General features: G+C 50.9%; 41 protein-coding genes and 5 tRNA genes. 25 read left to right on the top strand and 21 right to left on the bottom strand.

Going from position 1 to position 44,799, the window contains the following annotated elements:
* Positions 1-263 precede the first annotated feature (263 nt).
* Entirely contained in the window at positions 264-1,595 is a 1,332-nt protein-coding gene (locus EC843_RS19225; protein WP_133522935.1) for a PLP-dependent aminotransferase family protein, read from the bottom strand.
* Between the two features lie 132 nt (positions 1,596-1,727).
* Here EC843_RS19225 and EC843_RS19220 point away from each other — a divergent pair, with 132 nt between their 5' ends.
* From EC843_RS19220 to leuA, 15 genes are all read left to right on the top strand, one after another.
* Positions 1,728-2,159 carry a carboxymuconolactone decarboxylase family protein gene (locus tag EC843_RS19220; protein ID WP_064544002.1) on the top strand — a complete coding sequence of 144 codons (432 nt, stop codon included), beginning with the start codon at positions 1,728-1,730 and terminating at the stop codon, positions 2,157-2,159.
* Positions 2,160-2,317: 158 nt separating this feature from the next.
* On the top strand, positions 2,318-2,554 hold the full coding sequence (gene nrdH / locus EC843_RS19215; protein WP_064544000.1) for a glutaredoxin-like protein NrdH: 237 nt from the start codon (positions 2,318-2,320) through the stop codon (positions 2,552-2,554).
* Positions 2,551-2,961 (top strand): class Ib ribonucleoside-diphosphate reductase assembly flavoprotein NrdI, encoded by a 411-nt coding sequence (nrdI, locus tag EC843_RS19210; RefSeq protein ID WP_064543998.1) that lies wholly within the window; start codon positions 2,551-2,553, stop codon positions 2,959-2,961. Before nrdH ends, nrdI begins: the two co-directional genes overlap by 4 nt.
* Positions 2,934-5,081 carry a class 1b ribonucleoside-diphosphate reductase subunit alpha gene (gene nrdE / locus EC843_RS19205; RefSeq protein WP_133522889.1) on the top strand — a complete coding sequence of 716 codons (2,148 nt, stop codon included), beginning with the start codon at positions 2,934-2,936 and terminating at the stop codon, positions 5,079-5,081. The genes nrdI and nrdE overlap by 28 nt, the downstream gene beginning before the upstream one ends.
* A 9-nt stretch (positions 5,082-5,090) precedes the next feature.
* Complete coding sequence (gene nrdF, locus EC843_RS19200; protein WP_121815028.1) at positions 5,091-6,053, top strand: class 1b ribonucleoside-diphosphate reductase subunit beta; 963 nt, start codon at positions 5,091-5,093, stop codon at positions 6,051-6,053.
* Between the two features lie 342 nt (positions 6,054-6,395).
* Positions 6,396-7,595: a glycine betaine/L-proline ABC transporter ATP-binding protein ProV gene (gene proV, locus EC843_RS19195; protein ID WP_064543991.1), complete on the top strand. Its 1,200-nt coding sequence runs from the start codon at positions 6,396-6,398 to the stop codon at positions 7,593-7,595.
* Entirely contained in the window at positions 7,592-8,671 is a 1,080-nt protein-coding gene (gene proW / locus EC843_RS19190; RefSeq protein ID WP_064543989.1) for a glycine betaine/L-proline ABC transporter permease ProW, read from the top strand. Before proV ends, proW begins: the two co-directional genes overlap by 4 nt.
* Before the next feature lie 54 nt (positions 8,672-8,725).
* The gene (gene proX / locus EC843_RS19185) at positions 8,726-9,718 is read left to right on the top strand and encodes a glycine betaine/L-proline ABC transporter substrate-binding protein ProX (protein ID WP_064543987.1); all 993 of its coding nucleotides are present in this window, start codon (positions 8,726-8,728) and stop codon (positions 9,716-9,718) included.
* Positions 9,719-9,931: 213 nt separating this feature from the next.
* Entirely contained in the window at positions 9,932-11,107 is a 1,176-nt protein-coding gene (locus EC843_RS19180; RefSeq protein WP_064543984.1) for an MFS transporter, read from the top strand.
* Positions 11,108-11,231: 124 nt separating this feature from the next.
* Positions 11,232-11,972 carry an AzlC family ABC transporter permease gene (locus EC843_RS19175; RefSeq protein WP_064543982.1) on the top strand — a complete coding sequence of 247 codons (741 nt, stop codon included), beginning with the start codon at positions 11,232-11,234 and terminating at the stop codon, positions 11,970-11,972.
* Entirely contained in the window at positions 11,969-12,310 is a 342-nt protein-coding gene (gene ygaH, locus EC843_RS19170) for an L-valine transporter subunit YgaH (RefSeq protein ID WP_064543980.1), read from the top strand. Before EC843_RS19175 ends, ygaH begins: the two co-directional genes overlap by 4 nt.
* A gap of 84 nt (positions 12,311-12,394) precedes the next feature.
* Positions 12,395-12,925, top strand: coding sequence for a transcriptional repressor MprA (mprA, locus tag EC843_RS19165; protein WP_064543978.1), 531 nt, complete (start codon positions 12,395-12,397; stop codon positions 12,923-12,925).
* 134 nt (positions 12,926-13,059) lie between these two features.
* Positions 13,060-14,232: a multidrug efflux MFS transporter periplasmic adaptor subunit EmrA gene (gene emrA / locus EC843_RS19160; RefSeq protein ID WP_064543976.1), complete on the top strand. Its 1,173-nt coding sequence runs from the start codon at positions 13,060-13,062 to the stop codon at positions 14,230-14,232.
* A gap of 15 nt (positions 14,233-14,247) precedes the next feature.
* On the top strand, positions 14,248-15,786 hold the full coding sequence (gene emrB, locus EC843_RS19155; protein ID WP_064543974.1) for a multidrug efflux MFS transporter permease subunit EmrB: 1,539 nt from the start codon (positions 14,248-14,250) through the stop codon (positions 15,784-15,786).
* Positions 15,787-15,929: 143 nt separating this feature from the next.
* On the top strand, positions 15,930-17,600 hold the full coding sequence (gene leuA / locus EC843_RS19150) for a 2-isopropylmalate synthase (protein ID WP_133522888.1): 1,671 nt from the start codon (positions 15,930-15,932) through the stop codon (positions 17,598-17,600).
* On the opposite strand, the gene EC843_RS19145 is transcribed toward leuA, so the two are convergent.
* The 20 genes from EC843_RS19145 to melR form a co-directional block, all read right to left on the bottom strand.
* On the bottom strand, positions 17,597-18,352 hold the full coding sequence (locus EC843_RS19145; RefSeq protein ID WP_133522887.1) for a helix-turn-helix transcriptional regulator: 756 nt from the start codon (positions 18,350-18,352) through the stop codon (positions 17,597-17,599). The two genes, leuA and EC843_RS19145, sit on opposite strands and share 4 nt — an antisense overlap.
* Before the next feature lie 87 nt (positions 18,353-18,439).
* Positions 18,440-18,955, bottom strand: coding sequence for an S-ribosylhomocysteine lyase (luxS, locus tag EC843_RS19140; protein ID WP_064543968.1), 516 nt, complete (start codon positions 18,953-18,955; stop codon positions 18,440-18,442).
* A gap of 154 nt (positions 18,956-19,109) precedes the next feature.
* The gene (gshA, locus tag EC843_RS19135) at positions 19,110-20,666 is read right to left on the bottom strand and encodes a glutamate--cysteine ligase (RefSeq protein ID WP_064543966.1); all 1,557 of its coding nucleotides are present in this window, start codon (positions 20,664-20,666) and stop codon (positions 19,110-19,112) included.
* 79 nt (positions 20,667-20,745) lie between these two features.
* On the bottom strand, positions 20,746-21,174 hold the full coding sequence (locus tag EC843_RS19130; RefSeq protein ID WP_064543964.1) for a YqaA family protein: 429 nt from the start codon (positions 21,172-21,174) through the stop codon (positions 20,746-20,748).
* Positions 21,171-21,737, bottom strand: coding sequence for a fructose-1-phosphate/6-phosphogluconate phosphatase (yqaB, locus tag EC843_RS19125; protein ID WP_064543962.1), 567 nt, complete (start codon positions 21,735-21,737; stop codon positions 21,171-21,173). The genes EC843_RS19130 and yqaB overlap by 4 nt, the downstream gene beginning before the upstream one ends.
* Before the next feature lie 164 nt (positions 21,738-21,901).
* Positions 21,902-21,978, bottom strand: a tRNA-Arg gene (locus EC843_RS19120).
* 61 nt (positions 21,979-22,039) lie between these two features.
* A tRNA-Arg gene (locus tag EC843_RS19115) sits at positions 22,040-22,116 on the bottom strand.
* Positions 22,117-22,177: 61 nt separating this feature from the next.
* Positions 22,178-22,254 (bottom strand) — tRNA-Arg (locus EC843_RS19110).
* Positions 22,255-22,450: 196 nt separating this feature from the next.
* Positions 22,451-22,527: transfer RNA gene (locus EC843_RS19105), tRNA-Arg, on the bottom strand.
* A gap of 4 nt (positions 22,528-22,531) precedes the next feature.
* Positions 22,532-22,624 (bottom strand) — tRNA-Ser (locus EC843_RS19100).
* Between the two features lie 325 nt (positions 22,625-22,949).
* Positions 22,950-23,135 carry a carbon storage regulator CsrA gene (gene csrA / locus EC843_RS19095; RefSeq protein ID WP_013574027.1) on the bottom strand — a complete coding sequence of 62 codons (186 nt, stop codon included), beginning with the start codon at positions 23,133-23,135 and terminating at the stop codon, positions 22,950-22,952.
* Between the two features lie 250 nt (positions 23,136-23,385).
* Positions 23,386-26,013, bottom strand: a complete 2,628-nt coding sequence (alaS, locus tag EC843_RS19090; RefSeq protein WP_121815025.1) for an alanine--tRNA ligase — start codon at positions 26,011-26,013, stop codon at positions 23,386-23,388.
* Positions 26,014-26,173: 160 nt separating this feature from the next.
* Positions 26,174-26,680, bottom strand: coding sequence for a regulatory protein RecX (locus EC843_RS19085; RefSeq protein WP_064543958.1), 507 nt, complete (start codon positions 26,678-26,680; stop codon positions 26,174-26,176).
* A 77-nt stretch (positions 26,681-26,757) separates the two neighbouring features.
* Positions 26,758-27,822, bottom strand: a complete 1,065-nt coding sequence (recA, locus tag EC843_RS19080; protein ID WP_064543956.1) for a recombinase RecA — start codon at positions 27,820-27,822, stop codon at positions 26,758-26,760.
* Between the two features lie 83 nt (positions 27,823-27,905).
* A complete protein-coding gene (pncC, locus tag EC843_RS19075; protein ID WP_064543954.1) occupies positions 27,906-28,415 on the bottom strand; it encodes a nicotinamide-nucleotide amidase in 510 nt (169 codons plus the stop codon).
* 128 nt (positions 28,416-28,543) lie between these two features.
* Complete coding sequence (locus EC843_RS19070) at positions 28,544-29,422, bottom strand: metal ABC transporter substrate-binding protein (protein WP_133522886.1); 879 nt, start codon at positions 29,420-29,422, stop codon at positions 28,544-28,546.
* The gene (locus EC843_RS19065) at positions 29,419-30,303 is read right to left on the bottom strand and encodes a metal ABC transporter permease (RefSeq protein WP_121815024.1); all 885 of its coding nucleotides are present in this window, start codon (positions 30,301-30,303) and stop codon (positions 29,419-29,421) included. Before EC843_RS19065 ends, EC843_RS19070 begins: the two co-directional genes overlap by 4 nt.
* The gene (locus EC843_RS19060; RefSeq protein ID WP_133522885.1) at positions 30,300-30,995 is read right to left on the bottom strand and encodes an ATP-binding cassette domain-containing protein; all 696 of its coding nucleotides are present in this window, start codon (positions 30,993-30,995) and stop codon (positions 30,300-30,302) included. Before EC843_RS19060 ends, EC843_RS19065 begins: the two co-directional genes overlap by 4 nt.
* Positions 30,996-31,251: 256 nt before the next feature.
* Positions 31,252-32,325: a lytic murein transglycosylase B gene (gene mltB / locus EC843_RS19055; RefSeq protein WP_064544056.1), complete on the bottom strand. Its 1,074-nt coding sequence runs from the start codon at positions 32,323-32,325 to the stop codon at positions 31,252-31,254.
* Between the two features lie 227 nt (positions 32,326-32,552).
* Positions 32,553-33,485 carry a transcriptional regulator MelR gene (gene melR / locus EC843_RS19050; RefSeq protein WP_064543948.1) on the bottom strand — a complete coding sequence of 311 codons (933 nt, stop codon included), beginning with the start codon at positions 33,483-33,485 and terminating at the stop codon, positions 32,553-32,555.
* Positions 33,486-33,734: 249 nt separating this feature from the next.
* Between melR and EC843_RS19045 the strand changes: the two genes are divergently transcribed.
* The 10 genes from EC843_RS19045 to mutS all read left to right on the top strand — a co-directional run bounded on the left by EC843_RS19045 (position 33,735) and on the right by mutS (position 44,613).
* Entirely contained in the window at positions 33,735-35,093 is a 1,359-nt protein-coding gene (locus EC843_RS19045; protein WP_133522884.1) for an alpha-glucosidase/alpha-galactosidase, read from the top strand.
* Between the two features lie 83 nt (positions 35,094-35,176).
* On the top strand, positions 35,177-36,613 hold the full coding sequence (gene melB / locus EC843_RS19040; RefSeq protein ID WP_064543946.1) for a melibiose:sodium transporter MelB: 1,437 nt from the start codon (positions 35,177-35,179) through the stop codon (positions 36,611-36,613).
* A 373-nt stretch (positions 36,614-36,986) separates the two neighbouring features.
* Positions 36,987-37,535: a PTS glucitol/sorbitol transporter subunit IIC gene (locus tag EC843_RS19035; protein WP_064543944.1), complete on the top strand. Its 549-nt coding sequence runs from the start codon at positions 36,987-36,989 to the stop codon at positions 37,533-37,535.
* A 9-nt stretch (positions 37,536-37,544) separates the two neighbouring features.
* On the top strand, positions 37,545-38,510 hold the full coding sequence (locus tag EC843_RS19030; protein ID WP_064543941.1) for a PTS glucitol/sorbitol transporter subunit IIB: 966 nt from the start codon (positions 37,545-37,547) through the stop codon (positions 38,508-38,510).
* Positions 38,511-38,518: 8 nt separating this feature from the next.
* On the top strand, positions 38,519-38,881 hold the full coding sequence (gene srlB / locus EC843_RS19025) for a PTS glucitol/sorbitol transporter subunit IIA (RefSeq protein WP_064543939.1): 363 nt from the start codon (positions 38,519-38,521) through the stop codon (positions 38,879-38,881).
* A gap of 20 nt (positions 38,882-38,901) precedes the next feature.
* A complete protein-coding gene (srlD, locus tag EC843_RS19020; protein WP_064543937.1) occupies positions 38,902-39,681 on the top strand; it encodes a sorbitol-6-phosphate dehydrogenase in 780 nt (259 codons plus the stop codon).
* 63 nt (positions 39,682-39,744) lie between these two features.
* Positions 39,745-40,104 carry a transcriptional regulator GutM gene (gene gutM / locus EC843_RS19015; protein ID WP_133522883.1) on the top strand — a complete coding sequence of 120 codons (360 nt, stop codon included), beginning with the start codon at positions 39,745-39,747 and terminating at the stop codon, positions 40,102-40,104.
* A 68-nt stretch (positions 40,105-40,172) separates the two neighbouring features.
* Positions 40,173-40,946, top strand: a complete 774-nt coding sequence (locus tag EC843_RS19010) for a DNA-binding transcriptional repressor (protein ID WP_064543934.1) — start codon at positions 40,173-40,175, stop codon at positions 40,944-40,946.
* The gene (gene gutQ / locus EC843_RS19005; RefSeq protein ID WP_133522882.1) at positions 40,939-41,904 is read left to right on the top strand and encodes an arabinose-5-phosphate isomerase GutQ; all 966 of its coding nucleotides are present in this window, start codon (positions 40,939-40,941) and stop codon (positions 41,902-41,904) included. The genes EC843_RS19010 and gutQ overlap by 8 nt, the downstream gene beginning before the upstream one ends.
* 147 nt (positions 41,905-42,051) lie before the next feature.
* Positions 42,052-44,613: a DNA mismatch repair protein MutS gene (gene mutS / locus EC843_RS19000; RefSeq protein ID WP_064543930.1), complete on the top strand. Its 2,562-nt coding sequence runs from the start codon at positions 42,052-42,054 to the stop codon at positions 44,611-44,613.
* The last annotated feature ends 186 nt before the right edge of the window (positions 44,614-44,799 follow it).

Here is a 44,799-nt window from a genome sequence, read left to right as displayed (position 1 = left end):
AAGCGTTAGCGTCATCCACCATTTACGCCAGTTGTATCGGATGACGCTGCGCTTATCCGACCTATGGTTCGATTTTGACTTTGTAGGGTGGATAAGCGTTAGCGTCATCCACCATTTACGCCAGTTGTATCGGATGACGCTGCTCTTATCCGACCTATGGTTCGATTTTGACTTTGTAGGGTGGATAAGCGTTAGCGTCATCCACCATTTACGCCAGTTGTATCGGATGACGCTGCGCTTATCCGACCTGGGAAGAGGTGCAGTCAGAAAATCGCGTCACGAAGTTGTTGCGCCACTTTGAGTGCCATCGCCATTGATGTGAGATTGGTAAAACTCATCAGAATTCCCCCTTCCCCTTTTGACACCATCCGCCAGTCACTTAATGCCTGCACCGCCAGCCCGGCTTCGCGAGCTTTCGCCACAAGCGCACGATCATCGCCGCCGACACGCATCACCAGTTGAATGCCTCCGGCCTGTGGAACCACATCAAAACCTTGCTGTTGCAGTGCCTGTTCCAGCCATACTCGCCGTTCGCTGTAGCACAGACGCATTTTTTTCAGATGACGCCAGAAATGGCCTTCGCGGAGAAAATCGGCAATGGTTTGCTGAATCAACAACGGCGCGGTGCAGGGTAAGTAATGAGTATGTTGTGAAAACGCCTCGACTTGCTGTTGCGGCACCACCAGCCAGGCGACGCGCAGCGCGGGAAATAGCGATTTGCTGAACGTCCCCGCGTAGATCACCCGTTGTGGGCCATCGAGGCTTTTTATCGGTGGCAGTGGTTTGCCATGGTAGCGGAATTCGCTGTCGTAATCGTCTTCAATCACCCAGCTTTGATTCGCTGCTGCCCAGTCCAGCAACTGATGGCGGCGTGCCAGTGACAACGCCACGCCAAGTGGGCTTTGGTGAGCGGGAGTAACCAGCGCAAAACGAGCGTCAGGGAAATGAGCTAACCCGTAATCAATCTGCATCCCTTCGTTATCGACCGGGACGGGATGTAGCGCCATTCCTGCTTCAGCAAAAACCGGGCGCACATAGCGATAACCGGGGTCTTCCAGCCATATTCCGTCGCCAGGTTTTGCCAGGGTATGCACCACCAGACGCATGGCGGCCTGAAATCCGGCGGTGATAAATACCTGCTCCGGCTGGCAGTCAATACTGCGCGAAAATCGCAAGTAATCGGCAATGGCCTGGCGCAGTGTCGATTCGCCGTTAGCCTCTGGCAGCATCAGGTCATAGCGGGTTTGCAGGCGCAGACGCCGCCCCATCATCCGCGCCCAGAGTGCGCGCGGGAATCCATCAAGGGCTGGTAACCCCATCTGAAACGGACGTGGCGCACCTTGCGGCTGGCTCGAGGTATTGGCAACGTTATTTGCCCCCGAAGTGGCTGAAGGGCTGACGAAGGTTCCCGCCTGGCCGCGCCTTTCCAGCCAACCTTGTGCCACCAGTTCGCCATAGGCGTTTTCCACTGTCGCCCGCGCCACGCCAAGTTCAAGTGCCATAGTACGGCTCGACGGCAAACGGCTTCCGGCCACCAGCTCACCATCACTGATTGCCTGTTTGAGTTGCCTGGCAATTTGTTGATAACGCGGGATGGCGTGGTGAGCGCTGACCACTAGTTGATTCGATTTTGCCATTATGGCCTGCTTTATTAGTTAATTTATGGCTCTCTTTAGTAGTCCATCATAGTGCTAAATTGCTTTCACACCAACATGAGGAACAACACCATGACAGAATTACGCCAACCCTATTTTGACCTTTCCCCTGCTGTGTTTAAGCCGATGCTGCAAGCGCTGAAAGGTCTGGAGTCCAGCTCGCTGGGTTCAACACTGATTGAGCTGGTTTTCCTGCGTGTCTCGCAGATTAACGGTTGCGCTTATTGCCTGGAGATGCACTCAAAAGCCCTGCGCAAAGATGGCGTTGACCAGACCAAACTGGATGCGCTGGCGGGCTGGAAAGTGAGCCATCACTTCAGCGACAAAGAGCGTGCGGCGCTGGCCTGGGCTGAAGCGGTGACCATGATTACCGAAGGTGGTGCGGAAGATGCGGTGTACCAGCCGCTGCTGCAATTCTTTACTGCACATGAGATTAGCGATCTGACTTTTGCCGCGAGCCTGATGAATGCGTTTAACCGCCTGGCGATCGGTATGCGTATGTAGTTTTTGAGTTTTCCCCTCACCCCGGCCCTCTCCCAAAGGAGAGGGTGAAAACCACGCCACTCCCTCCCTCTTATCGAAAATACTATATCTTGTATGGTTGATAATTTTCTCACCCACATCTAGTATTCATACTCTCAATACCAGAGAGAATAAGAATCATGCGCATTACCATATACACCCGAAATGACTGTGTCCAATGCCACGCCACCAAACGTGCTATCGAAAGCCGCGGGTTCACTTTTGAGCTGATTAACCTCGATTTAAACCCAGAAGCGGCGGACGATTTACGCACGCTGGGTTATCGCCAGTTGCCAGTTGTTATCACCGAACAGGAAAGCTGGAGCGGGTTTAGGCCGGATATGATCAACCGCCTGCGCAGCCAGGCCCACGCATGAGCAACCTCGTCTACTTCTCCAGCACCTCGGAAAATACCCTGCGTTTTGTCGAACGCCTCGGGCTACCCGCCGTGCGCATTCCGCTGGATTTCAAGCAGCGGCTGGAAGTGACGGAACCGTACATTTTGATCGTGCCGAGCTATGGCGGCGGCGGGATTGCCGGAGCCGTTCCCGCTCAGGTGATTCGTTTTTTAAACAACCCGATGAATCGGTCGTTGTTGCGCGGTGTGATTGCCAGCGGCAACCGCAACTTCGGCGAAGGATTTTGCCGGGCAGGTGACGTGATCGCCCAAAAATGCCAGGTGCCGTATCTCTATCGTTTTGAGCTACTGGGCACCGGGCAAGACATTGAAAACGTGCGTAAGGGAGTCAAAGAATTTTGGCAACGACAGAAGCTATCAGCGTAATGGCAGCGGAAAGCGCGGATTATCACGCGCTCAATGCCATGTTGAATCTTTATGATTCCGAAGGGCGCATCCAGTTTGAGAAAGATAAACTGGCGGTCGAGCAATTCCATCAGCAGCATGTGCTGCCCCGCTCGCGCCAGTTTTCTGGCCAGCAAGCACGTCTGGAATGGCTGGTGGCGCAAGGTTATTACGACAACGCGGTGCTGCAACGTTATCAGCGCCGTTTTGTGGTGGAATTGTTTGAGAAAGCGCATCGCAGCGGTTTCCAGTTCCAGACCTTTTTGGGTGCCTGGAAGTATTACACCAGCTACACGCTGAAATCTTATGACGGCAAAGAGTATCTGGAACATTTCCCGGACCGCGTGTGTATGGTGGCGCTGACGCTGGCGCAAGGTGATGAAAAACTGGCAGTTCAGCTGATGGATGAAATGCTCAGTGGCCGCTTCCAGCCTGCAACACCGACGTTTTTGAACTGCGGGAAGATGCAGCGCGGCGAACTAGTTTCCTGCTTCCTGCTGCGTATCGAAGATAATATGGAGTCGATTGGCCGCGCGGTGAATTCGGCGTTGCAGCTTTCAAAACGCGGCGGCGGTGTGGCATTTCTGCTGTCGAATTTACGCGAAGTCGGCGCGCCGATTAAACACATTGAAAACCAGTCGTCCGGGGTGATCCCGGTAATGAAGATGCTGGAAGATGCGTTTTCTTATGCCAACCAACTCGGTGCGCGCCAGGGCGCGGGCGCGGTTTATCTGCACGCCCATCATCCCGATATTTTGCGTTTCCTCGATACCAAACGCGAAAATGCTGATGAAAAGATCCGCATCAAATCGCTCTCACTTGGCGTGGTGATCCCGGATGTCACCTTCCAGTTAGCGAAAGACAACCAGCCGATGGCGCTGTTTTCGCCTTACGATGTCGAGCGTATTTACGGCAAGCCGTTTGGCGATATTGCGGTCAGCGATTTGTACCTTGAAATGCTGGCAGACGAACGCATCCGCAAGACCTTTATTAACGCGCGCGATTTCTTCCAGACACTGGCCGAAATCCAGTTTGAGTCCGGTTATCCGTACATCATGTTTGAAGATACGGTCAACCGCGCCAACCCGATTGCCGGGCGCATTAATATGAGCAACCTGTGTTCAGAAATTTTGCAGGTCAATAGCGCGTCGACCTATGACGAAAACCTCGATTACCAGAATGTGGGCCACGATATTTCCTGCAATCTCGGATCACTGAATATCGCGCATGCGATGGATTCCGCAGATTTTGCTCAGACTATAGAAACCGCCATTCGTGGGCTGACGGCGGTTTCCGATATGAGCCACATTCGCTCGGTGCCGTCGATTGAAGCGGGCAACTCCGCCTCCCATGCGATTGGCCTCGGGCAGATGAATCTGCACGGTTATCTGGCACGCGAAAGCATTGCTTATGGCTCTGCGGAAGGGTTGGATTTCACTAACATCTATTTTTACACCGTGACCTGGCATGCCATTCGCGCCTCGAATTTGCTGGCACGGGAACGCAAACAACGTTTTGCAGGTTTTGAACAATCACGCTATGCGAGCGGTGAATATTTCCAGCAATATCTGCAAGAAAACTGGCAGCCGAAAACCCAAAAAGTTCGCGAGTTATTTGCCAACGCCGGTATCACCATCCCCACTCGCAGGCAGTGGCAGCAGTTGCGTGATGATGTGATGGAGTTCGGCCTGTATAACCAGAATTTGCAGGCCATTCCACCAACGGGTTCTATTTCGTATATCAACCACGCAACGTCGAGTATTCACCCGATTGTTTCGCGTATTGAGATCCGCAAAGAAGGCAAAACCGGGCGCGTTTATTATCCGGCCCCGTTTATGACCAATGAGAATCTCGAGTATTACCAGGATGCCTACGATATTGGCCCGGAAAAGATAATCGACACCTACGCGCAAGCCACACGCCACGTTGATCAAGGTTTGTCGCTGACGCTATTTTTCCGCGATACCGCCACCACCCGCGATATTAATAAAGCGCAGATTTATGCCTGGAAAAAAGGCATTAAAACGCTGTATTACATTCGCTTGCGTCAGATGGCACTGGAAGGCACCGAAGTCCAGGGCTGCGTGTCCTGCGCTTTATAAGGGGAGAAGATGACTCAGTTAAACCGCGTGCGCGCCATCAACTGGAATATTATCGAGGATGAGAAAGATCTCGAGGTATGGAACCGCCTGACCAGTAATTTTTGGCTGCCGGAAAAAGTCCCGCTGTCGAACGATATTCCGGCGTGGCAATCACTTAGCAACGATGAACAGCAGCTGACGATCCGCGTATTTACTGGGTTGACGTTGTTGGACACCATTCAGAATACCATTGGCGCACCCGTATTAATGGCTGACGCAATAACACCCCATGAAGAAGCGGTGTTGTCGAACGTGAGTTTTATGGAAGCGGTGCATGCTCGTTCTTATAGTTCGATTTTCTCGACACTTTGCCAGAGCAAAGATGTTGATGCCGCTTATGCGTGGAGTGAAGCCAATGAACCACTCCAGCGCAAAGCGCAAATTATCCTCGCGCATTATCATGCCGATGACCCGTTGAAGAAGAAAATCGCCAGCGTATTTTTGGAGTCGTTCTTATTTTATTCAGGCTTTTATTTGCCGATGTATTGGTCAAGCCGTGGCAAGTTGACCAACACCGCAGATCTGATTCGTCTGATCATTCGTGACGAGGCGGTGCATGGCTATTACATCGGTTATAAATTTCAGAAAAATCTTGTGCAGCAAAGCGCTGAACGACAGAGCGAATTGCAGAATTTCGCCTTCGAGTTGCTGATGGATCTTTACGATAATGAAGTGGCGTATACCGATGCGTTGTATGGCAATGTCGGCTGGCAGGAAGAGGTCAAAGCGTTCCTTTGCTATAACGCCAATAAAGCACTGATGAACCTCGGCTATAACGCGCTGTTCCCGCCTGAAATGGTCGCAGTGAACCCTGCGATTCTGGCAGCGCTTTCTCCCAACGCCGACGAAAACCATGACTTCTTCTCAGGCTCGGGTTCGTCGTATGTGATGGGGAAAGCGGTGGAGACTCAGGACGAAGATTGGGACTTCTAATTAAGAAAAATAGATTAATCTACAGCGGATAATCGAACACATAACCCACCAAATTTTGCGTTTATTTATGGCGGATAGAGTGATGCTTATCCGCCATGGATATTATTGTGAACCTCGTCTCATTCAGGCTAATTTCGCCTCCGGTTACAAAAAATATCATCTTTTTCATATTTGCCCTCAGCCCTTTACTCATGGGAAATGCCGACCACATGCGCCGTGCGGATATTGGATATATCGGAAATGGAGGGTTGTCTCAGATTCTAAGTATGTTAGGGTATATGCAGTGAATATTTCCATCAGGAATTGTGTATAAATATATAAATACAGGAATAACTTTATTGCATGGCAATTAAACTTGAAGTGAAGAATTTATATAAAGTATTTGGTGAGCATCCACAGCGCGCATTCAAATATATAGAAAAAGGTATTTCAAAAGCAGAATTACTGGAGAAAACAGGGCTGTCGCTTGGCGTAAAAGACGCCAGTCTGGCCATTGAAGAAGGCGAGATTTTTGTCATCATGGGGTTATCGGGTTCCGGTAAATCCACCATGGTTCGCCTTCTCAATCGCCTGATTGAACCAACCCGTGGACAGGTACTGATTGACGGCGTAGACATTGCCAAAATATCAGAAGCGGAACTCCGTGAAGTACGTAAAAATAAGATTTCCATGGTATTCCAGTCCTTTGCTTTGATGCCTCATATGACGGTGTTAAATAACGCTGGATTCGGCATGGAATTAGCCGGTATTGCGTTGAAAGAACGTCAGGAAAAAGCGCTTGATGCACTGCGTCAGGTTGGGCTGGAAAATTATGCCCACGCTTATCCCGATGAGCTTTCTGGCGGTATGCGTCAGCGTGTGGGTTTGGCTCGTGCTTTGGCGATTAATCCCGATATATTATTGATGGATGAAGCCTTCTCTGCCCTCGATCCTTTAATTCGTACTGAAATGCAGGACGAGTTAATTAAATTGCAGGCGAAACATCAGCGTACCATCGTATTTATTTCCCACGATCTGGATGAAGCGATGCGTATTGGCGACCGAATTGCCATTATGCAGGGTGGTGAAGTGGTGCAAGTCGGTACGCCGGATGAAATTCTCAATAATCCGGCGAATGATTATGTGCGCACCTTCTTCCGTGGCGTAGATATTAGCCAGGTATTTAGCGCTAAGGATATTGCCCGTCGTAGCCCGGCTGGCCTGTTGCGTAAAACTGCCGGTTTCGGCCCAAGATCCGCGCTGAAATTGCTGCAAGATGAAGACCGTGAATTTGGTTATGTCATTGAACGCGGGCAAAAATTCCTCGGTATTGTTTCCACTGATTCACTGAAAGCCGCGTTAGCTGCGGGCCAGGGTCTGGACAATGCTTACCTCGAATCTCCAGCGGCCGTTTCCGCAGAGACTTCACTGAGTGATCTACTCACCCATGTCGGCCAGGCACCGTGCGCGGTTCCGGTTGTTGGGGAAGAGAGTCAGTACGTGGGCATTATCTCGAAAGGGGTTCTGCTGCAGGCGTTAGATCGTGAGGGGGTAAGTCAATGAGTGCAGAAAATCCGTGGGATACCGGCAGTGCGGCTGCCGACGCAACAACCAATCAGGCCGCAGCGACCGCCGATGCGTGGGGAAGCCAGGCGGCCTCAACACCCGCAGCCAGTAGCAGTGCAGACTGGCTGAATTCAGCGCCTGCCCCGCAGCCTGAACATTTTAATATTTTAGATCCCTTTCATAAGACGCTGATCCCGCTCGATAGCTGGGTGACGCACGGCATCGATTGGGTGGTTACGCACTTCCGTCCGCTGTTCCAGGGCATTCGCGTGCCGGTGGATTATATACTGAGCGGCTTCCAGCATTTCTTGCTGGGGATGCCCGCCCCGGTTGCCATCGTTCTGTTTGCGCTGATTGCGTGGCAGATGTCGAGCCTCGGGATGGGGATCGCGACGCTGGTTTCACTGGTGGCGATTGGCGCGATTGGCGCGTGGTCACAAGCAATGGTGACGCTGGCGCTGGTTCTGACCGCCCTGCTGTTCTGCATGATTATTGGTTTACCGCTCGGTATTTGGCTTGCCAGAAGCGAACGGGCCGCGAAGATTATCCGTCCGTTATTAGATGCCATGCAGACTACACCAGCGTTTGTTTACCTGGTGCCAATTGTGATGCTGTTCGGTATCGGTAACGTGCCGGGTGTGGTGGTGACGATTATCTTTGCCCTGCCACCGATTGTGCGCCTGACGATTCTGGGAATTAAGCAGGTTCCGGAAGATTTGATTGAAGCCTCTCGTTCGTTTGGCGCAAGCCCACGTCAGATGCTGTTCAAAGTTCAGTTACCGCTGGCGATGCCAACCATTATGGCGGGCGTCAACCAGACGCTGATGCTGGCACTTTCGATGGTGGTTATCGCGTCAATGATTGCCGTCGGCGGTCTTGGTCAGATGGTGCTGCGCGGTATTGGTCGCCTTGATATGGGTCTGGCGACCGTTGGCGGCGTCGGCATTGTAATTCTGGCCATTATTCTCGACCGTTTAACTCAGTCCATTGGCCGCGATTCACGCAGCCGTGGCAACCGCCGCTGGTTTAACACCGGCCCAATTGGTCTTTTGACCCGTCCCTTCATCAAATAAACATGATGGCGGCATGCGTGCCGCCTCACGCCCCATCACCGATAAGGAAGCATGATGCGACACACAACTATTTTAGCCGCAACACTCGCCACTCTGATGACCACCAGCGCTTTTGCCGCTGATTTGCCGGGAAAAGGCATTACGGTTCAACCTGCGCAAAGCACTATCTCAGAAGAATCATTCCAGACTTTGCTGGTGAGCCGCGCCCTGGAAAAATTGGGCTATACGGTGAATAAACCGAGTGAAGTGGATTACAACGTGGCCTACACCTCCATGGCCGCAGGCGATACCACATTTATCGCCACTAACTGGAAGCCGTTGCACGACGATATGTACGACGCTGCTGGCGGCGATAAGAAATTTTATCGTGAAGGCACTTACGTTCAGGGTGCCGCTCAGGGTTATCTGATAGATAAGAAAACGGCCGAGCAATATAAGATAACCAATATCGAGCAGCTAAAAGATCCTAAGATTGCCAAACTGTTTGATACCAACGGCGACGGTAAAGCCGATTTAACTGGCTGCACACCTGGTTGGGGCTGCGAAGCGGTTATCAATCACCAGATTGGCGCTTTCGGCCTGACGAATACCGTGGAACATAACCAGGGTAACTATTCGGCGATGATTGCCGATACCATTACGCGTCACAAAGAAGGCAAGCCGGTTATCTACTACACCTGGACGCCATATTGGGTGAGTGATGTGATGGTTCCGGGCAAAGATGTGGTGTGGCTGCAAGTGCCGTTCTCTTCTATGCCAGGCAAACAGAAAGACGTGGATACCAAACTGCCGAATGGCGCGAACTATGGTTTCCCGGTAAATACCATGCACATTGTGGCGAACAAAGCCTGGGCTGAGAAAAACCCGCAGGCGGCGAAGCTGTTTAGTCTGATGAAGCTGCCACTGGCGGATATCAACGCCGAGAATGCAATGATGCACAACGGTAAAGCGTCAGAAGCGGATATTCAGGGTCACGTCGATGGCTGGATTAAAGCGCACCAGGCCGAGTTTGATGGCTGGGTGAATGAGGCTTTGGCGACGAAGTAAGTTTTTGCCCTCACCCTAACCCTCTCCCACGGGAGAGGGTATAGTCCGGCGCTCTCCCTCTCCTTCTCACACTGATGCCAGTTTTCCCCTTCTCCTGGGGGACAAGGTCGGGATGAGGGCGTCCCAATCAAAAACAAAGCGCACAATCCGACCCCTGCCTACCTTATTTTTAGCTATTATTCCCGCTCCATCATCACAAGCTGAAAAATAACAATGAAAACATCCACTCAAGGACTGAGCCCCGCTCTGATTGTCCTGATGTCTCTCGCCACGGGTTTGGCCGTTGCCAGTAACTATTATGCGCAACCCCTGCTCGACACTATCGCGACGGCATTTTCCCTTTCAATTAATCAGGCCGGGTTTATCGTTACCGCAGCGCAGCTAGGCTATGCCGTAGGGCTGCTGTTCCTGGTGCCGTTGGGCGATATGTTTGAACGCCGTGGGTTGATTGTGTTTATGACGCTGCTCGCCGCGGGTGGGATGGTGATTGTCGCCCTCAGCCAGACGCTGTGGATGATGATTCTTGGCACCGCACTCACCGGCTTGTTCTCGGTGGTCGCCCAGATTCTTGTGCCATTGGCAGCAACGCTTGCGGAGCCGGAAAAGCGCGGCAAAGTGGTCGGCACCATTATGAGCGGGCTGCTGCTGGGGATTTTGCTGGCACGTACTGTAGCCGGGTTACTGGCAGGCATTGGCGGCTGGCGCACCGTTTACTGGGTTGCAAGTGTATTAATGGTGGTGATGGCGCTGGCTTTGTGGCGTGGTTTACCAAAAGTGAAATCCGACACCCATCTGAATTATCCGCAATTGTTGTCGTCGGTATTCGGCTTGTTTATCAAAACTCCGCTGCTGCGGACCCGCGCTTTGCTCGGCTGCCTGACCTTTGCCAACTTCAGTATTCTCTGGACGTCGATGGCGTTTCTGCTGGCGTCACCGCCCTTTAATTTCTCGGAAAGCGTGATTGGTTTGTTTGGCCTCGCGGGTGCTGCGGGTGCTTTGGGTGCGCGTCCCGCTGGCGGGTTTGCGGACAAAGGCAAAGCCCATCTCACCACAACTATTGGGCTGGTGCTGTTGTTAGTGTCCTGGATTGCAACCGCGATGGGGCAGTATTCCGTTATCGCGTTGATCATCGGGATTCTGGTGCTGGATTTAACCGTTCAGGGCGTACATATCACTAACCAGACGGTTATCTACCGCATGATGCCGGATGCGCGAAATCGTCTGACCGCCGGTTATATGACCAGCTACTTTATTGGCGGGGCCGCAGGTTCGCTGATCTCCGCCAGTGCTTATCAACATGCCGGATGGAATGGCGTGTGCGTGGCCGGTGCGATTGTCGCCCTACTAAATTTAGTAGTGTGGTGGCGTGGTTATCACCGCCAACCGTGATGTCACTATTCCTTTACAACCGCCAGAAATAATTTGGGGTATTAAGGGTCGTACCAGTCTGTTAAGGTTATCCCCGTTTATTAATTCGAGTGACTTTAACGTAAGAAACTTATAAATATTTAATATGGATAGTCCTGCAACAGTTCCATTAGATAATAATCACAGCGATGCCACCTGGGTTGAAGGGCTGAAAGACAGTTTACCGATTGTCATCAGTTATATTCCAGTCGCGTTTGCGTTTGGGCTTAATGCCACGAAGCTGGGATTTACGCCACTCGAAAGCTTGTTTTTCTCCTGCATTATTTATGCCGGGGCCAGCCAGTTTGTGATAACTGCGTTACTGGCTGCGGGTAGTTCTCTGTGGGTCGCCGCCTTAACGGTGATGGCAATGGATGTGCGCCACGTGTTGTATGGCCCTTCCCTGCGTCAGCGCATCACCCGCCAGTTGAGTAAACCTAAAACCGCGATTTGGGCCTTCGGCCTGACCGACGAAGTTTTTGCCGCCGCCACCGCCAAACTGGTGCGTGATAACCGGCGCTGGAGCGAAAACTGGATGATCGGTATCGCCTTTAGTTCATGGTTTTCCTGGGTTTTAGGCACCGCGCTGGGAGCCTGGTCTGGTAATGGTTTGCTGGACCACCTGCCCGCTGTTGAAGCGGCTTTAGGCTTTATGTTGCCCGCCCTGTTCATGAGTTTCATGCTGGCGTCGTTCCAGCGTAAACAATCATGGACGGTTACCGCTTCGCTTGCTGGCGCATTGTTGGGCGTGACGCTGGTTTCTATTCCGGTGGCGATTCTTGCAGGGATTGTCTGTGGCTGTATGGCGGCATTAGTACAGGCGTTTTATCAAGGTGAACACGGATGAGTACACAAGTACTTTTGCTGGGTTTGCTGGTCGGTCTTGCCAACTATCTGTTTCGTTATTTGCCTCTGCGTATCCGGGCAAATACCACTCGTCCGGCCAAACGCGGCGCCACTGGCATACTGCTCGACAGTATCGGAATCGCATCGATTTGTGCGTTGCTGGTGGTTTCTAGTGTTCCGGAGATTATGCAGAACGCGCAACGTCTGGTCCCGACGCTTGTCGGTTTTATTATTCTCGGGCTGAGTTTTTATAAAACTCGCAGCATCATTGTCCCGACATTATTAAGTGCTCTGGGTTATGGATTAACCTGGAAACTCATGATGGTGATATCAGTCTGACCAATAAAAACGTATCAACAATACATTTACTTTATTTGTCACCATCGTTATTATATCGACCGAAACTAATGAGGTTATGCCAAAATGGATAGTTCGTTTACGCCCATTGAACAAATGCTAAAATTTCGCGCCAAACGCTATGAGGAATTCCCGTACCAGGAAGTCCTGCTGACGCGCCTTTGCATGCACATGCAGGGCAAGCTTTTGGAAAACCGCAATAAAATGCTGAAAGCTCAGGGGATTAACGAGACGCTGTTTATGGCGTTAATTACTCTTGAATCGCAGGAAAACCACAGCATCCAGCCTTCTGAATTGAGCTGTGCTTTGGGGTCTTCCCGTACTAACGCGACTCGTATTGCCGATGAACTGGAAAAGCGTGGCTGGATTGAACGCCGTGAAAGCGATAACGATCGCCGCTGCCTGCATCTGCATTTAACCGAAAAAGGTCAGGAGTTCCTGCGTCAGGTGTTACCACCGCAGCACCACTGCTTACATGAGCTGTGGTCCACGCTGAGTGGTTCGGAAAAAGAGCAGTTGGAACAGATCACCCGCAAACTGCTGACCCGCCTTGATGAAATGGACGAAAACCAGACTGTACTTGAAGCCGTGCGCTAAGTGCCGTCATCGCGTTAAATCGTAGTATCCCAAAAAAGATGAATACTGACAGGCCAGCAACTTACCTTGCTGGCCTGTTGGGTCTAACAGGTCGGCTCAGCCGATCACTATAATAAAAAAGTGTGGAGATAAGCATGAGCGCACATGCGGAGACTCAAACCTCGCAGCAGCCGGGTAACAAGAAAGGCAAACGTAAAGGTGCCTTACTTGTGTTGACCTTGCTGTTTGTCATTATTGCTGTGGCATATGGGATTTACTGGTTCTTAGTATTACGTCACTACGAAAACACGGATGATGCGTATGTGGCCGGTAATCAGGTGCAGATAATGTCCCAGGTTTCCGGAAGCGTAACTAAAGTTTGGGCAGATAATACCGACTTCGTTAAACAGGGCGATGTTCTGGTGACGCTGGACCAGGCTGACGCTGAGCAAGCCTTTGAACAAGCACAAACCGTGCTGGCTTCAAGCGTGCGCCAGACTCGTCAGTTAATGATTAACAGTAAGCAATATCAGGCCAATATTGAGCTGCAAAAGACTTCTCTGGCACAAGCTCAAAGCGACCTGAATCGCCGCGTGCCGCTGGGGAATGCAAACCTGATTGGCCGTGAAGAGTTGCAACACGCCCGAGATGCCGTCGCATCGGCTCAAGCGCAACTGGATGTTGCCATTCAACAATATAATGCCAATCAGGCCATGATCCTCGGAACCAAACTCGAAGAACAGCCAAGTGTTAAACAAGCGGCTGCGGAGTTACGTAACGCCTGGATGGCACTGCAACGGACTAAGATTGTCAGCCCAATGACCGGCTATGTTTCACGCCGTGTGGTGCAAGTTGGTGCACAGATTAGCCCGACCACACCGCTGATGGCTATCGTGCCAGCGAGTGGTTTGTGGGTTGATGCAAACTTCAAAGAAACGCAGCTTGCGCATATGCGTATTGGCCAACCGGCGACGGTCGTCAGTGATATTTACGGCGACAAAGTTGAGTACACCGGTAAAGTTGTTGGCCTGGATATGGGTACCGGCAGCGCGTTCTCTTTGCTGCCTGCGCAAAATGCCACGGGTAACTGGATCAAAGTCGTTCAGCGTTTGCCGGTTCGTATTGAACTGGATGCCAAACAGCTTGAACAACATCCGCTGCGTATCGGTTTGTCGACGCTGGTGACGGTGGATACCAGTAACCGCGATGGCAGTATGCTGGCAAACACCACTCGTCACTCTCCGGTGTATGAAAGCAATGCGCGCGAGCTGAATCTTGCGCCTGCCAACGAGCTTATCAATAACATCATCCAGGCCAATGCGGGTTAACAAAGCGGAGGTTGTATGGCACAACAAAAACCGCTAGAAGGGGCACCGCTGGTCATCATGACCATCGCCTTGTCATTGGCGACCTTTATGCAGGTGCTGGACTCGACCATCGCCAACGTGGCCATTCCGACCATTGCCGGTAACCTTGGCTCGTCACTGAGCCAGGGAACCTGGGTTATCACTTCATTTGGGGTGGCAAACGCCATCTCAATTCCTATCACCGGGTGGCTTGCTAAGCGCTTTGGTGAAGTGAAGTTGTTTATGTGGTCGACGATTCTCTTCGTGTTGGCTTCATGGGCTTGCGGCGTGTCCAAAAGTCTGGAGATGCTGATCTTCTTCCGCGTTATCCAGGGGATCGTTGCCGGGCCGTTGATTCCGCTGTCGCAAAGTCTGCTGCTCAATAACTACCCGCCTGCTAAGCGAAGTATCGCGCTGGCGCTGTGGTCGATGACGGTCATCGTGGCACCGATTTGTGGGCCAATCCTCGGTGGTTTTATCAGTGATAACTACCACTGGGGTTGGATCTTCTTTATCAACGTGCCTATCGGCGCGCTGGTCGTTCTGCTGACGATGCAAACCTTGCGTGGGCGTGAAACCAAAACCGAGCAGCGCCGTATTGATGCCATCGGCCTTGCGCTGTTGGTGGTGGGCATTGGTAGCCTGCAAATCATGCTCGACCGCGGTAAAGAGCTGGATTGGTTTAACTCAACGGAAGTGGTCGTTCTGACAATCGTCGCGGTGGTGACGATAAGTTTCTTGATTGTCTGGGAGCTAACGGACGACAACCCGATAGTCGACTTGTCGTTGTTTAAGTCGCGAAACTTCACCATTGGTTGCTTGTGTATCAGTCTCGCCTACATGCTCTACTTCGGCGCAATTGTGTTACTGCCGCAGCTATTGCAGGAGGTATATGGCTACACGGCAACCTGGGCGGGTCTGGCATCGGCACCGGTCGGGCTTCTTCCTGTATTGCTGTCGCCGATTATCGGGCGTTTTGCTCATAAGCTCGATATGCGGCGCCTGGTGACGTTCAGCTTTATTATGTACGCCGTCTGTTTCTACTGGCGTGCATATACCTTCGAGCCGGGAATGGATTTCGGCGCGTCGGCCTGGCCGCAGTTTATTCAGGGCTTTGCCGTGGCGTGCTTCTTTATGCCACTGACGACAATCACGCTTTCCGGGCTACCGCCTGAACGTATGGCCGCAGCGTCGAGTCTGTCGAACTTTACCCGAACCCTTGCCGGTTCGATTGGTACGTCGATAACCACGACGCTGTGGACTAACCGCGAAGCGCTACATCACGCGCAGTTAACGGAGTCCGTTTCACCGTTTAACCCGAATGCGCAGGAGATGTATTCAAAACTGGAAAATCTGGGGATGTCGCCGCAACAAGCCTCTGGCTATATTGCGCAGCAGATTACCAATCAGGGGCTGATTATCTCAGCCAATGAGATTTTCTGGGTTTCTGCAGGAATATTTATTCTGTTACTGGGTCTAATCTGGTTTGCCAGACCACCGTTTGGTGCCGGTGGTGGCGGCGGTGGAGCGCACTAAGTCAGAAACACAAAAGGGGCCAATTGGCCCCTTTTCTCTGTCTGTCGTCTGGCGGTTTTGCAGCACAGGTTGTCAGTTTTGCGCCAGTAAGCCCAGCCTAAAGTCGTCAGGATAAAGACTGACCCACGCCGAGGAAAACCGACATGCTGTACGACCCATCGCAAAAATACCAGCCCCATCCCCCGATTCACCTACCTGACCGCCAATGGCCAAACAAACAGCTCACGCATGCCCCACGCTGGCTTTCCACCGACCTGCGCGACGGTAATCAGGCGCTGGCTGACCCCATGGACGGCCTGCGCAAACTGCGCTTCTGGGAACTGTTGCTCCAATGCGGTTTTAAGGAAATTGAAGTGGCTTTTCCGTCAGCATCAGAAACGGACTTCCAGTTTGTTCGCCAGCTAATTGAAGAACGGCGGATACCGCACGACGTCACAATCCAGGTGCTGACCCAGGCACGTACCGATTTGATTGAACGCACTTTTGCCGCTCTTGAGGGTGCCAGTCGCGCGACACTGCATCTCTATAACGCCACTGCCCCACTTTTCCGCCGCCTGGTATTCCGTCAGAGCAAAGAGGAGATCATCCAATTGGCCGTCAGTGCAACGCGCCAGATTCGGGCATTGTGCGAGGCAAACCCGCAAACACAGTGGAGTTATGAATACTCCCCGGAAACCTTCTGCTTCACCGAATCTGATTTCGCGCTGCAAATCTGCGAGGCGGTGGCGGATGTTTGGGAGCCCTGCTGCGAAAGGCCGATGATTATCAACTTACCTGCAACCGTCGAAGTGAATACCCCGAACGTCTATGCCGACCAAATTGAGTACTTCTGTCGCCATTTCTCGCGGCGTAACGCGGTGTGTATCAGCGTTCATCCTCACAATGACCGGGGAAGCGGTGTGGCCAGTGCTGAACTGGCGATACTTGCGGGAGCTGACCGTGTAGAGGGCTGTTTGTTCGGCAACGGCGAACGCACCGGTAACGTCTGTCTGGTAACCATGGCTATGAATCTATACAGCCAGGGGGTCTCACCGCAGCTCGATTTCAGCGACATAAAGCATGTTGTCGAAGAGGTGGAGCAATGCAATCAGTTACCGGTGCACCCTCGCCATCCCTATGCCGGAAAGTTGGCATTTACAGCCTTTTCAGGCTCGCATCAGGATGCTATCAAAAAGGGTTTCACGGCCCGGCAGCAATCCTCTTCTCCGCTTTGGGAGATGCCGTATCTTCCTGTAGACCCGAACGATATTGGCTGTAGTTACGAGGCGGTGATCCGCGTTAACAGCCAGTCTGGTAAAAGCGGCGCGGCGTGGATACTGGAACAAAACCACGGGCTGGTATTACCACGTGGGTTGCAACAGGACTTCAGCCGCCACGTTCAGGAACAGACCGACCGGGACGGTAACGAAATGACTCTTAACGCCCTCTGGCAGTTGTTCCGCAAGTTGTACGGGCCGCATCAACTCGCTGATCGGCAACTACTGGAATACCGCAGTGAAAGTCAGACAGAAGGAGGTCTTTCACTGCAGGCGCGCGTCCAGACACCAGAAGGAATATTGACGTTGCAGGGCAAAGGTAACGGGCTACTTTCTGCCACCGCTGATGCTCTAAAATCGCAGTTCAAGGTCGCTTTTTCTATCGAGGACTACCATGAGCATACACTTGGAAGACATAGCGAGAGCCGATCAGCTGCCTATATACGCTGTACTTTTGCCAATGGTGAAAGTCGCTGGGGAGTCGGTATCGACAATGATGTTGCGCGGGCTTCGCTACAGGCTTTGCTTAACGCCTTGCCGATAAACTCCTCGAACTAGAAGTATTCACTTGGGGATACGCCCAGAGTCCGTCGGAACATGGCGCTGAATGCACTGTGGCTTTCATAGCCAAGATCCAGCGCCACCCGCAGAACCGATTGCCCTTGAGCCAGGCGATTTAGTGCTTCCATTAGCCGTGCGCGTCGTACCCATTCGCTGAACGCCATACCAGTTTGCTCGCGAAAATGGCGCAGTAAGGTTCGTTCACTCATGTTGAGCTGGGCGGCAGCCACTGTGGTGGTCCATGATTTACCTGGTTCAGCCTGAACCTGACGGCATAGCGCCTGAATCGTGGGTGCCTGCGGTTCCGGCAGATTAAAAGGCATCACTGTCATCACGCGGATTTCATCGAGGATCAGCTCGTAGATTCTCTCCTCCCTGCTCCCGGCTTCGTACCGTCCTGGTAGATCCAGCGAGCTTATGATCAACTCACGCAGTAAATTAGAAACCTGCACAACCTGACAGACCGAGGGTAAATCCGCTCGAGCAAAAGGATCGATAAACAACGTTCTGGCCGCGACTTGTCCTGTGACCTGAAGCCGATGACGTGTTCCCGCCGGGAGCCATACACCACGACTGGGCGGCACAACCCAATACCCTTGTTCCGTTTCTATCCGCACCACGCCACTTAAAGTATGCAGCAGTTGTGCGCAGTCATGGCTATGCCAGGGCTCCGTCGCGCCATGTGGATAATCATGAGCCAAGGGAACCAGCGGACGCGTCGCGAAGTTGAACTGGAGAGTGGTAGACATAGCGTTATTTATGAGCGAAAAGATAAAGGTAGCATAGCGCAGGAATATAAAAAGGAGCCGATGAGCTCCTTTTTATGAGGCTTCTGACTAGATGTGCAGCTCTTTAAGTTTCTCTTTTGGCAGAGCCAACTCTTCGTTGCTGTTCACGCTCACACCATGCTCAAGAATATGGCGCGCGATGTCCTGTGCTTCTTGCAACGAGTGCATGTGGTAAGTCCCACACTGATAAACGTTCAGCTCTGGGATCTGGTTTTGCTCTTTCACTTTCAGAACATCTTCCATTGCCGCTTTCCACGCGTCAGCAACTCGAGACTCTTCTGGCACACCAATCAGGCTCATGTAGAAACCTGTGCGGCAACCCATAGGTGAAATATCGATGATCTCTACGCCGTTCCCATTCAGGTGATCACGCATAAATCCTGCAAACAGGTGTTCAAGTGTATGAATCCCTTTTTCTGGCATCACTTCCTTGTTCGGGATGCAGAAACGCAGATCAAATACAGTGATTGTATCGCCATGAGGCGTGTGCATTGTTTTGGCCACACGCACTGCTGGCGCGCCCATGCGGGTATGGTCGACTGTGAAGCTATCCAACAACGGCATCTGATCACCTCCGATAGTGATTTAATTTAAAAATAAAATGAACCATTCTTTCCTGGACGACTCTGAGTATATGAAAGACGCGCATTTATTATCATCATCCCTGATTCAGAGATGTATATTTTGGCCACATTGATTGTGGCCTTTTTCTTTTGTACTACGCGTGTTTTGCGAGCCACACGTCGAACGGTTCGGTATCTTTAGCTTCAATTTCCCGCTGACGTTGCCACGAAGCGTCATGCTCCTTCTGCAATACATCTTCGGTCAAAATCTCTAGCGGCTCCTGGATCAGCATCTGACGATATTGCTCAGCCAATGCCAGCCCAGTTCCGCCAATGCCATTATCAATCATAGACCGCAGAATTCGTGCTGAGTACGTTAATTCAGGATTATCGAAACAGGCGACCAGTTGGTCACACACGTCCTGGTATTCCGTATTGCCAGCGATACCATCCAGCGTTTCCGCGACACGCCGTAAATCAGCAAACAGGTCTTTGCCCACTTTAGGCAACGGATGCTGTGCGGTTTCACAACCCATACCCAACGTCAGGCCTGGTTTGCGCCCTTCCAGAATCACGCGATTCCAGTTTTTACGGGTGCAAAGCAATTCATCACTGCTCATTTCAGGCGCGTCAGCCAGCACACACCAAATCATAAACAGGTCGAGGAAGCGAACTTGCTGCTCATCAACCCCGATCGGAGAGAACGGGTTAATATCCAGTGAACGCACTTCGATATATTCAATCCCACCGCGCATCAGAGCGTCAGAAGGCGACTCACCCTCCGCTGTGACACGTTTAGGGCGAATCGGTGCGTAGAGTTCATTTTCGATTTGCAGCACGTTGGTGTTGATTTGAAGGCGTTTACCGTCCTTCTCAACTCCCATCTTCGCGTACTCTTCCGAAGGCGTTTTAATGGCACGTTTTAATCCGGCGACGTAAGTTTCCAGATCGTTAAACGTAATGCCAAGATTGCTCTGAGATTTGTTGGTGTAACCGAGGTCGCTCAAACGCAGTGACGTCGCGTATGGCAGGTAATTCATGCCACACTCGGTTTTTTCAAATGGCAGCGAGCTTTCTTTCCCTTGCAGGAAAGACGAGCAAATCGCCGGCGATGCACCGAATAAATACGGGATCACCCAACCGAAACGGTAGTAGTTGCGAATCAGGCGGAAGTATCCGGCGGAAATCGCTTCTTTGCCGCTCTGGGCATCTTCTACGCCCAACCGCGCCTGCCAAAATTCAAACGGCAACGAAAAGTTGTAGTGAACGCCGGAGATAGTCTGCATCAACGCACCGTAACGGTTTTTCAATCCTTCACGGTAGAGCGTTTTAAAACGCCCGTTGTTGGATGAACCATACTGCGCCAGTTCGATATTCTGACCGTCGTCGATATAGCACGGCATGCTCAGAGGCCACATGCGTTCCTCACCCAAATGACGGGCGACATGGCGATGAATATCACGCATGAAGGTCAGCATATGGTCGATGTCACCATCAACCGGAGTGATAAACTCCAGCAGCGCTTCCGCGAAATCGGTGGTGATCCATTTATGGGTAAACGCTGAACCTAGACTTTCCGGGTGGCCGGTTGTTGCCAACTGACCATCTGGCGTGACGCGCAGCGTTTCACGCTCAAGACCACGACGAAGACCTTTTACTGCCTGAGGATGCTGTTCCAGCCAGGCCAGCGCCTGTGATACGTTCGGGATCAAATTGACCTCCCGCCTGTAGAATTCATTTTTATTAAGCATAATTGTTTTAAATGGTGATGATAATTATCAGATCACCCAATTAGTGCCACCACGCCATGCCTTGTACCGTTGCAGCCGCGACAACGAGATAGCGAAGCGCTTTACCAAGGCATAAGAAAAAGATTACCGGTCCCCAGCTCATTCGTAATAAGCCAGCCAACAGGCACAGTAGATCGCCAATTAAAGGCATCCAGCTGAGTAATAACGTTGCCGGACCAAAACGCACTAGCCAGGCAGTTGCCTTTCCTTGCCAGCGCGATTGTTCCCGCAACGGGAAAAAACGTCCAAGAATAACGTTAGTTAAGCCGCCAAGGCTATTACCCATTGTTGCTATTAAAATGAGTAACCAGGTTGGCCCAGAACCTGCAACTAATAACGCCACCAGAACAGCTTCTGAGCTTCCTGGTAACAATGTTGCGCTAAGAAAACTGCTGGTAAACAGTGAAACAAATGACAGAGTTTCACTCACAGCAAACGGACATCCACGCCATCCATACCAGCGGCACGTGCTGCTTCCAGGCCAAAATCTGCATCTTCAAACACCACACATTTATGCGCAGCAACACCCATTAATTTGGCGCACAGCAAAAAAGTGTCGGGAGCAGGTTTATGGTTTTTAACGTGATCTGCCGCGACAACAGCGGAGAAATACTGACGTAAGCCCAAATGATTAAGCAGCGCTTCGGCAATATCGCTTTCACTACCGGTACCGACAGCCATAGGACGACGCCCATGCCAGGATTTAACGACATCAATGAGAGGAAGCGGGCGCACAGTATCAAGAAGCATAGCCCTTACGGCCTGCGTCTTTTCCTGCGCCAGACGATGAGGATCAAGATCTGCACGATTGAGTTCGATAATCGCCTGCGCGATACGCCAGGTTGGGGAGCCATTCAACGCAACCATAGCTTGCTCATCAAACTGCATGCCATAGCCCGCTAGCGTCTCACGCCACGCCTTACGATGTGTTGGTTCGGTATCGAGGATGGTTCCGTCCATATCGAAAATCAGGCCGTCGTAACGTTCGTACATCTCATCCCTCACATCACTCAATATTGAGGCGTTACTTTAGCGTAAACCAATAATATTGTCGCTTATTTGTAATTGAGATAGTACAGAAGGTGACTAATGGGTTTGTGTGGTGTTACTGGGGAGTTTAAGAGTTACTTTCGGGGAATTAAAACTGGAGAAAAATATGGTGCACCCAGGAAGATTCGAACTTCCGACCGCTCGGTTCGTAGCCGAGTACTCTATCCAGCTGAGCTATGGGTGCATCGGGTTACTGCTTTACTACTGATTCAATGTCACTGAACTTGCCGTAACATCGAAGAAGATGGTGCACCCAGGAAGATTCGAACTTCCGACCGCTCGGTTCGTAGCCGAGTACTCTATCCAGCTGAGCTATGGGTGCATCGGGTTACTGCTTTACTACTGATTCAATGTCACTGAACTTGCCGTAACATCGAAGAAGATGGTGCACCCAGGAAGATTCGAACTTCCGACCGCTCGGTTCGTAGCCGAGTACTCTATCCAGCTGAGCTATGGGTGCACAGGATTACTTCTTTTACTGCTGACTTAATGCTGTTTGTTGTTCTAAACAACATCAACAAGATGGTGCATCCGGAGCGTTACTCACGGTGCTTGCCCTGACGGGCCGTTGCTTTAGCAACGTTTTTCTCCCTGTTGTTCGCTAAGAAATTAACTTTCTTTGCAACACTACCGGTGCAAAATGGTAGTAGGAAGAATGGTGCACCCAGGAAGATTCGAACTTCCGACCGCTCGGTTCGTAGCCGAGTACTCTATCCAGCTGAGCTATGGGTGCAAAATGGCGGTGAGGCGGGGATTCGAACCCCGGATGCAGCTTTTGACCGCATACTCCCTTAGCAGGGGAGCGCCTTCAGCCTCTCGGCCACCTCACCACACGCCTCTTTCGAGGTGTACCGTTGAACTTGTTTCTGCTCATCGGCACTGCGTGGCGCACATATTACTTTCCCGCACTTATAAGTCAAACAATTTTTCCCAACTCAGTTTCAATTGCACACTTCGCGCACAATTAGGGTGAATTCACGGCAAAAAGAGTGTTTTATCAACTAACAAGATGGGGTTTATAGAGGTACGAAAGCATTCGGGATAAGTAAGAAATTGTGGGCATGACAGAAGAAACAGGAGGGATTGCGAGATAAAGCGAAGAAAATAGTGCTCTAAAGGAAGCGTCTCGCTAGCAGATAGCGAGACGCAGTAACTTTAGTAACTCGTTTGTTGCGATTTTTCAGCCTGGATACGTTGGTAGATCTCTTCGCGGTGTACAGAAACTTCCTTCGGGGCGTTAACACCAATACGAACCTGGTTACCTTTTACCCCAAGTACTGTCACGGTCACCTCATCCCCAATCATGAGGGTCTCACCAACTCGACGAGTTAGAATCAGCATTCTTTGCTCCTTGAAAGATTAAAAGAGTCGGGTCTCTCTGTATCCCGGCGTTCTCCATCATATACGACAAAAAGTAAGTAGTGACAAACACATAAAGTGTCACTCACCACGACATTACATTCTGTTATGAATAAGTCTAGCCGATATACGCAACTTTAACCTGACTTTATCATTATTGAGTATGTGCAAATTTAAGAAGACGCTATAACCTAAATGAGTTATAGCGTCTGTCTGCACTTTATTTTTTTACTTAGAGCTTAGCCGAGACCCAAGCTTCAACACCGGCCAGAGCACCCGGCAATGCGGCTGCATCTGTGCCACCAGCCTGAGCCATATCTGGACGACCGCCCCCTTTGCCACCAACTTGCTGAGCGATAACTCCAATCAGTTCTCCCGCCTTCACACGGTCAGTGACATCTTTAGAGACACCAGTAATCAGAGAAACCTTACCTTCTGATACCGTCGCCAGAACGATAATTGCCGAACCAAGCTGATTTTTCAGATCATCAACCATAGTACGCAGCATCTTCGGTTCAACGTTGGCAAGTTCACTCACGAGGAGTTTCACGCCTTTTACATCGACGGCTTTGCTGGAAAGGTTTGCACTCTCCTGCACTGCCTGCTGTTCTTTCAATTGCTGTAGTTCTTTTTCAAGCTGGCGGGTACGCTCCAGTACCGAACGCACTTTCTCGTTCAGATTCTGGCTATCGCCTTTGAGCAACTGAGCAATATCATTGAGCTGTTCGCTTTGTGCATGCAGATTAGCCAGCGCACCTTCGCCAGTAACAGCTTCAATACGGCGCACACCCGCAGCAGTACCAGACTCAGCAACGATACGGAACAAACCAATATCGCCAGTGCGGCTGGCGTGAATACCGCCACACAGTTCGGTCGAGAAATCACCCATGCTCAGCACACGCACGTGGTCATCATACTTCTCACCAAACAACGCCATTGCACCTTTAGCCTTAGCAGCTTCCAGATCCATGACGTTAGTTTCGATTGGCAGGTTGCGACGAATTTGTCCGTTAACGATATCTTCTACTGCGCGAACTTCAGCCGGTTTCATTGCTTCGAAATGGGAGAAGTCGAAACGCAGGCCTTTATCGTTAACCAGAGAACCTTTTTGCGCGACATGCGTGCCAAGTACCTGGCGCAATGCAGCATGCAACAAGTGAGTTGCAGAGTGGTTCAGACGAATGCGTGAACGACGCACTTCATCAACTTCAGCTTTTACACTGTCGCCCACTTTCACCACACCAGAGACTAATTTGCCAAGATGACCGATAGCCTGGCCATACTTCTGCGTATCGTTAACGGCAAAGTCCACACCGTTACCTTTAATTGTGCCTTTATCACCAACCTGGCCACCAGACTCTGCATAGAATGGTGTTTCGTTGAGCACCACAACCGCTTCCTGGCCCGCAGTCACTTGTTCAACGGCTTTACCGTCAACAAACAACGCAGTGACTTTCGCGGTTAAATCCGTGTGATCATAACCTTTGAAAGCAGTGGCAGAATCTACGCGGATCATGCTGTTATAGTCAGCGCCAAAACCGCTGGACTCACGTGCGCGACGGCGTTGTTCTTCCATAGCCGCTTCAAAACCAGCTTCGTCAACTTTCAGATTACGTTCGCGGCAAACATCCGCAGTCAGGTCAACCGGGAAGCCATAGGTGTCGTACAGACGGAAAGCGGTTTCACCATCCAGCGTATCGCCCTTCAGTTTCGCCAGTTCTTCATCCAACAGCGTTAAGCCACGTTCCAGGGTACGGGCAAACTGCTCTTCTTCGGTTTTCAGAACTTGTTCAACCAATGCTTGCTGACGTTGCAGCTCTTCACCCGCTGCCCCCATCACTTCAACCAATGGGCCAACCAGTTTGTAGAAGAAGGTTTCTTTAGCGCCCAGCATGTTGCCGTGGCGGATTGCACGACGAACGATACGGCGCAGCACATAGCCACGGCCTTCATTGGATGGCGTAACACCATCAGCAACCAGGAACGCACAAGAACGAATATGGTCAGCGATAACACGCAGTGATTTGCTGTTCAGATCGGTTGCACCAGTAACTTCGGCAACAGACTTAATCAGCTGGCTGAACAAATCAATTTCGTAGTTGGAGTTAACGTGCTGAAGAACAGCGGCAATACGCTCCAGCCCCATCCCCGTATCAACAGACGGCTTCGGCAATGGCAACATAGTGCCATCTTGCTGACGGTTGAACTGCATGAACACAAGGTTCCAGATTTCGATATAACGGTCGCCATCTTCTTCAGCGCTACCCGGAGGGCCGCCCCAAATGTGGTCGCCGTGGTCAAAGAAGATTTCGGTGCATGGGCCGCATGGGCCGGTGTCACCCATCTGCCAGAAGTTGTCAGATGCGTAAGCTGCACCTTTGTTATCGCCAATGCGAATAATACGTTCGCGCGGAACGCCAACTTCTTTTTCCCAGATTTCAAACGCTTCGTCGTCAGTCTCGTAAACCGTGACCCACAGACGATCTTTTGGCAGGTTAAACCACTGTTCGCCGGTCAATAATTCCCAGGCGAAGTTGATGGCATCATTTTTGAAGTAGTCACCAAAGCTGAAGTTACCCAGCATTTCAAAGAAAGTGTGGTGACGAGCGGTGTAACCGACGTTCTCCAGGTCATTGTGTTTACCACCAGCGCGGACACAACGTTGCGACGTTGTGGCACGGGAATAGTTACGTTTGTCGAGACCAAGGAATACATCCTTGAACTGGTTCATCCCGGCATTGGTAAACAGCAAAGTAGGGTCGTTATTCGGAACCAGGGAGCTGCTCGCTACAACCTGGTGGCCTTTACTATGGAAAAAATCGAGAAACGCCTGACGGATCTCAGCGGTGCTCTTGCTCATAATTATCCTGAAATCAAGCTAACGAGGAGTTGCAAACCTGACATAGCCAATTTTGATACTTTGGCCTTGACCTGTTTACCTGGAAAAAGTGGGAATAAGATAAGTTTTCTGATGAGGGAAGTAAAATCCCGTGTATGCCTAATCTGCAAAATTTCGGTATTTATCTTGAATAAACGGCCTGGATGTCTTCCATAAAGAAACCACGATACTGAAGATAGCGCTGCACTTTGGCCCGCTCTTTCCATTCCGTAGGAAGTTGCTCACCAAATTTTCGCTCGGCAATGTCTCGCGCCATCTCTTGCCAGTCTATTTCGCAATTTTCCATGGCGGCTTCGCTCAGTTCACGCGCGATACCTTTACCCTGCAATTCCTGACGGATACGTTGCGGGCCATAACCTTTGCGGCTGCGGCTTGCGATAAAACGCGAAGCGAACTGAGCATCGTCCAGCCAGCGGTGTTCATAACACCAGGCAATAACTTTTTCGATATCTTCAGGAGTAAACGGGTCTTCTTCCGCTCTTGGTTTTCCGGGAAACGTGGGTTGTGCAGCAAGTTTACGGCGGAGTTCTTGTTCGCTGTGATCGCGCATCGCCAGGATACGAGTGGCTTTGTCTAATAAGCGGGACCAGGCGCTGCGGCGAGTAGAAGGAGTAATAGGTTCAGGCATGACGGATAACCTGTATAGAAGAAAAGTGCAGTAAAGCAGATAAAGACAAGGGCTGCCGTGGCAGCCCTTACTAGTATTTAGAAGTCTTCTTTGGTTTCAGCAACGTCTTTGTCATGGTCATCAACAACAAAGTCTGGTGTGCCATCTTGATTATTCAGCAGCATATCACGCAGTTTCTTCTCGATTTCCACAGCCATTGGCTTGTTTTCTTTCAGGAAATTACTGGAGTTTGATTTACCCTGGCCAATCTTCTCACCGTTGTAGCTGTACCAGGCACCTGCTTTTTCAATCAGCTTGTGCTTCACGCCTAAATCAACCAGTTCGCCGTAGAAGTTAATGCCTTCGCCGTACATGATCTGGAATTCAGCTTGCTTAAATGGTGCAGCAATTTTGTTTTTGACCACTTTAACGCGGGTTTCACTACCCACTACGTTATCGCCATCTTTTACCGCGCCAATACGGCGGATATCCAGACGGACAGATGCGTAGAACTTCAGGGCGTTACCACCGGTTGTGGTTTCCGGGTTACCGAACATCACACCAATTTTCATACGGATCTGGTTGATGAAGATAAGCAATGTGTTGGACTGCTTAAGGTTACCCGCCAGTTTACGCATTGCCTGGCTCATCATACGTGCCGCAAGGCCCATATGAGAGTCACCGATTTCGCCTTCAATTTCAGCTTTCGGTGTCAGAGCAGCAACGGAGTCAACCACGAGGACGTCAACAGCACCGGAACGTGCTAATGCGTCACAGATTTCCAGAGCTTGTTCGCCGGTATCAGGCTGGGAACACAGCAGGTTGTCGATATCAACGCCCAATTTCTTAGCGTAAATCGGGTCCAGAGCGTGCTCGGCATCGATAAACGCACACGTTTTACCTTCACGTTGAGCGGCGGCGATAACTTGCAAAGTCAGCGTCGTTTTACCAGAAGATTCTGGTCCGTAGATTTCAACGATACGCCCCATTGGTAAGCCACCGGCTCCCAGAGCAATATCCAGTGAAAGTGAACCGGTAGAGATCGTTTCCACATCCATGGTACGGTCTTCACCCAGACGCATGATGGAGCCTTTACCAAATTGTTTTTCAATTTGGCCAAGTGCTGCCGCTAACGCCTTCTGTTTGTTTTCGTCGATAGCCATTTTTACTCCTGTCATGCAGGGTGATACACAAGTGCGCCACGCTGCTTACTATGCTGTTTTGTTGTGCCAATTATACTGTATGGTCATACAGTATCAAGCTTATTTTTGAGAAATTCTTCCCACAGGGTTTGCACTGCATATTCCGTGGCCTGGCGGCGAACGGCATCACGGTCACCTTCAAAAAGCTGATGGCGAGCGACAGTGCCTTCAAGCTTTGAGCTGAAGCCAAACCACACGGTGCCGACAGGTTTTTCCTCGCTGCCACCATTTGGTCCGGCGATACCACTGACTGCAATCGCGTAGTCCGCAGCGGCGGCATATAACGCCCCCTGAGCCATTTCACGCACCACGGCTTCACTGACTGCACCGTGGGTTTCCAGCGTCCCGCTATCCACACCAATCATTTGATGTTTAGCTTCGTTACTGTAGGTAACAAAGCCACGTTCAAACCAGGCGGAACTGCCTGAAACATCAGTAATCACCTTGGCAATCCAGCCACCGGTGCAAGATTCCGCCGTCGTGATGGTGGCACCAAGCTGCCCAAGCGCTTCGCCCAACTGGTGGCTTAATTGGCGCAATGTTTTCTCTGTCATATTGGCTCCGATTGTAGACATATCGCAGGGTCACACGATAGCACTTAACCGTGCTTTCAGAGGATTACATTCAATAACGCGAGGCACTTCCAGAGAAAAGAACGGCCAGCGAATGCTGGCCGGATAAATCATTTCATACTGTTAGCGATGGCTTCCACATTATGCTTAAAAGCCATCTCATAAGTGCTGGCAGGACCGTCGGCATCAGACAATGCTTCAGGATAAAGTTCACCGCCCGGTTGTGCACCACTCGCGGCAGCAATTTGTTTTACCAGACGGGGGTCAGTCTGGTTCTCAATGAAGTATGTTTTGATGTGCTGGTTTTTGAGCTGTTTGATTAGCCCAGCGACATCACTGGCATTCGCTTCAGCTTCAGTCGAGAAGCCAACAGGCGCGAGGAAAGCCACCCCATACTCTGCGCCAAAATAGCCAAAGGCATCATGGCTGGTCAGCACTTTACGGTGCGATTTAGGAATCGATTCAAAGCGTGTTTTGGCCCAGCTATCCAGCAGTTTCAGGCGAGTAACGTACTCGCTGCCGCTTTCATTGATTGCCGCCGCATCTTGTGGGTCTGCCGCCATCAGCGCCTTCATAATATTCTGTGCGTAGATCGCGCCATTCTCAGCACTGTTCCAGGCATGCGGGTCAGTAATTTGTTTACCGTCTTCGACCATGCTGCGGCTGGAAATACCTTCAGAAGCAACAATGACTTTACCTTTATAGCCTGATGCACTCACCAGACGGTCCATCCACCCTTCCATTCCCAGCCCGCTGACAATAACCACGTCAGCTTTGCTTAGCGCGACGCTGTCTTGCGGCGAGGGTTCAAAACTATGCGGATCACCGTTTGGCCCGACCAGGCTTTTTACCGTGACATGTTCACCGCCGACTTGTTTCGCCATATCAGCCAGCACCGTGAAACTGGCGACCACATTGAGGTTTTTCGCCAGCGCCGCCTGGCTGGAACAAGCCAGCACCAATGACATCATCATCCCAAAACGTTTCATTTAATCCCCTTGCTTGTTGTTATCCAGCCTCTACAAAGGCTCCGAGCCAGTCCGCTGCGCGAACCGAAAAGTATTGAGATAAAGAAGCCAACGCTTGCCGTCAGAACAATCGCCGGTCCAGCAGGCAGTGCGGCGGCAAAAGACCATGCCAGCCCAATCCATGCCGATAGCAAACCGCAGACCACCGCAATAAACATCGCCCCAGGTAGCGTTTTCGCCCAGCAGCGCGCCGAAACTGCTGGCAGCATCATTAGCCCGACGGACATCAGCGTGCCGAGGATTTGAAATCCGGCGACCAGGTTAAGCACCAACAGTGCAAGAAAAACACCATGAATAAGATGAGGTGCCTGGCGGTTATTGACCTGCAAGAAGCTGCGGTCAAAGGTTTCCATCACCAGCCCGCGATATAAACCCGCCAGGATAAGTAACGTTACGCTGGCAATCACGCCAACGAAGATTGTTGCCTGATTATCGACGGCCAGTATTGAGCCAAATAAAAGGTGCAGCAGGTCAACACTGGAGCCGCGAAGCGAAATGAGTGTGACACCTAACGCCAGCGAGCCGAGGTAAAAACCTGCAAAACTAGCATCCTCTTTAAGTTGGGTTCGTGAGCTCACCAGGCCGGAAATTAATGCCACCAGCACCCCCGCAACAAAGCCGCCAATCCCCATGGCAACCAGCGACATACCTGCCAGCAAATAGCCCACCGCAACGCCCGGCAGGATGGCATGAGAAAGTGCATCCCCCACCAGGCTCATACGCCTTAGCAGCAAGAAAATCCCCAACGGAGCGGTGCTCAGTGATAAAGCCAGGCACGCAACGAGCGCGCGGCGCATAAAACCGTAATCAATAAACGGTTCCAAGAAGAAGTGATAAATCATGCGGATAACGCCAGATTATTACTGACTTGCGAATAACGAGGTAACACTTCAGCAGCGTCCCCCCAATGGAAATGATCTTGTGTAAGCAATAAAACCTGTGGGAAATGCCGGCTAACACGTTGGTTATCATGCAGCACAGCCAGTACCGTTTGGCCCGCCTGATTCATTTGGCAGATTAACGACATCAGGAAATCGCTGGTTTGCGAATCGACCCCGGTAAAAGGCTCATCGAGCAGCACCAGCGGCGCATTTTGCACCAGTAAGCGAGCAAACAGCATTCTCTGAAACTGGCCGCCAGAAAGCATTTCGATAGGCTGATGGCGGTAAGCGCTCAAGCCAACTCGTTCGATGGCATCGGCTATCCGCAGGCGGTGTTGACGCTTCAATGCGGAAAACAGGCTGCGGGCAGGCCACGCCCCCATACACACCACATCGTAAACCGTGACAGGAAACTGTCTTTCCATTTCAGCCAGTTGCGGCAACCACGCAATGCGCGGAGCACACCCATCGGTAAACTGCAGTTGCCCCGATACCGGTGCCTGTAACTTCAATAATGTTTTAAGGAGGGTCGATTTCCCGGTGCCGTTGGCACCAATAATGGCGGTCATGCTGCCTTGCACAATATGGCCGGTAAGTGCAGGTGCCACCGCCCTTCCCTGATAACCCAATACCACTTGATTCAACGAGATCATGGCAGTGCAATCGCCCAGCGAATAGCCAGCCATAAACCGGCGAGCAGCATTAAGACTGCACAAAACCGGGCTGATGCCGCCACGGTGAAAAGTGTCCGTAAAGGATTCATTGCAGGAAAAAGCCTTCAATTTGATTTGTTATAACATAACATAAAATAAATTGATGACGATGTAAATTCCTGATCGACGATCGGGAAAAACCTTCATGGGAAGTGCTGGAGAAAGAACCCCGCCTCAGAACAAGGCGGGGTAAAGATTACTGAACGCGAGCCTGCGCAACAGCCAGGCCTAACTGCCATACCGCCATCGCGTAATGCGTGCTGTGGTTGTAACGGGTGATGGTGTAGAAGTTTGGCAGACCGTACCAGTACTGGTAACGATCGCCCATATCCAGGCGCAGTAAACTGGCTTCCTGGTGGTTACCCAGAGAAGCCGTTGGGCTCAGACCGGATTGCGCCAGCGCGGAAACGGAATACTTGGTCTTAAAGCCGTTGGCTAACCCCGGTACCTGGCCGTTAGCAGGCACCGCCACCAAATCCCCTTTCACCCAGCCGTGGCCTTTGAAATAGTTTGCTACACTGCCAATCGCATCTTCGGGATCCCACAAATTCACATGACCGTCGCCGTTGAAATCAACCGCGTACTCTTTGAACGACGAAGGCATAAACTGGCCGTAACCCATCGCCCCGGCAAATGAACCTTTCAGTGCCAGCGGGTCATCACCTTCGTTACGCGCCATCAACAGGAAGGTTTCCAGTTCGCCAGAGAAGTATTGCGCACGGCGTGGATAAGCAAAGGATAAGGTCGCCAGCGCATCGATGATGCGTGTTTTACCCATCACGCGGCCCCAGCGAGTTTCCACGCCGATAATCCCAACAATAATTTCTGGTGGCACGCCGTAAACCTGGAAAGCGCGTTTCAGCGCACTATCGTATTGATTCCAGAAAGCCACGCCATTTTGCACGTTATCTGGGGTGATAAATTTGCCGCGATAACGCAACCACGCCCCATTTGGGCCCGGAGGTGGTGCAGTAGTAGGTGCCTGCTGGTCCATTAAACGCAGCACGTAATCCAACCGTTTGGCCTGAGATAACACTTCATGCAATTGCTGGCGGTCAAAGCCATGCTCACTCACCATTTTATTGATGAATTTTTCGGCTTCAGGATTGTTGGCAAAATCCCCCGTCTGCATAAACACATCATGCTGCGGTTGCAGCAAGAACCCCCCTGAAGGTGCGCCAGCTTGCTGAGGCGAAGTTTCAGTTTTTGGTTTACTGCTACAGGCAGCAAGCAAAACGATAAGTGGAAGTAACGCGACGGAGTAACGCATGTGAGGGATATCCATATGACTGACGACGAATGTGTATTCCTTATGGTAAATCATATTTGACTGCCTGAAAAAGAAGTCCGCTGTCATAACCTCAAAAAGGACGCCAAATGTACGTTTTGTGGCCCCTATTTTATTGCTCTCACCACCTGAATGACGAAACAGGAACCCTTCTTCGATGCCTGCATCCAGAGGATTTTAACCGTGTCTATGCCGGTAAAAACGCAGTATCAATAACTTGAGTTTTTTGATTGGCTGAGCTTGCGATATTTTTGCGGGGACATGCCAACATATTTATTAAAAGAGCTGTAGAAGCGACTACTTGAGCGAAACCCCGCAGTCAGCGCGATATCAAGAATTGTTTTATCGGTGTCGTTGAGTAACGCACGCACATGGTTAATACGCATCGCCGTAATATATTGCTTCATTGTCAGTTGCATCACACGATGGAAAATTCCCATCGCATAGTTTGCATTAAGTTTTACATGTTCGGCGATGTTTTCAATGGTGAGGGCCTGGTCGTAATTAGCCCCGATAAACTCCAGCATTTGACTAACATAGAACTGCGCGTGGCGCGACACACTACCGCCATTGCTGTGCGTACTGGGTGTTTTATTCACCAGAATAGGTTGCCAACCTGACAAACTCAGACGTTTAAGCATGAGCCCTATCTCATCAATGGCCAACTGGCGAATCTGTTCATTCTGGCTGTTCATTTCCTGTTGCCAACGCTGAACTTCAAATTGGCTAATTTGTTGGGCTGCCAACGATTTAATCACCATACCGTGGGTCACATGATTTATCAGTTGCCTATCCAGTGGCCATGAGAGAAACAGATGCATCGGCAGGTTAAAAATCGCCATATTCTGGCAATCACCGGGACGGGTGAGTTGATGAGGGGTACACGCCCAGAACAGGGTGATATGCCCTTGTTTGATTTGCACTATTTCATTGTTAATCAGGTATTCCACATCACCGTCGAACGGAACATTTATCTCGACTTGCCCGTGCCAGTGGCTGGATTCCATATAGTGCGGCCGACGCAGCTCAATATCCATGCGCTGATATTCAGAATAAAGTGCCAACGGGCTACGCGTTTCACGGTCGGTACTGTTACACATATGTGGATCAGGCGGTAGGCGGCCAGTGTTGATGTTCATCATTCTCTCCGGTTCCTGAATTATCATAAATTGTGGCACATATCCGAATGAAGTCTCCCCCTCACATTGATATTCCTTATAAATCTATGCCCGTATTCTCTTCTTTATTGGCAAATTATTCCCATAAACTCATATTACAGCGAACGAAAGAGTAAATATGAGCTTGTGGGAATTCTCTGCAGGGAAGATGGAGGAGAAGTCTTTACTGACATGCCACTCTGATTCTGTTTAACAACACCACGGAGAATTACCATGTCAGTGTCAGTTCCTAAAATTACCTTCATCGGTGCGGGCTCCACCATATTTGTGAAGAATATCCTTGGGGATGTCTTCCATCGCCCAGCACTGAAATCTGCCCATATCGCTCTGATGGATATTAATCCCACCCGGCTGGAGGAATCGCACATCGTTGTGCGCAAGCTGATGGATTCGGCTGAAGCCTACGGCAAGATTAGCTGCCATACCGATCAGAAAAGTGCCCTTGAGGGGGCTGACTTTGTGGTGGTAGCCTTCCAGATCGGCGGCTACGAGCCCTGTACCGTCACTGATTTTGACGTCTGTAAACGCTTTGGCCTGGAGCAAACCATAGCTGACACCCTCGGCCCTGGCGGCATTATGCGTGCACTGCGAACCATCCCGCATTTGTGGCAAATCTGCGAAGACATGCTGGAAGTCTGTCCTGATGCCACGATGCTGAATTACGTCAACCCAATGGCAATGAATACCTGGGCGATGTACGCACGTTATCCGCAAATCAAACAAGTGGGTTTATGCCATTCCGTTCAAGGTACCGCGGCAGAGTTGGCCCGCGATTTGGATATCGACCCTGCTACATTGCGTTATCGTTGTGCTGGGATTAACCACATGGCGTTTTATCTTTCTCTGGAGAAAAAAAATACCGATGGGGAATACATCAGTATCTATCCTGAGTTGCTGAATGCTTACGAGTCCGGGCAAGCGCCAAAGCCAAACGCTCACAGTAATCCTCGCTGTGAGAATATTGTCCGCTATGAGATGTTCAAAAAGCTGGGTTATTTTGTGACAGAATCCTCAGAGCATTTTGCTGAATACACACCGTGGTTTATCAAGCCTGGCCGCGAGGATTTAATTGAACGTTATAAAGTGCCGCTGGATGAGTATCCAAAACGCTGTGTCGAGCAGCTAGCAACCTGGCGCAAGGAGCTCGAAGAGTACAAAACAGCTGAAAAAATAACGATTAAACCGTCTAAAGAGTACGCCAGCACTATTATGAATGCTCTATGGACCGGTGAGCCGAGCGTTATTTATGGCAACGTACGCAATGACAAACTTATCGATAACCTTCCGCAAGGATGCTGCGTAGAAGTCCCTTGCCTTGTCGATGCTAACGGCATTCAACCCACCAGAATTGGCACACTCCCCTCGCATCTGGCCGCATTAATGCAGACTAACGTGAATGTGCAAACGTTACTGACAGAAGCCATCCTGACCGAAAACCGTGATCGCGTTTATCACGCCACGATGTTAGACCCCCATACTTCTGCCGTCCTTAGTATTGAAGAGATTTACGCATTGGTCGATGCCCTGATTGAGGCACATGGCAATTGGTTGCCAGAGTGGCTGCACCGCTAATCATCGCGAACGCCGGGTTATATGCCCGGCATATGTGTGACTAATAACAGAGGTGGGCGCTGGTAACAGTACCCTTGAACCCTATGAGCATATCGATTGCAACAAAACTCAGTTACGGATTTGGAGCGTTTGGTAAAGATTTCGCTATTGGTATTGTTTACATGTATCTGATGTATTACTACACCGATATCATCGGCTTATCGGTGGGGGTGGTTGGTACATTATTTCTGGTCGCCAGAATTTGGGATGCGATCAATGACCCCATTATGGGCTGGATAGTCAATAACACGCGTACGCGTTGGGGAAAGTTTAAACCATGGATTTTGATAGGCACGATAACCAACTCCGTGGTGTTGTTCTTATTATTCAGCGCGCACCAGTTTGAAGGTACAACCCAATTAGTGTTTGTCTGTGTCACCTATATTTTATGGGGTATGACATACACGATTATGGATATCCCGTTCTGGTCACTGGTTCCCACCATTACGCTGGATAAACGCGAACGTGAACAACTGGTTCCTTTCCCAAGGTTTTTTGCCAGCCTCTCGGGGTTTGTTACCGCCGGTATTACCCTACCGTTTGTGAAGTATGTCGGCGGGGCTGACCGCGGATTTGGTTTCCAGATGTTTACCCTGATCTTGATAGCCTTCTTTATTGCCTCGACTATTGTCACATTACGCTATGTCAAAGAGGTCTATTCATCGGACAACGACACCACTACCGAGAATAGCCGGCTGACATTAAAAACCATTGTCGGGCTTATTTATAAAAACGATCAGCTTTCGTGCCTGTTAGGTATGGCTTTGGCCTACAATATTGCCGCCAATACCATTACCGGCTTCGCGATTTATTATTTTACTTATGTAATTGGCAATGCCGACCTCTTCCCGTATTACATGTCTTACGCCGGTGCGGCAAACCTGCTCACGCTAATCCTGTTCCCTCGCCTGGTGAAAGCATTATCCCGGCGCGTTTTATGGACTTGTGCCTCAACGTTACCCATTCTCGGTTGTTGCGTACTACTGTGGATTGCCCTGGTGGGTTATCACAATATCTGGATGATTTCACTGGCTGGGGTACTACTCAATGTTGGCAGTGCACTGTTCTGGGTACTGCAGGTCATTATGGTGGCGGATACCGTCGATTATGGTGAATATAAGCTCAACGTACGCTGTGAAAGCATCGCCTACTCAGTACAAACGATGGTAGTAAAAGGTGGCTCGGCATTTGCTGCGCTGTTGATTTCCATTGTGCTTGGCATTATTGGTTATGTGCCAAATGTCGTTCAAAGCGAAAGTACGCTCATCGGCATGCAATTCATCATGATTGCTCTGCCTGCAGTGTTCTATCTCATCACCCTGGCTTTCTATTTCCGTTTCTACAAACTTAACGGCGATATGCTGCGTAAGATCCAAATCCATGTGCTGGATAAATATCGTAAAAAACCCGAGTTCATGACGCCAGAACCACAGAGGGCAAAAGTTAGCAATGTGGTCAACGCATCAGAAGCAAAGGTGTAAAATGCAGTAAGGTAAAAACGTAATGCCAGCCACATTAGGTGGCTGGCATTACAAGCAATTCAATCTCCTCCACAGTGGCCTTTCAAATCGTTGACCACGCCGCCAATCGCATCTTCTCGCCCCCACAAATCCGCATGACCATAGCCCATTCTCCTGATGAAAGGGGATTCCTTATGGCAAATCAGAAGCAGTAAACCCTCTTATCTCCCCTTTCAGTTCACCATTAAACTTTCCATTTAAAATTAAATTACCTTTCAAATTAACAGATTTATGTTTCACAATGAGATCTAAATAACATACATGAAGGTTTCAAAGTGATTATTATGAGCTGCCACTGACCGCAGAGTGAGCATTTACCCTTCAGGAGATAACAATGATCGACATGATTACCCATGGAGCTGAATGGTTTATTGGCCTGTTTCAAAAAGGGGGAGAAGTTTTTACCGGCATGGTGACCGGTATTCTTCCGCTGCTAATAAGCCTGCTGGTGATAATGAACGCGTTAATTAATTTCATCGGCCAGCATCGCATCGAACGAATGGCGCAGCGCTGTGCCGGAAACCCGGTTTCCCGTTACCTGTTACTGCCTTGCATCGGTACGTTTGTGTTCTGCAACCCGATGACGCTAAGCCTGGGGCGCTTTATGCCGGAGAAATACAAACCGAGCTATTACGCCGCCGCTTCATACAGTTGCCACTCAATGAATGGCCTTTTCCCTCACATCAATCCAGGCGAGCTATTTGTGTACCTCGGGATCGCCAGCGGGCTGACCACACTTGGTTTGCCGCTGGGTCCACTCGCGGTGAGCTACCTGCTTGTCGGTCTGATCACTAACTTCTTCCGTGGCTGGATAACCGACCTCACGACCTCGATCTTCGAGAAGAAAATGGGTATCGAACTGGAACGCCAGGTGCGACTTTAAGGAAAAATCATGACGCAACTTATTCGTATTGAGAAAGGCCAGGGCGGCTGGGGCGGCCCGCTGATTCTGCCGGTCGAACCCGGAAAAAAAATCGTCTACATCACCGCAGGGACTCGCCCGGCGATTATCGACAAACTCAGTGAAATGACGGGCTGGCAAGCGGTAGACGGCTTTAAAGAAGGCGAGCCGCCGGAAGCAGAAATCGCTGTGGCGGTGATCGACTGTGGCGGAACATTGCGCTGCGGGTTGTACCCGAAACGCCGCATCCCGACCATTAATATCCATGCCACCGGCAAGTCCGGGCCAATGGCGCAGTACATCGTTGAAGATATTTACGTTTCCGGTGTGCGCGAAGAAAACATTAGCTGGCAAGCAGATGAAACGCAGTCCGTCGCGAAAACGCCGGTTCGTGAGTACGACACCAGTAAGAAAATAACGGAACAAAGCGATGGATTGCTGGCAAAAGTCGGCATGGGCATGGGCTCTGCCGTAGCGGTGCTGTTTCAGGCCGGGCGCGACACCATCGATACCGTTTTAAAAACCATCCTGCCGTTTATGGCGTTTGTCTCAGCGCTTATCGGCATCATCATGGCTTCAGGATTAGGCGACTGGATTGCTCACGGCCTGGCTCCGCTGGCCAACAATCCCGTCGGACTGATAACCCTGGCGCTGATTTGTTCATTCCCGCTGCTCTCACCTTTCCTCGGCCCAGGGGCGGTTATCGCACAGGTTATCGGGGTGCTGATTGGCGTACAAATTGGCCTCGGTCACATTCCACCACATCTGGCGCTCCCCGCGCTGTTTGCCATCAATGCGCAAGCAGCCTGTGACTTCATCCCGGTGGGCCTCTCTCTGGCTGAAGCCCGACAAGACACGGTGCGCGTCGGCGTGCCATCGGTATTAGTCGGCCGCTTTTTAACGGGCGCGCCAACCGTGCTCATCGCCTGGCTCGTGTCCGGTTTTATCTATCAATAAGGTGGATTATGCGAACTATTTATCAAACGACTATCACGTACATCGGCCAGTCCGCCCGCGAAGCGCTGGATGACAACATGCTGATCACTTTTAGCGAAGGCGCGCCAGCAGATATTCAGGACTTCTGTTTTATTCACTGCCACGGCGCATTGAGCGGCACGCTTGAACCCGGTATCGGTTTTGAACTGAACGGGCAGCATTACGATGTCACCGCAGTTGGCGACGTCGCTCAACAAAATTTACAGGAACTGGGGCATATCACCCTGCGTTTCGACGGTGAAGCGCAGGCGGAATACCCGGGTACCGTCCATGTTAACGGGCCACTACCTCACAACATTGAAACGGGCTGCCAGTTGAAGTTTTTAGTCTAAGCACATTAAAGGAGTAGAGCATGAACCAAGTTGCCGTTGTCATTGGGGGAGGACAAACCCTCGGAGCGTTTCTCGCCCATGGGCTTGCGAAGGAAGGTTATAAAATTGCCGTGGTAGATATCCAAAGCGAAAAAGCGGCCCGCGTCGCCCAGGAAATTAACGACCAGTACGGTGCTGGCATGGCCTGGGGATTTGGCGCTGATGCCACCAGCGAACAGAGCGTAACCGCGCTCGCCAACGGAGTAGACGAGATTTTCGGCCAGGTGAATTTGCTGGTCTATAGCGCCGGAATTGCCAAAGCGGCATTTATTGGTGATTTCGCGTTGGGCGATTTTGACCGTTCGTTGCAGGTCAATCTGGTGGGATATTTTCTGTGCGCCAAAGCGTTTTCAGCATTGATGATCCGCGACGGCGTACATGGCCGCATCATCCAAATTAACTCTAAATCCGGGAAAGTGGGCAGCAAACATAATTCCGGCTACAGCGCGGCAAAGTTCGGCGGCGTAGGGCTGACACAATCACTGGCACTGGATTTAGCAGAGTACGGCATTACCGTGCATGCCTTGATGCTGGGCAACCTGTTGAAATCGCCAATGTTTCAATCATTACTCCCGCAATATGCCGAGAAACTGGGCATTGCGGCGGATGAAGTCGAGCAATATTACATCGACAAAGTCCCGCTCAAGCGTGGCTGCGACTATCAGGATGTGCTGAATACGCTGCTGTTTTATGCCAGTGATAAAGCATCGTACTGCACCGGGCAATCAATCAACATTACCGGCGGGCAGGTGATGTTTTAAACCCACGGGTGGATAGCCGTATGACTGCAAACGCGCTATTCACCTTCCTAACGAGAGAAATCTATGATTAACGCACTCATCGCAATCGCTGTAATCGCCTGGCTGAGCCAACTGGTTTTGGGTGGCTGGCAAATACGCCATTTCAATCGTGCATTCGACCAGTTATGCCAGAAAGGAGCCGTAGGTATCGGGCGTTCTGGCGGGCGTTTTAAGCCTCGGGTGGTCATTGCACTGGCATTCGATGAACAACAAAACATCTGTGACAGTTTGATGATGAAAGGCATCACTATTTTTGCCAGACCCTTACCGTTGTCACAACTACATGGGATAAATCGAAAGAAATTGCAACCTGATGTGATCTTCCCCCATGATCAAAACTGTCAGAATGCTCTATCATTAGCGATTAAAGTGAAACATGGATAATTTCGTTTCGAACGCTTATTGCTTGCGAAATTATCAAACTAAAATTTAGCGCAAGGTAATAAGAGCTTATGAAACCACGCCATCGGCAGGCCGCAATCCTGGAGTATCTGCAAAAACAAGGGAAAAGTTCCGTTGACGATCTCGCTCAATATTTTGCCACCACCGGTACCACGATCCGTAAAGATCTGGTGCTGCTGGAAAACGCAGGCACGGTTATCCGTACCTATGGCGGCGTAGTACTGAACAAGGACGAACCGGATCCCCCCATTGACCACAAGACCTTAATCAACACCCATAAAAAACAACAAATCGCGGATGTGGCAGTAACATTCATCCATGATGGTGATTCGATTATTCTTGATGCCGGCAGCACGGTGCTGCAAATGGTTCCGTTATTACAGCGCTTTAATAACATCACCGTCATGACCAACAGCCTGCATATTGTTAATGCGCTTTCAGAACTGGATAACGAGCAAACTATCCTGATGCCTGGCGGCACCTTCCGCAAAAAATCAGCCTCTTTCCATGGCCAACTGGCCGAAACCGCTTTTGAACAATTCAGCTTCGATAAACTTTTTATGGGCACCGATGGCATCGATCTGAATGCCGGTGTTACCACATTTAATGAGGTTTACACCGTCAGTAAAGCGATGTGCAACGCAGCGCGTCAGGTGATTTTAATGGCTGACTCATCAAAATTTGGTCGCAAAAGCCCGAACATTGTTTGTGGGCTGGACAGTGTCCACACCATTATTACCGACAGCGGCATCAGCGAGGAGTTTTTGACGGCTTTGCAGGAAAAGGGAATCAACGTGATTATCACAGAGGAAAAACATGACTGAACGAATGATACTCATCGCGCGAGAAACACTGGAGTTAGAACTGTACGAAGCCAGCCGTTTATCTGACAGACTGGGCGAACAATTTGTTAACGCAGCTCGTGCGGTGCTTGCCTGCGAAGGTAAAGTGATTGTCTCAGGTATGGGTAAATCCGGGCATATTGGTAAAAAAATAGCCGCCACGCTTGCCAGCACCGGTACTCCCGCTTTCTTCGTTCATCCTGCTGAAGCTCTTCATGGCGATTTAGGGATGATCGAGAGCCGCGATATCATGCTGTTTATCTCCTATTCTGGCACCGCCAAAGAACTGGACTTAATCATCCCGCGCCTCCAGGAAAAAGCTGTCACCTTAATTGCTATAACAGGTAAATCAGACTCTCCCCTCGCCAAAGCTGCACTTGCAATACTCGACATCTCCGTTGAACGCGAAGCCTGCCCTATGCGCCTCGCCCCAACGTCAAGCGCGGTTAATACACTAATGATGGGTGATGCACTTGCCATGGCGGTCATGCAGGAACGCGGTTTTAATGAAGAAGATTTCGCCCGCTCTCACCCTGCGGGGGCTTTAGGGGCACGCTTGCTAAACCGGGTGCATCACTTGATGCGCACTGGAAAACAGCTCCCGGTCATCGCTGACATCGCAACGGTCATGGACGCCTTACTCGAACTGAGCCGCACCGGTCTTGGCCTGGTATGCGTGACCAACACACATCAACAGGTTGTGGGGGTATTCACCGATGGCGATCTACGCCGTTGGCTGGTGGGCGGCGGTCAACTTGAAGCTGTCATTTGCGATGCAATGACCACTCACTGCTCCGTACTACAGACTGAAACACGTGCAACTGAAGCTAAAGAAATGCTCATGAAAAAACGCATTAGCGCGGCACCCGTAGTCGATGAAAACGGTCAACTGGTCGGCGCGATTAATCTGCACGATTTCCACCAGGCTGGGATTTTATAAATACGAGTTTTCGATCCGCCTCGTAACCTTTTCGATAAGATGTTAACCCCCACCCCCATTGTGATACGCTTTGCCCCATTCTCGATCCTGGATATGACACTCAGGATCGTTTCTTCATTTTATCGTGAAGTTGGTTAATAAAATCAAATGACTACTACGGAAAACCTCGACAGCCACACCCCGATGATGCAGCAGTATCTGCGCCTGAAGGCACAGCATCCTGAGATCCTGTTGTTCTATCGCATGGGTGACTTTTACGAGCTTTTTTATGACGATGCGAAACGTGCATCGCAACTGCTCGACATTTCCCTGACTAAGCGTGGAGCATCCGCTGGGGAACCGATTCCAATGGCTGGCGTGCCACATCACGCCATTGAAAACTATTTAGCGAAACTGGTGAATCTTGGCGAATCTGCAGCTATCTGTGAGCAGATTGGCGACCCCGCCACCAGCAAAGGGCCAGTTGAGCGCAAAGTTGTGCGCATCGTTACGCCAGGCACCATCAGCGATGAAGCGTTGCTGCAGGAACGTCAGGACAACCTGCTGGCGGCCATTTGGCAAGAGGGCAAAGGTTTTGGCTACGCCACACTCGACATTAGCTCGGGCCGTTTTCGTCTGTCTGAGCCAGAAGATATCGAAACCATGGCGGCAGAGTTGCAACGTACCAATCCTGCTGAGCTGCTGTATGCCGAAGATTTTGCCGAGACACGCTTAATTGAAGGCCGTCGCGGTCTACGCCGTCGCCCGCTGTGGGAATTTGAGATTTCCACCGCTCGCCAGCAGTTGAATATGCAGTTTGGTACGCGAGACCTGACGGGCTTTGGTGTCGAAAATGCTCATCATGCGTTGTGTGCTGCCGGTTGCTTACTGCAATACGTTAAAGATACGCAGCGCACTTCTTTGCCGCATATTCGCTCTGTCACCATGGATCGCCAGCAAGACAGCATTATTATGGATGCGGCAACGCGCCGTAACCTGGAGATAACCCAGAACCTGGCTGGCGGTTTTGAAAACACGCTGGCTTCAGTGCTGGACTGCACCGTCACGGCGATGGGCAGCCGCATGCTGAAACGCTGGTTGCATATGCCGATCCGCAACGTCGATGTGCTGCAAAAACGCCAGCAAACCATTGCCGCGCTGCAAGACCGTACTGCGGAAATCCAACCGGTGTTGCGCCAGGTGGGCGATCTGGAACGTATTCTGGCGCGTCTGGCTTTACGCACCGCACGCCCGCGCGATTTAGCGCGTATGCGCCACGCATTCCAACAGTTACCAGAGCTGCGCGAAATGCTGGCGGATGTGCCAACAGATTACGTACAAACGCTGCGCGAAAATATGGGTGAATTCGCCGAGCTTCGCGAGCTACTCGAACACGCCGTAGTAGAAGCACCGCCGGTACTGGTGCGTGACGGCGGCGTTATTGCGCCAGGTTATAACGAAGAGTTAGACGAATGGCGCGCGCTGGCAGACGGCGCCACGGATTATCTCGATAAACTTGAGATCCGTGAACGTGAAAAACTTGGTCTGGATACGCTGAAAGTGGGCTTCAACGGCGTACATGGTTATTACATCCAGATCAGCCGCAGCCAGAGCCATCACGCACCTATTCACTATGTTCGCCGCCAGACGCTGAAAAACGCTGAACGCTATATCATTCCTGAGCTGAAAGAGTACGAAGACAAAGTGCTGACCTCAAAAGGGAAAGCGCTGGCGCTGGAAAAACAGCTCTACGATCAACTGTTCGATGCCCTGTTACCGCACCTCGAAGCGTTGCAGCAAAGTGCGACAGCACTTGCGGAACTGGACGTGCTGGTGAACCTCGCGGAACGTGCTTACAGCCTCAATTACACCTGCCCGCAATTGACAGATAAACCGGGTATTAAAGTCGTTGGCGGGCGTCATCCGGTGGTTGAGCAAGTGCTTAGCGAGCCGTTTATCGCCAACCCATTAAGCCTGGCGCCACAACGGCGGATGCTGATTATCACTGGCCCGAACATGGGCGGTAAAAGTACCTACATGCGCCAGTCTGCATTGATTGTGTTGCTGGCTTACATCGGTAGTTTTGTTCCGGCGCAGCAGGCGGAAATCGGCCCAATCGACCGTATTTTCACCCGTGTGGGTGCGGCAGATGACCTGGCTTCCGGGCGTTCGACCTTCATGGTGGAGATGACCGAAACGGCCAATATTCTGCATAATGCCACCGAACACAGCCTGGTATTGATGGATGAAATTGGTCGTGGGACTTCCACTTACGATGGTTTATCGCTCGCCTGGGCGTGTGCCGAAAGCCTGGCAAATCGCATCAAAGCGCTGACGCTATTCGCAACACACTATTTTGAGCTGACGACCCTGCCAGAAAAAATGGAAGGTGTGGCGAACGTGCATTTGGATGCCATCGAACACGGTGACACCATCGCATTTATGCACAGTGTGCAAGACGGTGCGGCGAGCAAAAGTTACGGCCTGGCCGTAGCGGCGTTGGCTGGTGTGCCAAAAGAGGTAATTAAGCGTGCCCGTCAGAAACTGCGCGAGCTTGAGACAATTTCTAACAATACGGCAGCCACGCAGGTTGATGGCACGCAGATGTCGTTGCTGTCTGTTGCCGAGGAAACCTCGCCTGCGGTAGAAGCGCTGGAAGCCTTAGACCCCGATTCGCTATCGCCACGCCAGGCGCTGGAGTGGATTTATCGTTTGAAGAGTCTGGTGTAGTTTCCACCATCGGGTCGCCCTCATCCCGTCCTTCTCCCCCAGGAGAAGGAGAAAACCATGTTCCCATGGGTGAGGGTATTCAGGAATGCAGTGACTAGTCCTGCTATAGGTTGACACTTTTCGGCCTTACAACGCCCGATGAACTTCATCGGGCGTTTTGTATTTTAGCGACAGATGTGGCCGCCG

The organism is Buttiauxella sp. JUb87, assembly GCF_004361975.1.
GTDB lineage: Bacteria > Pseudomonadota > Gammaproteobacteria > Enterobacterales > Enterobacteriaceae > Buttiauxella > Buttiauxella ferragutiae.
This window is presented reverse-complemented; position numbering and strand designations above follow the sequence as displayed.

Bases quoted from the DNA above. Each gene is read 5' to 3' on its own strand.
- EC843_RS19220 (WP_064544002.1), top strand. From the start codon at position 1,728: ATGACAGAATTACGCCAACCCTATTTTGACCTTTCCCCTGCTGTGTTT.
- nrdH (WP_064544000.1), top strand. From the start codon at position 2,318: ATGCGCATTACCATATACACCCGAAATGACTGTGTCCAATGCCACGCC.
- nrdI (WP_064543998.1), top strand. From the start codon at position 2,551: ATGAGCAACCTCGTCTACTTCTCCAGCACCTCGGAAAATACCCTGCGT.
- nrdF (WP_121815028.1), top strand. From the start codon at position 5,091: ATGACTCAGTTAAACCGCGTGCGCGCCATCAACTGGAATATTATCGAG.
- proV (WP_064543991.1), top strand. From the start codon at position 6,396: ATGGCAATTAAACTTGAAGTGAAGAATTTATATAAAGTATTTGGTGAG.
- proW (WP_064543989.1), top strand. From the start codon at position 7,592: ATGAGTGCAGAAAATCCGTGGGATACCGGCAGTGCGGCTGCCGACGCA.
- proX (WP_064543987.1), top strand. From the start codon at position 8,726: ATGCGACACACAACTATTTTAGCCGCAACACTCGCCACTCTGATGACC.
- EC843_RS19180 (WP_064543984.1), top strand. From the start codon at position 9,932: ATGAAAACATCCACTCAAGGACTGAGCCCCGCTCTGATTGTCCTGATG.
- EC843_RS19175 (WP_064543982.1), top strand. From the start codon at position 11,232: ATGGATAGTCCTGCAACAGTTCCATTAGATAATAATCACAGCGATGCC.
- ygaH (WP_064543980.1), top strand. From the start codon at position 11,969: ATGAGTACACAAGTACTTTTGCTGGGTTTGCTGGTCGGTCTTGCCAAC.
- mprA (WP_064543978.1), top strand. From the start codon at position 12,395: ATGGATAGTTCGTTTACGCCCATTGAACAAATGCTAAAATTTCGCGCC.
- emrA (WP_064543976.1), top strand. From the start codon at position 13,060: ATGAGCGCACATGCGGAGACTCAAACCTCGCAGCAGCCGGGTAACAAG.
- emrB (WP_064543974.1), top strand. From the start codon at position 14,248: ATGGCACAACAAAAACCGCTAGAAGGGGCACCGCTGGTCATCATGACC.
- leuA (WP_133522888.1), top strand. From the start codon at position 15,930: ATGCTGTACGACCCATCGCAAAAATACCAGCCCCATCCCCCGATTCAC.
- EC843_RS19145 (WP_133522887.1), bottom strand. From the start codon at position 18,352: ATGTCTACCACTCTCCAGTTCAACTTCGCGACGCGTCCGCTGGTTCCC.
- luxS (WP_064543968.1), bottom strand. From the start codon at position 18,955: ATGCCGTTGTTGGATAGCTTCACAGTCGACCATACCCGCATGGGCGCG.
- yqaB (WP_064543962.1), bottom strand. From the start codon at position 21,737: ATGTACGAACGTTACGACGGCCTGATTTTCGATATGGACGGAACCATC.
- csrA (WP_013574027.1), bottom strand. From the start codon at position 23,135: ATGCTGATTCTAACTCGTCGAGTTGGTGAGACCCTCATGATTGGGGAT.
- alaS (WP_121815025.1), bottom strand. From the start codon at position 26,013: ATGAGCAAGAGCACCGCTGAGATCCGTCAGGCGTTTCTCGATTTTTTC.
- EC843_RS19085 (WP_064543958.1), bottom strand. From the start codon at position 26,680: ATGCCTGAACCTATTACTCCTTCTACTCGCCGCAGCGCCTGGTCCCGC.
- recA (WP_064543956.1), bottom strand. From the start codon at position 27,822: ATGGCTATCGACGAAAACAAACAGAAGGCGTTAGCGGCAGCACTTGGC.
- pncC (WP_064543954.1), bottom strand. From the start codon at position 28,415: ATGACAGAGAAAACATTGCGCCAATTAAGCCACCAGTTGGGCGAAGCG.
- EC843_RS19070 (WP_133522886.1), bottom strand. From the start codon at position 29,422: ATGAAACGTTTTGGGATGATGATGTCATTGGTGCTGGCTTGTTCCAGC.
- EC843_RS19065 (WP_121815024.1), bottom strand. From the start codon at position 30,303: ATGATTTATCACTTCTTCTTGGAACCGTTTATTGATTACGGTTTTATG.
- EC843_RS19060 (WP_133522885.1), bottom strand. From the start codon at position 30,995: ATGATCTCGTTGAATCAAGTGGTATTGGGTTATCAGGGAAGGGCGGTG.
- mltB (WP_064544056.1), bottom strand. From the start codon at position 32,325: ATGCGTTACTCCGTCGCGTTACTTCCACTTATCGTTTTGCTTGCTGCC.
- melR (WP_064543948.1), bottom strand. From the start codon at position 33,485: ATGATGAACATCAACACTGGCCGCCTACCGCCTGATCCACATATGTGT.
- EC843_RS19045 (WP_133522884.1), top strand. From the start codon at position 33,735: ATGTCAGTGTCAGTTCCTAAAATTACCTTCATCGGTGCGGGCTCCACC.
- melB (WP_064543946.1), top strand. From the start codon at position 35,177: ATGAGCATATCGATTGCAACAAAACTCAGTTACGGATTTGGAGCGTTT.
- EC843_RS19035 (WP_064543944.1), top strand. From the start codon at position 36,987: ATGATCGACATGATTACCCATGGAGCTGAATGGTTTATTGGCCTGTTT.
- EC843_RS19030 (WP_064543941.1), top strand. From the start codon at position 37,545: ATGACGCAACTTATTCGTATTGAGAAAGGCCAGGGCGGCTGGGGCGGC.
- srlB (WP_064543939.1), top strand. From the start codon at position 38,519: ATGCGAACTATTTATCAAACGACTATCACGTACATCGGCCAGTCCGCC.
- srlD (WP_064543937.1), top strand. From the start codon at position 38,902: ATGAACCAAGTTGCCGTTGTCATTGGGGGAGGACAAACCCTCGGAGCG.
- gutM (WP_133522883.1), top strand. From the start codon at position 39,745: ATGATTAACGCACTCATCGCAATCGCTGTAATCGCCTGGCTGAGCCAA.
- EC843_RS19010 (WP_064543934.1), top strand. From the start codon at position 40,173: ATGAAACCACGCCATCGGCAGGCCGCAATCCTGGAGTATCTGCAAAAA.
- gutQ (WP_133522882.1), top strand. From the start codon at position 40,939: ATGACTGAACGAATGATACTCATCGCGCGAGAAACACTGGAGTTAGAA.
- mutS (WP_064543930.1), top strand. From the start codon at position 42,052: ATGACTACTACGGAAAACCTCGACAGCCACACCCCGATGATGCAGCAG.